Annotated in this window: 56 protein-coding genes and 1 tRNA gene (2 of these 57 cut by a window edge); 26 read left to right on the top strand and 31 right to left on the bottom strand. The window is 63.2% G+C overall.

The window, feature by feature from the left end; all coding sequences use genetic code 11:
• The 8 genes from EPJ54_RS14745 to thiD form a co-directional block, all read right to left on the bottom strand.
• Positions 1-415: the beginning of a patatin-like phospholipase family protein gene (locus EPJ54_RS14745; RefSeq protein ID WP_167755752.1), read on the bottom strand. It extends 758 nt beyond the left edge of the window; 415 of the gene's 1173 nt are visible here — the first part of the coding sequence; it begins with the start codon at positions 413-415; its stop codon lies beyond the left edge, outside the window.
• A 52-nt stretch (positions 416-467) separates the two neighbouring features.
• Complete coding sequence (locus EPJ54_RS14740) at positions 468-1052, bottom strand: acyloxyacyl hydrolase (RefSeq protein ID WP_239590954.1); 585 nt, start codon at positions 1050-1052, stop codon at positions 468-470.
• Between the two features lie 62 nt (positions 1053-1114).
• Complete coding sequence (locus EPJ54_RS14735; RefSeq protein WP_135212491.1) at positions 1115-1714, bottom strand: acyloxyacyl hydrolase; 600 nt, start codon at positions 1712-1714, stop codon at positions 1115-1117.
• Between the two features lie 74 nt (positions 1715-1788).
• Entirely contained in the window at positions 1789-3369 is a 1581-nt protein-coding gene (gene serA / locus EPJ54_RS14730) for a phosphoglycerate dehydrogenase (RefSeq protein ID WP_135212490.1), read from the bottom strand.
• Between the two features lie 13 nt (positions 3370-3382).
• Positions 3383-3679, bottom strand: coding sequence for a dATP/dGTP pyrophosphohydrolase domain-containing protein (locus tag EPJ54_RS14725; protein ID WP_135212489.1), 297 nt, complete (start codon positions 3677-3679; stop codon positions 3383-3385).
• Between the two features lie 24 nt (positions 3680-3703).
• Positions 3704-4867, bottom strand: a complete 1164-nt coding sequence (locus tag EPJ54_RS14720; protein WP_239590953.1) for a phosphoserine transaminase — start codon at positions 4865-4867, stop codon at positions 3704-3706.
• 153 nt (positions 4868-5020) lie between these two features.
• Positions 5021-6004, bottom strand: coding sequence for a PhzF family phenazine biosynthesis protein (locus tag EPJ54_RS14715; RefSeq protein ID WP_135212487.1), 984 nt, complete (start codon positions 6002-6004; stop codon positions 5021-5023).
• Positions 6005-6078: 74 nt separating this feature from the next.
• Positions 6079-6900: a bifunctional hydroxymethylpyrimidine kinase/phosphomethylpyrimidine kinase gene (thiD, locus tag EPJ54_RS14710; RefSeq protein ID WP_135212486.1), complete on the bottom strand. Its 822-nt coding sequence runs from the start codon at positions 6898-6900 to the stop codon at positions 6079-6081.
• Between the two features lie 10 nt (positions 6901-6910).
• Here thiD and EPJ54_RS14705 point away from each other — a divergent pair, with 10 nt between their 5' ends.
• Positions 6911-7450, top strand: coding sequence for an RNA 2'-phosphotransferase (locus EPJ54_RS14705; protein ID WP_135212485.1), 540 nt, complete (start codon positions 6911-6913; stop codon positions 7448-7450).
• Here EPJ54_RS14705 and folP read toward each other — a convergent pair.
• Positions 7447-8268, bottom strand: coding sequence for a dihydropteroate synthase (folP, locus tag EPJ54_RS14700; protein WP_239590952.1), 822 nt, complete (start codon positions 8266-8268; stop codon positions 7447-7449). The two genes, EPJ54_RS14705 and folP, sit on opposite strands and share 4 nt — an antisense overlap.
• A 116-nt stretch (positions 8269-8384) precedes the next feature.
• Between folP and EPJ54_RS14695 the strand changes: the two genes are divergently transcribed.
• Both EPJ54_RS14695 and EPJ54_RS14690 read left to right on the top strand, forming a co-directional pair.
• Positions 8385-8858 (top strand): NUDIX domain-containing protein, encoded by a 474-nt coding sequence (locus tag EPJ54_RS14695; RefSeq protein ID WP_135212484.1) that lies wholly within the window; start codon positions 8385-8387, stop codon positions 8856-8858.
• A 28-nt stretch (positions 8859-8886) separates the two neighbouring features.
• Entirely contained in the window at positions 8887-9327 is a 441-nt protein-coding gene (locus EPJ54_RS14690) for a VOC family protein (RefSeq protein ID WP_135212483.1), read from the top strand.
• Positions 9328-9387: 60 nt separating this feature from the next.
• On the opposite strand, the gene EPJ54_RS20115 is transcribed toward EPJ54_RS14690, so the two are convergent.
• On the bottom strand, positions 9388-10305 hold the full coding sequence (locus EPJ54_RS20115; RefSeq protein ID WP_239590951.1) for a hypothetical protein: 918 nt from the start codon (positions 10303-10305) through the stop codon (positions 9388-9390).
• A 130-nt stretch (positions 10306-10435) separates the two neighbouring features.
• Positions 10436-12316 carry a DNA mismatch repair endonuclease MutL gene (gene mutL / locus EPJ54_RS14680; RefSeq protein WP_135212482.1) on the bottom strand — a complete coding sequence of 627 codons (1881 nt, stop codon included), beginning with the start codon at positions 12314-12316 and terminating at the stop codon, positions 10436-10438.
• Between the two features lie 75 nt (positions 12317-12391).
• Here mutL and EPJ54_RS14675 point away from each other — a divergent pair, with 75 nt between their 5' ends.
• The 5 genes from EPJ54_RS14675 (at position 12392) to EPJ54_RS14660 (ending at position 15471) form a co-directional block, all read left to right on the top strand.
• Positions 12392-13189 carry an LOG family protein gene (locus EPJ54_RS14675; protein WP_135212481.1) on the top strand — a complete coding sequence of 266 codons (798 nt, stop codon included), beginning with the start codon at positions 12392-12394 and terminating at the stop codon, positions 13187-13189.
• Positions 13190-13488: 299 nt separating this feature from the next.
• Entirely contained in the window at positions 13489-13716 is a 228-nt protein-coding gene (locus tag EPJ54_RS19895; protein ID WP_167755751.1) for a hypothetical protein, read from the top strand.
• A gap of 13 nt (positions 13717-13729) precedes the next feature.
• On the top strand, positions 13730-14938 hold the full coding sequence (locus tag EPJ54_RS14670) for an RtcB family protein (protein WP_135212480.1): 1209 nt from the start codon (positions 13730-13732) through the stop codon (positions 14936-14938).
• Positions 14939-15143: 205 nt separating this feature from the next.
• Entirely contained in the window at positions 15144-15302 is a 159-nt protein-coding gene (locus tag EPJ54_RS20445) for an SEC-C metal-binding domain-containing protein (protein ID WP_420823043.1), read from the top strand.
• Between the two features lie 84 nt (positions 15303-15386).
• Positions 15387-15471 (top strand) — tRNA-Tyr (locus EPJ54_RS14660).
• Between the two features lie 12 nt (positions 15472-15483).
• Here EPJ54_RS14660 and EPJ54_RS14655 read toward each other — a convergent pair.
• The 5 genes from EPJ54_RS14655 to ileS all read right to left on the bottom strand — a co-directional run bounded on the left by EPJ54_RS14655 (position 15484) and on the right by ileS (position 22676).
• Positions 15484-16812, bottom strand: a complete 1329-nt coding sequence (locus EPJ54_RS14655) for a M16 family metallopeptidase (protein WP_167755750.1) — start codon at positions 16810-16812, stop codon at positions 15484-15486.
• Between the two features lie 164 nt (positions 16813-16976).
• Positions 16977-18335: a M16 family metallopeptidase gene (locus EPJ54_RS14650; RefSeq protein ID WP_239590950.1), complete on the bottom strand. Its 1359-nt coding sequence runs from the start codon at positions 18333-18335 to the stop codon at positions 16977-16979.
• Positions 18336-18343: 8 nt separating this feature from the next.
• The gene (locus EPJ54_RS14645) at positions 18344-18883 is read right to left on the bottom strand and encodes a DUF3035 domain-containing protein (RefSeq protein WP_135212478.1); all 540 of its coding nucleotides are present in this window, start codon (positions 18881-18883) and stop codon (positions 18344-18346) included.
• Between the two features lie 129 nt (positions 18884-19012).
• Positions 19013-19579: a signal peptidase II gene (gene lspA, locus EPJ54_RS14640; protein WP_135212477.1), complete on the bottom strand. Its 567-nt coding sequence runs from the start codon at positions 19577-19579 to the stop codon at positions 19013-19015.
• 115 nt (positions 19580-19694) lie between these two features.
• The gene (ileS, locus tag EPJ54_RS14635; RefSeq protein ID WP_135212476.1) at positions 19695-22676 is read right to left on the bottom strand and encodes an isoleucine--tRNA ligase; all 2982 of its coding nucleotides are present in this window, start codon (positions 22674-22676) and stop codon (positions 19695-19697) included.
• Positions 22677-22902: 226 nt separating this feature from the next.
• On the opposite strand from ileS, the gene EPJ54_RS14630 reads away from it, so the two are divergent.
• Entirely contained in the window at positions 22903-23421 is a 519-nt protein-coding gene (locus EPJ54_RS14630; RefSeq protein WP_135212475.1) for a glutathione peroxidase, read from the top strand.
• Positions 23422-23430: 9 nt separating this feature from the next.
• Here the strand turns inward: EPJ54_RS14630 and EPJ54_RS14625 are convergent, their stop codons facing one another.
• Together EPJ54_RS14625 and EPJ54_RS14620 are read right to left on the bottom strand one after the other, a co-directional pair.
• Positions 23431-25032, bottom strand: coding sequence for a DHA2 family efflux MFS transporter permease subunit (locus EPJ54_RS14625; RefSeq protein ID WP_135212474.1), 1602 nt, complete (start codon positions 25030-25032; stop codon positions 23431-23433).
• A complete protein-coding gene (locus EPJ54_RS14620; protein ID WP_135212473.1) occupies positions 25029-26000 on the bottom strand; it encodes an HlyD family secretion protein in 972 nt (323 codons plus the stop codon). Before EPJ54_RS14620 ends, EPJ54_RS14625 begins: the two co-directional genes overlap by 4 nt.
• Positions 26001-26118: 118 nt before the next feature.
• On the opposite strand from EPJ54_RS14620, the gene EPJ54_RS14615 reads away from it, so the two are divergent.
• Together EPJ54_RS14615 and EPJ54_RS14610 are read left to right on the top strand one after the other, a co-directional pair.
• Positions 26119-26751, top strand: a complete 633-nt coding sequence (locus EPJ54_RS14615) for a TetR/AcrR family transcriptional regulator (RefSeq protein ID WP_135212472.1) — start codon at positions 26119-26121, stop codon at positions 26749-26751.
• Between the two features lie 110 nt (positions 26752-26861).
• Positions 26862-28127, top strand: a complete 1266-nt coding sequence (locus EPJ54_RS14610; RefSeq protein WP_135212471.1) for a hypothetical protein — start codon at positions 26862-26864, stop codon at positions 28125-28127.
• Positions 28128-28184: 57 nt separating this feature from the next.
• On the opposite strand, the gene EPJ54_RS14605 is transcribed toward EPJ54_RS14610, so the two are convergent.
• The gene (locus EPJ54_RS14605) at positions 28185-28880 is read right to left on the bottom strand and encodes a hypothetical protein (RefSeq protein WP_135212470.1); all 696 of its coding nucleotides are present in this window, start codon (positions 28878-28880) and stop codon (positions 28185-28187) included.
• A gap of 73 nt (positions 28881-28953) precedes the next feature.
• Positions 28954-29121, bottom strand: coding sequence for a hypothetical protein (locus EPJ54_RS19890; protein WP_167755749.1), 168 nt, complete (start codon positions 29119-29121; stop codon positions 28954-28956).
• 184 nt (positions 29122-29305) lie between these two features.
• Between EPJ54_RS19890 and groES the strand changes: the two genes are divergently transcribed.
• The 4 genes from groES (at position 29306) to EPJ54_RS14585 (ending at position 32683) form a co-directional block, all read left to right on the top strand.
• Positions 29306-29623: a co-chaperone GroES gene (gene groES, locus EPJ54_RS14600; protein ID WP_239590949.1), complete on the top strand. Its 318-nt coding sequence runs from the start codon at positions 29306-29308 to the stop codon at positions 29621-29623.
• Positions 29624-29743: 120 nt separating this feature from the next.
• Positions 29744-31387: a chaperonin GroEL gene (groL, locus tag EPJ54_RS14595; RefSeq protein WP_135212468.1), complete on the top strand. Its 1644-nt coding sequence runs from the start codon at positions 29744-29746 to the stop codon at positions 31385-31387.
• A gap of 288 nt (positions 31388-31675) precedes the next feature.
• Positions 31676-31924, top strand: coding sequence for a hypothetical protein (locus EPJ54_RS14590; protein ID WP_135212467.1), 249 nt, complete (start codon positions 31676-31678; stop codon positions 31922-31924).
• A 108-nt stretch (positions 31925-32032) separates the two neighbouring features.
• Positions 32033-32683 (top strand): L,D-transpeptidase, encoded by a 651-nt coding sequence (locus EPJ54_RS14585; RefSeq protein WP_135212705.1) that lies wholly within the window; start codon positions 32033-32035, stop codon positions 32681-32683.
• A 166-nt stretch (positions 32684-32849) separates the two neighbouring features.
• On the opposite strand, the gene EPJ54_RS14580 is transcribed toward EPJ54_RS14585, so the two are convergent.
• Positions 32850-35354 carry a TonB-dependent receptor gene (locus EPJ54_RS14580; protein ID WP_135212466.1) on the bottom strand — a complete coding sequence of 835 codons (2505 nt, stop codon included), beginning with the start codon at positions 35352-35354 and terminating at the stop codon, positions 32850-32852.
• A 281-nt stretch (positions 35355-35635) separates the two neighbouring features.
• On the opposite strand from EPJ54_RS14580, the gene nhaA reads away from it, so the two are divergent.
• Positions 35636-36895 (top strand): Na+/H+ antiporter NhaA, encoded by a 1260-nt coding sequence (gene nhaA / locus EPJ54_RS14575; RefSeq protein ID WP_135212465.1) that lies wholly within the window; start codon positions 35636-35638, stop codon positions 36893-36895.
• 249 nt (positions 36896-37144) lie between these two features.
• On the opposite strand, the gene hisS is transcribed toward nhaA, so the two are convergent.
• Complete coding sequence (gene hisS, locus EPJ54_RS14570) at positions 37145-38581, bottom strand: histidine--tRNA ligase (protein WP_135212464.1); 1437 nt, start codon at positions 38579-38581, stop codon at positions 37145-37147.
• A gap of 170 nt (positions 38582-38751) precedes the next feature.
• Between hisS and EPJ54_RS14565 the strand changes: the two genes are divergently transcribed.
• Positions 38752-39132 carry a hypothetical protein gene (locus EPJ54_RS14565; RefSeq protein ID WP_135212463.1) on the top strand — a complete coding sequence of 127 codons (381 nt, stop codon included), beginning with the start codon at positions 38752-38754 and terminating at the stop codon, positions 39130-39132.
• 50 nt (positions 39133-39182) lie between these two features.
• Here EPJ54_RS14565 and EPJ54_RS14560 read toward each other — a convergent pair whose 3' ends face one another.
• The 3 genes from EPJ54_RS14560 to EPJ54_RS14550 all read right to left on the bottom strand — a co-directional run bounded on the left by EPJ54_RS14560 (position 39183) and on the right by EPJ54_RS14550 (position 42886).
• Entirely contained in the window at positions 39183-39833 is a 651-nt protein-coding gene (locus EPJ54_RS14560) for a thioredoxin family protein (RefSeq protein ID WP_135212462.1), read from the bottom strand.
• Positions 39830-41953 (bottom strand): protein-disulfide reductase DsbD family protein, encoded by a 2124-nt coding sequence (locus tag EPJ54_RS14555; protein ID WP_167755747.1) that lies wholly within the window; start codon positions 41951-41953, stop codon positions 39830-39832. The genes EPJ54_RS14560 and EPJ54_RS14555 overlap by 4 nt, the downstream gene beginning before the upstream one ends.
• Positions 41954-42076: 123 nt before the next feature.
• On the bottom strand, positions 42077-42886 hold the full coding sequence (locus EPJ54_RS14550; protein ID WP_167755746.1) for a SapC family protein: 810 nt from the start codon (positions 42884-42886) through the stop codon (positions 42077-42079).
• 154 nt (positions 42887-43040) lie between these two features.
• Here EPJ54_RS14550 and EPJ54_RS14545 point away from each other — a divergent pair, with 154 nt between their 5' ends.
• Both EPJ54_RS14545 and EPJ54_RS14540 read left to right on the top strand, forming a co-directional pair.
• On the top strand, positions 43041-44927 hold the full coding sequence (locus EPJ54_RS14545) for a DUF885 domain-containing protein (RefSeq protein ID WP_167755745.1): 1887 nt from the start codon (positions 43041-43043) through the stop codon (positions 44925-44927).
• Between the two features lie 149 nt (positions 44928-45076).
• Positions 45077-46822, top strand: coding sequence for a vWA domain-containing protein (locus EPJ54_RS14540; RefSeq protein WP_239590947.1), 1746 nt, complete (start codon positions 45077-45079; stop codon positions 46820-46822).
• A gap of 82 nt (positions 46823-46904) precedes the next feature.
• Here EPJ54_RS14540 and EPJ54_RS14535 read toward each other — a convergent pair whose 3' ends face one another.
• Positions 46905-47279 carry a hypothetical protein gene (locus EPJ54_RS14535; protein ID WP_135212457.1) on the bottom strand — a complete coding sequence of 125 codons (375 nt, stop codon included), beginning with the start codon at positions 47277-47279 and terminating at the stop codon, positions 46905-46907.
• 157 nt (positions 47280-47436) lie between these two features.
• On the opposite strand from EPJ54_RS14535, the gene EPJ54_RS14530 reads away from it, so the two are divergent.
• Positions 47437-47904: a Fur family transcriptional regulator gene (locus EPJ54_RS14530; protein WP_239590946.1), complete on the top strand. Its 468-nt coding sequence runs from the start codon at positions 47437-47439 to the stop codon at positions 47902-47904.
• Positions 47901-48833: a thioesterase family protein gene (locus tag EPJ54_RS14525; protein WP_135212456.1), complete on the top strand. Its 933-nt coding sequence runs from the start codon at positions 47901-47903 to the stop codon at positions 48831-48833. The genes EPJ54_RS14530 and EPJ54_RS14525 overlap by 4 nt, the downstream gene beginning before the upstream one ends.
• On the opposite strand, the gene EPJ54_RS14520 is transcribed toward EPJ54_RS14525, so the two are convergent.
• Positions 48834-49760, bottom strand: coding sequence for an alpha/beta fold hydrolase (locus EPJ54_RS14520; RefSeq protein ID WP_135212455.1), 927 nt, complete (start codon positions 49758-49760; stop codon positions 48834-48836).
• Between the two features lie 71 nt (positions 49761-49831).
• Positions 49832-50602 carry a DUF4197 domain-containing protein gene (locus tag EPJ54_RS14515; protein WP_135212454.1) on the bottom strand — a complete coding sequence of 257 codons (771 nt, stop codon included), beginning with the start codon at positions 50600-50602 and terminating at the stop codon, positions 49832-49834.
• Positions 50603-50613: 11 nt separating this feature from the next.
• Between EPJ54_RS14515 and trhA the strand changes: the two genes are divergently transcribed.
• Positions 50614-51276, top strand: a complete 663-nt coding sequence (gene trhA / locus EPJ54_RS14510) for a PAQR family membrane homeostasis protein TrhA (protein WP_135212453.1) — start codon at positions 50614-50616, stop codon at positions 51274-51276.
• A gap of 219 nt (positions 51277-51495) precedes the next feature.
• Positions 51496-51951, top strand: coding sequence for a YciI family protein (locus EPJ54_RS14505; protein ID WP_135212452.1), 456 nt, complete (start codon positions 51496-51498; stop codon positions 51949-51951).
• A 7-nt stretch (positions 51952-51958) separates the two neighbouring features.
• Here EPJ54_RS14505 and EPJ54_RS19885 read toward each other — a convergent pair whose 3' ends face one another.
• Positions 51959-52111 (bottom strand): hypothetical protein, encoded by a 153-nt coding sequence (locus tag EPJ54_RS19885; RefSeq protein WP_167755744.1) that lies wholly within the window; start codon positions 52109-52111, stop codon positions 51959-51961.
• 118 nt (positions 52112-52229) lie between these two features.
• Between EPJ54_RS19885 and EPJ54_RS14500 the strand changes: the two genes are divergently transcribed.
• The 3 genes from EPJ54_RS14500 (at position 52230) to EPJ54_RS14490 (ending at position 53917) form a co-directional block, all read left to right on the top strand.
• On the top strand, positions 52230-53072 hold the full coding sequence (locus EPJ54_RS14500; protein ID WP_135212451.1) for a crotonase/enoyl-CoA hydratase family protein: 843 nt from the start codon (positions 52230-52232) through the stop codon (positions 53070-53072).
• Between the two features lie 81 nt (positions 53073-53153).
• Complete coding sequence (gene ppa / locus EPJ54_RS14495; protein WP_135212450.1) at positions 53154-53678, top strand: inorganic diphosphatase; 525 nt, start codon at positions 53154-53156, stop codon at positions 53676-53678.
• A complete protein-coding gene (locus tag EPJ54_RS14490; RefSeq protein WP_135212449.1) occupies positions 53675-53917 on the top strand; it encodes a hypothetical protein in 243 nt (80 codons plus the stop codon). Before ppa ends, EPJ54_RS14490 begins: the two co-directional genes overlap by 4 nt.
• Positions 53918-53924: 7 nt before the next feature.
• On the opposite strand, the gene EPJ54_RS14485 is transcribed toward EPJ54_RS14490, so the two are convergent.
• Both EPJ54_RS14485 and EPJ54_RS14480 read right to left on the bottom strand, forming a co-directional pair.
• The gene (locus tag EPJ54_RS14485) at positions 53925-54536 is read right to left on the bottom strand and encodes a hypothetical protein (RefSeq protein ID WP_135212448.1); all 612 of its coding nucleotides are present in this window, start codon (positions 54534-54536) and stop codon (positions 53925-53927) included.
• A gap of 28 nt (positions 54537-54564) precedes the next feature.
• Positions 54565-55706 carry the 3' portion of an acetyl-CoA C-acyltransferase gene (locus EPJ54_RS14480; RefSeq protein ID WP_135212447.1) on the bottom strand. The gene runs 49 nt beyond the window's last position, so 1142 of the gene's 1191 nt are visible here — the last part of the coding sequence; its start codon lies beyond the right edge, outside the window — the gene reads right to left on this strand; its stop codon occupies positions 54565-54567.

The raw sequence follows: 55706 nt of genomic DNA, 5'->3' as shown, positions 1-55706 counted from the left end.
AATGCACGGCCAAGCCGCACTGCAAATCTTCGCTCTCCAAAGTGCGCCCGCCGAACTCGCCCTTCAGCGCCTTCGTCAGCGGCCCACTCACGAACATCGGCGCGAAGATGCCTGCGCCTTGAAACCAGAAGCGCTTAAACACCTTCGGAATAACAGTTTTGTAGAGCGCCCAAATCTCGGACACGCTCATGCCGAGCGCCAAGCCCGTGGCGATGATCGATCCCGTCGACGTGCCGCCGATCAGATCGAAATACTCGCTGAGGCGCATGTCCGGCTTGTTGTAGCGCTGGCGCAAATGCGCCTCGAGCTCCGCCAGCATGCCGACCGTGAGCAAGCCGCGCACACCGCCGCCATCGAGCGCCAGAATGCGCTTCGGCCCAGGCCGCTCGAACCGCGCGCGTAGATGTGTCCCCATCGCCATCCCCCTTCTGGAGCTGGCCGCATCTTAGGTCGCGCAGCGCGCGACGTCAGCCGCCGAATTGATAGCCGATGCGTACGCCGAGCTGATCGACACCCTGATTGCGGCCAGAACCGATGATTTGGCCGTGGCTCAAATGCGAGAAAAACACCTGCGCTTCGAGCGGGCCCGCGAAGTCGCGCGTCAGGCCGAGCGAGGTGCGGAAGAGATCTTCCGAGCCGAACAGAATGTGCTCTTCGAAGAATTCCGCCGCTTCCGGCGTGCCATTGGCGTAGGGATTATCGACCTCGCCATTATGGATCACGTAGCCGACGCCCGGCTCCAGCGCCCAGCCCTCGGCAAAATCCCAGCGCCATTCAAGGCCGACGCCGCCAAAGCTCGTCTCACCCGCGACGTTCACCGACGCCAAAATGTAAGGCTGCGGCGAGCCGGCCCAATTGAGGAACGCGGGCGAGTCAAACGACACCTGAAACTCGACGTTCGGGCCGTCTTCCTTGTCGGCATTCTTGCAATTGGTGACGCAGATATTGTGCGCCATCACGCCGACATGGACTTCATCGACGCCCGCATTCGCCGCCGGCGCAAGAGCCATCGCCGCACCGAACGCCGCAACGCCCGCGAAATATCCCCGCATCGATTCTGTCTCCCCGAAAGTGCGGGCAAACCTAGCCAGCGCGGCGGGCGATGAAAAGCAGCTTAGTCTGCCGGATCGGGATCGAGCCGGTAGCTAAAGCGCAGGCCAACATAATCAAGGCCTTGGTTGCGACCGCTGTCGAGGATCTGGCCGTGGCTCATGTGCTGCCAATAGAGCTGCGCCGCGAAACGATCGCCGAACTCACGCTCCAGCGCGAACGTCGTGCGGAACAAATCTTCCGAGCCCAACAATTGGTTGTCCGCCTCGAATGACGCCGCTTCCGGCGTTCCGTCGGCAAATGGATTGTCGATCTCGCCATCGTGGATGATGTAGCCGAAGCCCGGCTCCAAGGCCCAACCATCGGCGAATTCCCAACGCCACAACACGCCAAAGCCGCCGAAATTCACGCCCTCATCATTCGTCGCGAAAGAGCCCATCAGATACGGGCGCGGCGAGCCGATGATGTTCAGAAAATCGGGCGAGGATGACACGATCTCGAACTCGACATTGCCGCCACTGTGCTTGCCTTCGACGATCTCGCCGTGATCGTCGCGGATATTGTCGACATACCCCAGGCGGATTTCTTCCACCTTCGCCGAAGCCGGCGCAGCGATCCCCGCGACAGCCAGCAACAGCGTCGAGCAAAACAACTTCAGCTTCATCAGAGCATCCCCTCAAGCCGCGCGGGCTCTGCGCGGCTGAGGGCATGAACGCTGACGTGGCGGCCAAGTTCCGCTTAGAAGCGCAACACTTTCGCGTAACGCACCTGCGGCAGCGCTTTGATGCGGGCCAGCAGATCGTCGGAGACGATTTGATCGACGCCGACCAGCGCGATCGCATCTTCGCCCTCGCCTTCACGACCGAGGTGGAAGGTGGCGATGTTGATCTTGGCGTCCGCCAACATGGTGCCGAGCGCGCCGATGAAGCCCGGCTTGTCGGAATTGTTTACGAACAGCATGACTGGATGGAAAGGCGCTTCGAGCTGCATCCCCTTCACTTCGGCGATCTTCGGCGCACCGGCCACGACCGTGCCCGCGAGCGAACGCCACTTGCCGCCCGTTTTCACCTTGATCCGGATCAGGCTGTCATAGATGGGCGAGCTTTCACGCACGCTTTCTGTGAGCGCCACGCCGCGCTCTTTCAGCAGCGCTGGCGCCGAGACGACGTTCACGTCCTGCAGCAACGGGCGCAACAGGCCAGCGAGCGTCGAAGCCGTCAGCGGCTTCATGTTGAGCTTGGCGACTTCGCCTTCGTACTCGATCTCAACTTCTTCCAAGCCGTCATCGACAATCTGGCCAGCAAATGCGCCGAGCTTTTCCGCAAGCGCCGCAAACGGCTTCAGACGCGGCGCTTCTTCAGCCGTGATCGACGGCATGTTGAGCGCGTTGGTGACCGCGCCCGTCAGCAGATAATCGCTCATCTGCTCGGCCACTTGCAGCGCCACGTTCTCCTGCGCTTCGTTGGTCGAGGCGCCGAGGTGCGGTGTGGCGATAAAATTCGGCGCGCCGAACAGCACGTTCTCCTTCGCCGGCTCCACCGTGAACACGTCGAACGCCGCCGCCGACACATGGCCGCTTTCCAGCGCTTCACGAAGTGCGGCTTCATCCACCAAACCACCACGCGCGGCGTTGATCACGATCACGCCTTTCTTGGTCTTAGCCAAAGCTTCGCGCGAGAGAATGTTCTTGGTCTTCTCCGTCATCGGCACGTGCAGCGAGATCACGTCCGCGCGCTCCAGCAATTCGTCCAGTTCGACCTTCTCAACGCCGATCTGCACCGCGCGCTCTTGGCTCAAGAACGGATCATAGGCGACGACCTTCATCTTCAGGCCCAGCGCGCGATCCGCGACGATGCCGCCAATATTGCCGCAACCAATCAGGCCCAGCGTCTTGGCGTAAAGCTCCACGCCCATGAAGCGGTTCTTTTCCCACTTGCCGGCTTGCGTGCTCACATCCGCCGCCGCGAGTTGGCGGGCCGCTGCAAACATCAGCGCAATCGCGTGCTCGGCCGTCGTGATCGAATTGCCGAACGGCGTGTTCATCACCACGATGCCGCGCGCGGTGGCGGCGGGGATATCGACGTTATCGACGCCAATGCCGGCGCGGCCGATCACTTTCAAATTTTTCGCCGCGGCGATGATATCCGACTTCACCTTCGTCGCCGAACGAATGGCCAGGCCATCATAATTGCCGATGATCTCCTTCAGCTTCGCCGCATCGGGACCAAGCTGCGGCTGAAAATCCACCTCGAGCCCGCGCGACCGAAAAATCTCGACGGCGGCTTCGCTGAGTTCATCGCTGATCAGAACTTTTGGCATCGGTCTCTCTCACTTACTCATGTTGCCCGACGCCGTCGCCGCTCAGGCGCCATTGCCGGTTTCGGTTGATGTTCATTTTCGCGTCGACTTCCTCGGCCAAATCTTTGCCGAGGATACCGAGCACGCGGTGCAGCAGGATCATCACGTCCGCCGCTTCCGCGCCGATCTCGTTTTCGTCGCCCGCGCGCACGGCGGCGGACAATTCCTCGAACTCGGCGCGGGCGCGCTGGATCAGAACAGCGAGATCGTTGACCTCGCCGAACGTCTCAGCGCCCCAAGCGGCAATGCTAGCGCTGGTTTCGCGCGGCATGGCGATGCTCCGTGATGGAGTGGATTAAGCGGGAAGCTCAGCGACGAGCGTTGCGAACGCCCACTCGATCCACGGCGTCAGCGCCGCGACATCAGATGCTTCGATCGTGCCGCCGCACCAGATGCGCAAGCCCGGAGGCGCCGAGCGATACGAGCCCATATCGAGGCCCACGCCCTCTTTCTCCAGCAACGCCGCGAGCTTCTTCGCGAACTCGGCTTGCGCCTCTTCGCTCAAACCGGTCACGCGCGCATCGACCACCTTCAAGCACACGCTCGTATTCGAACGCGTCGCCGGATCAGTGGCGAGAAAATCGACCCAATCGGTCTTCGCCACCCAATCGACCAACACTTTCGCGTTGGCGTTAGCGCGCGCTTGCAATGCTTCCAAACCGCCCAGCGATTCAGCCCATTTCAGCGCGTCGATATAATCTTCCGTGGCCAACAAGGACGGCGTGTTGATGGTCGCGCCTTCGAAGATTTCGAGATCGACCTTGCCTTTCTTGGTGAGGCGGAAAATCTTCGGCAGCGGCCGATCGGGCGTGTAGCTCTCCAGCCGCGCAATCGCACGGGGGCTCAGGATCAGCATGCCGTGCGCGCCTTCGCCGCCCAGCACCTTCTGCCAGGAGAACGTCGTCACATCGCACTTCGACCAATCGATCGCCTGGGCAAACACAGCGCTGGTCGCATCATTGATCGTGATGCCGTCGCGATCAGCGGCGATCCAATCGAAATTCGGCACTTTCACGCCCGACGTCGTACCGTTCTGTGTGAAGATAATGTCCGCATCTTTGCGCGCGGCGGCGAGGTTGGGCAGCGCGCCGTAACTGGCCGTGTGGGCCTTGAAATCGAGCTTCAATTGCTTGGCGTCGGTCACCCATTCTTCGCCGAAGCTTTCCCAGGCGAAGATATCGACCGGCTTTGCACCAAGCATCGACCACATCGCCATCTCGATCGCGCCCGTATCGGACGCGGGCACGATGCCGATCTTGAAATCAGCCGGCACGCCGAGCACGGCGCGCGTTCGGTCGATGGCTTCCTTGAGCTTGGCTTTGCCGGGCTTGGCGCGATGCGAACGACCGAGCGGTGCGTCTTTCAACGCATCGGCTGTCCAGCCAGGGCGTTTTTTGGTGGGTCCCGACGAAAAGCGGGGGTCAGCCGGGCGCAGCGCCGGCTTAGCGGGGGTATTCATCAACTTGTCTCCCATCCTCACAGATGAGCGTCCGCCGTTGGGAGCGGATGGCCCACATACCACCTGCCTGCGTTTGGGAGTTTTTGCAATGCGTCGAATATCTCGACCGCAGCGTCAGCTATTTCCCGCTAACCATAGCGCGCGGAAAGCTGATTACTTCGCGTCACCGTCAGGCGGCGCGGGATGCGAGGTGGGCGGCGGCGGCGCAGCCTCCAAGCCTGGCAGCATCGGATCATCGAAGATCGCCGGCAGCTGCTTGGCCGCGCGCGCGCGCCGCTTCTTGCGCTTCGGCGCTTCCGGGTGCGCTTCGATGCGGTTGTGCAGTCGCGCCAGTGACGGATCGAGTTCGCCGCGCAGATAGACAGCAACTTGCCCCAGCAAACGCACACTCGCGAGCGTCTGCACCGCACGCACAAAGCCGCCGCGCCGCGACATCTGGCTGCCGACCACGCTCTCCAGATCGAAGCGATCGCACCAATAGGGTGCGGTGTCCGCGAACGCCGAACCCGTCACCGGGTCTTCATCCACGCCCGCGCCCGGCGCGAAGAAACGCTGCACGAAATCGTACGGCTTGCCCTCATCCGCCGGCGCCGACACCACCAAGCAGCCCTGACGCGGCCCACGCACCACCGTGTTGATCGCGGCAATATCGGGCTTCATCGCCAGCAGCTCAGCTTCGCTGTCGAGCACGACGTTGGCGTATTCACCGACGAAAGCATCGATCAGCTCAAAGCCGCCAAGCGCTGCGCTCACGTCATCATCCGGCGTCCACGGCGTGCGCTGCTTGCGCGGCAAATCGAGCGTGTAGCCTTCAGGCGTGTTGCGTACGATCAGCGCGCCCGCGTGCGTGTCGAACACCACGACCTCAAGCGTCGGATCGATTTCGCTGATCAGGATGGCGCCAGCCGCCAACGTGGCGTGACCGCAGATCGGCACTTCCGTCGCCGGCGTAAACCAACGCAGCTGGTAATTGCCCTTCAGCCCCGTCGGCACCACGAACGCGGTTTCGGAGAGCTTATTCTCGGTCGCGATCGCCTGCAGCGTGGCGTCCGGCAGCCAGCGCTCAAGCGGCACCACCGCGGCGGGGTTGCCGGCGAAAACGCGATCCGTGAAGGCGTGCACGATCCAGATTTTCATGGGGTTCACCTATGCAAGGTGGCGCGCGCCCGCGCCAGCGCCAACCCCGTTCAAGGGTGAAGTCCGCTCGCCTGTTAGGCGAGCTTGCAGGGCCAAGCGTGGCCAAGCGGCTGGTGGCCCTGGCCAAACCCCGGCGCATTGCGGATCGCGTCCATGAGGTAAGCGCGGCCTTTCTCCACTGAGTTCGGGATGTCCGTCCCTTGCGCATTGTACGCGGCAATGGCCGACGCCAACGTGCAGCCCGTGCCGTGCGTGGCGCGCGTGTCGATGCGCGGACTTTCAAACACGCGATAGCCTTCGCGGGTCAGCAGCACGTCGCGCACGATCTCTCCGTCGATATGGCCGCCCTTCACCAGCGCCGAATACGCGCCCAATTGCTCAACCAGAATCTCAGCCGCGATCATCTGCCCATCGAGATCGCGCACTTCGACGCCGGTCAGCGCTTCCGCTTCCGGCGCGTTGGGCGTGACGATCGCGGACACAGGCACGAGCTGCTCGCGGATCACTTCGATCGCGTCTTGCGCCAGCAAAGACGCGCCGCCCTTCGCGATCATCACCGGGTCCAACACGATCGGCACGCCCGCGCCAAAGGCATGCCATGCATCGAGTACGGCGCGCACGTGATCGGCAGAGCCCAGCATGCCGAGCTTCCAGGTATCCGCGCCCAGATCGCCCATCACGACCTCGATCTGCGCTTTGACAACATCCACCGGCACCGCGTGAACGCCGGTCACGCCCAATGTATTCTGCACGGTGACGGCCGTGATCGACGTCATCGCGTAGCCGCCCAGCGCCGTCACCGTCTTGATGTCAGCCTGAATCCCCGCCCCACCGCCGGAATCCGACCCGGCGATAATGAGAACGCGGCCTTTGGGTTTTGTGAGCGCTTGTGCCATGAGGCTTCACATGGCCGACTATGTCCGCATTTCCAAGACGCTTTCGTATTGGCTACGGCATCAGCCCGACGCGGCCGGACTGACGCTCGATGCGCAAGGCTGGACGGCCGTCGATGACCTCCCAGGCGCGCTCAGCCGCGACGGCCTACCGAACGACATCGATACGCTGCTGGCCCTGGTCGAGCAGAGCGACAAACAGCGTTTCGAACTTTCACCGGACCTAAACCGCATTCGTGCGCGGCAAGGCCATTCCGTCGCTGTCGATCTGGCGCTCGCACCAACACAACCGCCAGAGACACTCTACCACGGCACCGTCGACCGCTTCCTCGCCGCCATCCACGCGGACGGCCTCCAGAAGATGCAACGACATCACGTGCATCTATCGCCAGACATTCAAACCGCCGAGCGGGTTGGCGCTCGCCGCGGCAAGCCAGTCTTGCTCGCGATCGACGCCTCCGGGATGCATGCCGACGGCCACAGCTTTTTCGTCACCGAAAACCAAGTGTGGCTAACGGATGCCGTACCCGCGCTCTACCTGCGCCGCGTTTAGCCTTGCGTCGCGCGCCAGAGCTTCAGCGCTTGCACGGTTTCAGCCACGTCGTGCACGCGCACCATCTCAGCGCCTTGCTGCGCCGCCAGCAACGCCGCCGCGACCGAGCCGCCGAGGCGATCTTTCGCGGCATTCTTCGCGCGTTCGTCAATCGAGGCAATGAAACGCTTGCGCGACGCGCCGATCAGCACTGGGCGACCAACTTCGCGCTTGATCCGCGCCACTGCGCTTAGCAGCGCCAGATTGTGCTGAACTGTTTTGCCGAAGCCGATCCCCGGATCGACCCAAATATCGCTCACACCCTTCGCTTCCGCCGCCGCCACGCGCGCGCGCAGAAACGCGATCACCTCCGCCACAACGTCGTCGTAGCGCGGCTCAGCCTGCATCGTGCGCGGCTCGCCCTGCATATGCATCAGCACCACCGGCTTATGCAGCGCCGCCGCCGTCTCCAGTGCGCCCGGCGCCTGCAGTGCGAACACATCATTCCAAATGTTCGCGCCCGCAGACATGGCCGCCAGCGCCACGCCCGGCTTCATCGTATCAATCGAAATTGCCGCCTTCGTCGCCGCGCGCAGAGCTGCGATCACCGGCACGACGCGCGCGATCTCTTCGCCCTCGGACACAGGCTCCGCACCCGGCCGCGTGGACTCACCGCCGACATCGATGATGTCTGCGCCAGCGTCCAGCATGGCCAGCGCGCGCGGCGCCGCCGCTTCGTCAGCGCCGCCATCGGAGAAGGAATCGGGCGTCACATTGAGGATGCCCATAACGTATGGTCCGCCGACCAATCTTGGCGGCGGAAAAATGAATTGGCTCATGGCGGGCGCGGATGACAGCGCAGGTTCCACGGCGCAAGTTTCCTCCGCAGTTGACGGCGCAACGGAACACCATTCTCACGGAAACGTGCGCAAATGAAAGAATTGAAGTCGAAACAATGAGTGAATGGCGTATGCGCTTCGAGCCTGTGATCACGCCGATCTTCCGCACTTGGTGGCGGATGCGGCGCGGGATGACGCTCGGCGTGCGCGGCGTCGCACTCGACAGCGAAGGCCGCATCCTGCTCGTACGCCACACCTACGCCGCCGGATGGCACCTGCCCGGCGGCGGCGTGGAGGGTGGCGAAGCCGCCATCGACGCCATCATGCGCGAGATGGTCGAGGAAGGCGGCGTCGAAGCCACAGCCCCGCCCGCGCTGATCGGATTCTTCTCCAACCATGCCAATTTCCCAAATGACCACATCGCACTTTACCGCTTCGATGCGTGGCGCCCATGCCCGCCTTCAAGCGAAGGCGAGATCGCCGAGCGCGGCTTCTTCGCCGCCGACGCGCTGCCGGAGGGCGTCACCAAGGGCACGCGTCGCCGCATCGCTGAATTGTTCGAGGGCGCGCCATTGAGCGCGCATTGGTAGGCGCTACATAAGCGGCCAAGGAGTTTCCATGCGCTATTTGCACACCATGATCCGCGTCGGCGATCTCGACGCCGCACTCGATTTCTTCTGCGCCAAGCTCGGCCTGGTCGAGATGAGCCGCATGGACAACCAAGCGGGCCGCTTCACGCTGGTGTTTCTTGCAGCCCCCGAAGACGTCGACCTCGCACGTGAACGCAAAGCGCCGATGGTCGAGCTCACCCACAATTGGGACGAGAAGGAATATGGCGGCGGTCGCAATTTCGGCCACCTCGCCTATCGCGTGAAGGACATCTACGCGCTCTGCCAAAAGCTGATGGATGCGGGCGTCACGATCAATCGCCCGCCGCGCGACGGCCACATGGCGTTCGTGCGCTCGCCGGACGGCATCTCGATCGAACTCTTGCAAGAAGGCGATCGCTTGCCGCCGCAAGAGCCGTGGGCGTCGATGCAGAACACCGGCGCCTGGTAAAAAACAAAAGGGCCGCGCTGCTGTCGCAACGCGGCCCAATGTTTTCGCGGAAGGAAATGCTTACTCGGCGGGCATCCCGTAAACTTCGGTCACGTGCAGCGTCGACGGCTGCAGATCGCCCTGCGAATACGTGCCAACCCAGACGTCGTACTGGCCCGACACCGCGCCTTGGAACGAGACAACCGGATTAACGCCATCCGTGTCGTCGTTGCAGACCCAATTGCCTTCAGCGTCGTTGATCACCAACACCGTGTCGGTTTCCGCTGTGACGTGGAACGTCAGCGGCAATTGGCTGGTTTCGCTCGCCGTCCAATTCACGCGGAAGTCTGGCGCTTGCGCGACCCAACCAACGCATGAGCCGCCGAGTTGCGATGCATCAAGCGCGCCACCCGCCGCGATTTCAACAGAGTGCGGATCAGGGATGAAGCCCGCGGCGAGTTCAACCGCGCCATACGCCGGCTCAAGCGAGAAATCCGGTGCACCGCCGGCAGCTTGCTCCGGCGCGCCAATCTCCGAAATGCTCAGCACAGCCGAGGCGGTTTCGCCTTCGACGCCAAAGCGGCCGACCCAAATCTGGTAGCGACCGCGCTCTGGCGTTTGGAAGCTCACCAGCGGATTGAGGCTGCCGCCGCTATCGTCGTCGCACACCCAGGCGCCGCCCGGCGTACGTACGGCAAGCGTCGTGTCCGCTTCCGATTGCGCATAGATGAAGAGCGGGAAATCGCCGGACGTGTAGCGAAGCGAGTAGGACGGGCGCTGCGCGATGAAGCCGGCGTTGCAGGATTCATTGGCGCGCGTTGCTTCGATGGCGCCGCCTGCGTTCACGGTGACGCTATGCGGATCGGGCTCGAAGCCGGCATTCAAACGCACCTGGCCGTGCGTGCCGGTGGCGCCGGTGTTCAGGTTCTGCGCGTAGGCCGGCGTCGCCGCCATGCAGAGCACAGCCATTACGGCTGCCGAACGAATAAGAGTTTTCATAAATCACCCCAGATGACCGCGAAGCGCGCAGCCGACGCATTCCCTCTCAAGGCGGCAATGTTCTCCTCCGCGCGTGCGAACGCAAGCGCGGAACGAGCCCAATCGGGGCGTTTTCAAGGTATTTGAGACGTCAGCGCCGACCGAACAGCTTCTCGATGTCGGAGAGCTTCAACTCAACGTAGGTAGGCCGGCCGTGATTGCATTGGCCGGAAAACGGCGTCGCTTCCATTTGACGGAGCAACGCGTTCATTTCGTCGCCCGTGAGCCTGCGCCCCGCGCGCACTGAACCGCGACACGCCATCGAAGAACAGACCTCTTCCAGCCGCTCCTTCAGCGCATGCGCTTCGCCAAGCTCGGCGATGTCGTCAGCCAAGTCTTTCAACATCCCCGCAGCATCGATGTGCCCAAGCAGCGCCGGCGTTTCGCGCACAAGAATAGCGCCTGGGCCAAACGGCTCGATCACCAAACCCAATTGCCCCAGCTCTTCCGCGCGCGCCGCCAACGCTTCCGCCTCGCTCGGATCAAGCTCAACGACTTCAGGAATGAGCAGCGCCTGCCTGCGCACACCGCCATTGGCGAGCATTTGCTTCATGCGCTCATACACAAGTCGCTCGTGCGCCGCGTGCTGATCGACAATGACGATGCCGTCTTCGGTCTGCGCGAGGATATACGTCTCATGGATTTGGGCCCGCGCGGCGCCGAGCGGAAAATACTCGGCATCAGCCGATGCGTAATGCTCCCCCGCGTGCGGGGGAGCTGTCAGCGAAGCTGAATGAGGGGGGAGTGCGCCCCCCTCCGCGCGCTCGGCGCCTCCCCCGTAAACGGGGGAGGGTTCCACACGCCCGCTCGGCATCATGAAATCGCCGGCCGCTGCGCGCTCGGCAAGCGCCCAATTCTGCATCGCCGGGCGCAAGAAAGGCTGCGGCGCCTCATACGCTCGCACCGCGCCCAAAGCACTCTGCGCCGTCGTCGTCGAAGCACGATGCCCAGCGCCTGCCAACGCATGCGACAGCGCACCGACGATCAAGCCACGCACCAACGCCGCATCGCGAAACCGCACTTCCGTCTTGGCCGGGTGCACGTTCACGTCCACATCGCCCGCCGGCAAATCCAGAAACAACGCCGCCACCGGATGGCGATCACGCGCCAACAAATCCTGATACGCCGCGCGCACCGCACCGACAATCAGCTTGTCTTTCACCGGCCGGCCATTGACGAACAAATGCTGGTGCTCGCGCGTGCCGCGATGAAACGTCGGCAGACCGGCAAAGCCCGAAAGCCGCACACTGTCGCGCTTTTGATCGAGCAAAATACAATTCGGCGCAAAGTCCGCGCCGAGGATCGCGGCCAGCCGTGCGCGCCGGCCTTCGTTCTCTGGATCAGCCTCCGCACTCAGCCGTAAATTGGCGCGGCCATCATGCTCCAACAGAAACGCCACGTCCGGCCGCGCCATCGCCAGGCGCTTGACCACATCCGACACCGCCATCATCTCGGCGCGCTCAGACTTCATGAATTTCAAACGCGCAGGCGTCGCAAAGAAAAGATCGCGGACTTCAACGCGCGTGCCGTGCTCACTCAAAGCCGCCCAAGCCGAAGGCTTCACCGGATGCAGCGCGCCGCCTTCAACTTCGATCGCCCACGCATCATTCGCGCCGCGCGCCTTCGACACGATCGAGAGTCGCGCCACTGCGCCGATCGACGGCAACGCCTCGCCGCGAAAGCCCATTGTGAAAATGTTCAACAGATCGACGTCGCCATTGGTCTCGGCGACCAGCTTCGACGTCGCGTGACGCTCCACCGCCAGCGGCAACTCATCCCGAGGAATACCGCCGCCGTCATCCTCGATCGAGATGAGACCCAAACCGCCGCGCTCGATGCGGATCGCCACACGTTTGGCGCCCGCGTCCAGCGCGTTCTCCACCAACTCCTTCACGGCGGCGGCGGGGCGTTCGATCACCTCGCCAGCGGCGATGCGGTTCACAGCTTCGGGGGGCAGACGGCGGATGGGCATGAGATTCGGGCGCAAACCTAGCACATAGTGCGGCGCCCGCTCCCCTACGAGCCGCAGGCGCCTTAGGGTCGTTGCATGACCGACTCACCCAAGCCGAACGCGGCGCAAATCGCCTCGCCCTCCTACCGTCTTGCCGCCATCGATCAGGATTTCCTGCTCGGCGAATCCACGCGCGGCGTGCGCTTCATGTTGGAATATGAAAAGGCCGATCAGGTTCTGAAGCGCGCGCACATCGCCTCCACCATCGTCGTCTTCGGCAGCGCTCGCATTCGCGAAGACGGCCCAGGCAAGCAGGCGCATTGGTATGCAGAGGCGCGCAAGTTTGGTCGCCTCGCGTCCGAACGCGGCGGCGCGCTCTGCGAGGAAGGCGGCACGCGCTACAACGTAATCGCCACGGGCGGGGGCCCGGGCGCTATGGAAGCCGCCAATCGCGGCGCACGCGAAGCTGGCGCACCCAGCATCGGCTTCAACATCACCTTGCCGCACGAGCAAGAGCCAAACTCGTATTCGACGCCCGAGCTCACCTTCGCGTTCCATTATTTCGCGATGCGCAAAATGCACCTTGCGATGCGCGCCAATGCGCTCGTAGTTTTCCCCGGCGGCTTCGGCACGATGGACGAATTGTTTGAGATCCTCACACTGCGCCAAACGCGCAAAGCCTCGCACGTGCCCATCGTGCTGATGGATGAAAATTATTGGCGCACGGTGATCAATTTCGAGAAATTCATTGAGTACGGCATGATCGACGCGGCTGATCTCACGCTCTTCCGCTTCGCCGACACTGCCGAAGCCGCGTGGGAAGCGCTCCTCGAGCAAGGCCTTGGCGCAGCGCACGATACGGATGCTGACGAAGACCTCGCGCGCGATATGTGAGGCACGCGCGCAACAGCACGCGCACTTTGCAGTTTTTGCGCGTGACATCGCGTCAAATCGTATGATACACGCGCGGCCCATTCGGAGACGTGTCGTGAAAACGCTGAAGCAAATCCCGAGCAACCAAATGCCCGTCGCGTATCGCGGCGTGCAGGAGGATGTGTATGCGCGGAGGAGTTCGGCGAACTGACGTCTTCGGACATCGGAGCGATGCAAGAACCCCTCCAAGGCGCGGCCTGGAGGGGTTCTTCGTATGTGCTCCAGGCCGCTCTCGACACTCGGAAACGAGGAGAAGACGCGTGCTTTATTTCCAATGCAGATTCCGGCGCGGATCTGAACGCACTGTCGCGTGGATAGAGGCGCGCGGTGCGAAGGTCGGCGCACAGGTCGAACTCACAACGCTGGACGACAACGGCCCTTGGGTCGTTGAGGATGTCTCAAGTGCGCCTCTCAAAGAGGACGCGCTGAAAGACCTTCAACGCCTCAATCGGAAATCGCTCTCCAGCATCATGAAAAACATCGTTTGAAAGGAGACCGGTCATGGCCGGTTACGAAGAAATCCTCGGCGCGAATGCGCCGATCAAGGCCTGGATCAGCGGCGTGCCGGTGGAGCACGAAGCGCAAAACCAATTGCGCAACGTAGCTTCGCTGCCGTTCATCCACAGCCACATCGCCGTGATGCCGGACGTTCACTTCGGCATTGGCGCCACCGTTGGTTCGGTGATCCCGACCAAGGGCGCGATCATCCCTGCCGCTGTCGGCGTCGACATCGGCTGCGGGATGATGGCGGTGCGTACGTCGTTGACCGCAAACGATCTGCCGGATTCATTCGCGCGTATCCGCGGCGCGATCGAACGCAACGTGCCGCACGGCAACGGCCCGAACGGCAATCACCGCGAGTCGCCCGCCTCGGTCGACACTGCCTACCGCGATAGCGGTTTGCAGGAGCGCTACGAGGCGATCATCGACAAGCACCCGAAAGCGTCGGCGAAAGCGCAAACCGCGCAACTCGCCACGCTCGGCGGCGGAAACCACTTCATCGAAGTCTGCCTCGACGAAGAGGACCGCGTCTGGGTGATGCTGCACTCCGGCTCACGTGGCTCAGGCAATCGCATCGGGCAATATTTCATCGAGCGTGCGCGCGATGAATTGCTCCGCCGCGAGCTGGGCTACCACGTGCCGGATAAGGACTTGGCCTTCTTCATGGAAGGCGAACCCCTGTTCGCCGACTACGTCGAAGCCGTGGGCTGGGCGCAAGATTACGCGCGCCTGAACCGCGAGGTGATGATGGAGCGCACCCTGCGTGCGCTGCGTGACAACCTGCCCAAGTTCAAGCTCGAGAAGCACGCCGTGAACTGCCACCACAATTACGTGGCGCGTGAACGGCACTTCGGCGCCGACGTGTACGTGACCCGCAAGGGCGCTGTGCGCGCAGGTGAAGGCGAACTCGGCATCATACCCGGCTCGATGGGCGCGAAGTCGTTCATCGTGCGCGGCAAGGGCAACGCGGATTCGTTTTGCACCTGCTCGCACGGTGCAGGCCGCGCGATGAGCCGCACCGAAGCCAAGCGTCGTTTCACGCTCGCCGACCACCGTGCGGCGACCGAAGGCGTGGAATGCCGTAAGGACGCGGGCGTGATCGACGAAACGCCGATGGCCTACAAGGACATCGACGCCGTGATGGCCGCGCAGTCCGATTTGATCGACGTGGTGCACACGCTACGTCAGGTGGTTTGTGTGAAGGGCTGAGTGCGAAGTGTGAGAGCAATCTCACACTTCATCACGCATCCCGACGAGCAAGCAATTTCGACCTACAATAGGAGGCTACAATGACCCGCCATCGTGATCCGCTTGAACAGCCTTGCTTTTGAGCCGTCTTCAAAGCGGCGCAAAGGCTATCCGTCGGAAACGCGCGTAAAGCGCGGCGACCGAGCGGTGCGCGGGCGATGTCGAACTGATCGAGAAACTCGGGCGCAACGATCTCTGCCCGTGCGGCTCTCGGAGGTTGTTTCAAGCGCTGCTGCATAAAGAGCGGTCGCTTCGACGGAGCCGAGCGGAAACACTATTTCCGCGAGGATTGAGGAAATCGTCATCCCGGACACGCGGAGCGTGATCCGGGACCCAGGGGCGACAAGCCATTTGGTTGCCCCTGGGTTCCGGGTTCTTCGCTGCGCGAAGGCCGGAATGACGAATAATTGGACAGATGGGTGAGCGGCAAAACCGCGGCGCTGTAAACGCCGTCCCTTCGGGGTGCGTTGGTTCGGGTCCAACTCTGTCCACCATTTCCGCGCGCGTTACTCGCTCGGCTCAAGCCCTTCGGGCTGACCAACAACGACAAACGTGAACGCATCCGGATTGAACAGACGCCGGATGACACGATTGACATCTTCCAGCGTCACCGCGCGGATGCGATCGTTGCGCTGATTGATGTAATCGATGCTTCGGCCTGCCGTCTGATACGAGTGCACGACGCTCGCGATTTTAGAATTGCTGTCGAGCTCAAGCGCAAATGAGCCCGTGAGATAGGTGATCGCGTCATTCACTTCCGCTTGCGTGGCGCCTTCGCTGTAAAGCCGCGCCATCTCCGCGCGCGTCACGTCGATCGCTTCGCGCACATTGCCGTTCGCTGTCTGCGCTGAACCACGCACCATCGCCGAATGATCGCGCACCGATGGGCTGGTGCCGATGCCATAGACAAGTCCGCGCTGCTCGCGCACCTGATCCATCAGCCGCGACGAAAACCCGCCGCCGCCTAAAATATAATTCGCGACCGCCAGCGGAATCCAATCCGGATCTTCGTCCTGAATGCCCGGCCCTGCGAACAGCACCAAGCTTTGCGGCTGCGGCAGTTCACGCACTATGAGCGGCGTCGGCGCGGCCAAGCTCACATCCGCCGGCTCCGGCGGCGCAGACCCTTGCGGGAGCGCGCCAAACACATGATCGATCGCAGCGCCGGCGCCAGCATCATCAATGTCGCCGACAATCGTGATCTGCAGCGTTGTGCGATTGAACAAAGCCGCGCGGCGTTCGCGCAAGGTCGCCGCATTCATCGCGGCTACGCTCTCGCGCGACGTGCGCCGTGCATAAGGATGGTTCGGATAAAGCGCCTGATCGAGCGCCAGATTGGCAAGGTAGCTCGGATTGGTGTCGCGCGTACGAATACCGACGAGCATCTGCCGCTTGATCCGCTCCAGGGGCGCAGCATCAAAGCGGGGCTCATGCAACGCCAAGCGCGCCATCTCGAACGCCGCGTCACGATTTTCGCTGAGCGTCACCACGCTCATGCCGATCCCGTCCCAGCCGGCGCTAAAGCCGACCGACATGTTCAGATCTTCCAAGCGTTCCTTGAACGCGTTCGCGTCCAAGGCGCCGGCGCCTTCGGTGAGCATGTCCGTCATCACGCCGGTGACGCCAGTCAAATTCTCCGCCTCGATCGCCGAGCCGCCGCGCCAATAAGCGCGCAGCACGATCATCGGCACCGTGGAGTCAGAGACGATCCACGCACTGATGCCGCCGGGAGACGTAATCTGGCGCACCGGCACGCCGTGTCGCGACGCAGAACTCTCTGCGCGTGCCTGTGCGAATGCCGGTTGGAGCGGCGCGCTCGCAAACAACGCCAACATCACGAGCGCAGCCGCTCTAACTGCAGCCCCGTTTACGGGGGAGCTGGCAGCGCGCGAAGCGCGATGACTGAGGGGGCGCGCGCGCACCTCCGCCAGACCTACCCCCACCGTCTCGCTTCGCTCGCCACCTCCACCGCATGCGGGGGAGGATTTGAAAAAGCGCTTCATTGGCCAGCCTCCGGCGGCAGCAGCCAGCCCGTCACGGACGCATCCAACACCAGCGTCTCGCGCGCGATCGTCAGCGCCTCATCCCGGGTCACCGCCTCGATGTCGCGCGGCCAGTTCACGACATCATCGATGCTTTCGCCTTGCGCCAATGAAGAGCCGTAAATGTTGGCCAAGCTCTCTTGGCTGTCGCGCGAATAAACCGCCGCCGCCGCCAGCGAGGATTTCGAGCGCGCCAATTCCGCTTCGGTCGGTCCGTCGCGCAAATACGCGGCGATCACCGCATCGATCGCGGCTTCGACTTGCTCGAGGCTGACGCCCTCCACCGGGGTCGCGTACACCGACACCGAACCGCCGCCCAAGCCCGCCGTGTTCGCGCTCGCGCCCGCGCTCACCGCGATGCGTTGCTCTTCGACCAAAGCGCGATAGAGCCGGCTCGTTTCCGAACCACCGAGAATATCGATCGCCACATCCAGCGCATGCGCTTGGCGACCTTCATCCGTGGCGTAGCTGATCGCGCGATACATGCGTGAGATCGAAGGTTGGCGCACTTTCTCGTCGCGATGCGTCACACGCATCGGCCCGACGTTCGGCGGATCCTGCACCCAGGTCCGCGCCGGCAAATTTCGCGTCGGCCGTAAGCGCCCATAATAACGCTGCGCCAGTGGACGCAACTCGGCTGCATCGATGTCGCCCGCGACCACCAGGATCGCGTTATTCGGCGCGTACCAAGTCTGGTAAAACGCGAGTGCACTTTCGCGATCCAGCGCTTCGATCTCGTGCGCCCAGCCAATGATCGGCGTGCCGTAGGGATGATGCGGATAGAGCATCGCGCGCATGCGCTCGCCCATCACCGCGCCTGGATTGTTATCGATGCGCTGGCGGCGCTCTTCCCCAATCACGTCACGCTCGGACACGAACGTCTCATCCGAGAAGCGCAGATTGCGCATCCGGTCGGCTTCCATGCCCATGACGAGCTCAAGCCGGTCGCGTGCGATACGCTCGTAATAAGCGGTGTAATCCCACGAGGTGAACGCGTTCAGCTGGCCGCCATTGCGCGCCACCATGCGCGAGAATTCGCCAGGCCCAATCTCGCGCGTGCCCTTGAACATCAGATGCTCGAAGAAATGCGCGATGCCCGAACGGCCGCGATCTTCGTCAGCGGCGCCGACACGATACCAAATCATATGCGTCACGACCGGCGCGCGCCGGTCGGTGATCACAACGACTTGGAGGCCATTGCTGAGCGTGAAGGTCTCAGGCCGCGGAAGTTCTTGTGCAAACGACGGCGCGGCGAACGCCACGAACGCCATTAGCACAAAAGCGAGAATGCGCGTCGCGCCCTGCCCCAAGCTCACGCTTCGGCTCAGGTGCCAGGCAGCTTGAAGCCGCCGCGATCGCGTTCGATCACGATCTGGCCGCCGCCCGTGACGCGGCGCGTGGCTTCTTCATCCTGCAGACGCGCAGCTTCTTCTTCGGCGTTCAGCGGCGCCGCAACCGGCGCGCTCGAACCACCAAACGAAATCAGACGATCCACAAAGCCTTCGTTGCGGCGCACAACGCCTTGGCTTTCAAAATCGATCGTGTCGCGGATCGTGGCGTCCGCGGTCGTGGCGCCCGCGCCGGCGACAAGCTGACGCTCGCCTTGGCTGGCCGCTGCGCCGGTGGTTTCCCCGAACAGCGCCGCGCGCGCTTCTTCCGACGGCTGCAATTCGCTCGGGCGCGGATCGCCCGGCCGCGGCGGACGCAGATTGTAATCCGGCGGCAGGGTCAGCGGCGCTTGCGTCACAACGCGGAATTCATCCGGCGAACTCCGCGTGGCGCCGACTGCGCGTGACAGGCTTGCGCACCCGCTCGCCGTCGCCGCCGCGACCATCAAAGCAACCACTGCGATCGGTTTCGTCATAGGACGTCCGCCTCCCTCAAATCATTCGTCGCCGGTTCTAGCCCGGCCCTGCCCGGCAAGCCAAGCCGGACAGCAGTGAAGAGGGATCGCGCCCGAATAAGACGGTTATGGGGCGAATTCCCTCGGAAATCAGTTGCCTGCGCCGCCGTTCGCGCCGCCCTTGCCGAACCGGGCTTTGAGCTGGCTCCAGGTCGAGCCTTTGCCGGGCTCGGACTCGCTCAAAAAGATCATGTCGATGGCCAGAAGCAGCGCGCCCACGGTGATCGCGGCGTCGGCCACATTGAACACCCACGGGAACCAAAGCCCATTGAAATCAAGGAAGTCCGCCACGGCGCCAAAGCGGATGCGGTCAATCACATTGCCCAGCGCCCCGCCGATCACCAGCCCCAACGCAATGGCCGTCAACTTCCGCTCGGCCGTCCGCAACCACCAGAAAAACACCCCCGAGATCGCGAACGACAGCGCGACCAGGCCCCAGCGCGCCAGATCCTGATCGGCCCGCAACAGGCCAAAGCTCACGCCCCGGTTCCAGACCATCTGCAGGTCGAAAAACGGCGTCAGCTCGATGAAGCGGCAGCCATAGCCGGCTTCAAGGCAGCCCGGCGGGCTGAACCGCCCCGGTCCCAGAACGAGCCATTTGCTGAACTGGTCCGCGACGAAAACGATCGCCGAAAGAATAAGCCCGAAACGCAACATGGCCCGGCTTATGGCCGGCGCGTGCGCCGGCGGCAAGGCGATAACCCGGAGCGCGGGTCTTCAGACCCGCGACCAAGCCAAGGCCAATAGCGCGCGTCTGAAGACGCGCGCTCCATTACCCCCGCGCCGCGTCCCAGGCCGCGACAGCTTCGGCATCGCGCGGCGTGATGTCGGGGTAGCGCGGGTCGGCGGTCGTCGGATCGAAATACTTCCACGAGCGCGCGCATTTCACGCCGCTCGCTTTCTCGACCACGACCGCAACGCCGGCCACCTCCGGCAAGCGGAACGCATCCGCCGGCCCTTCGCCCGCTTCGATCACGACGCCGCTGGTGATGCAGAGTTCGGCGAAATCCACCGCCTGCAACGACGCGCGCAATTCATCATCGACCACGAACACGCGCGGCGCGGCTTCCAATGCTGCGCCGATGCTCTTCTCGCGCCGCGCCACTTCGAGCGCGCCGGTGACGACGGCGCGCGCTTCACGCAGCCGCGCGATTTCCTCGCCCGCGAAATCATCCTCCCAAGAATCCGGCGTCTCCGGGAATGTGCGCAGGTGAACCGAAACGGAGTCCGGGAAGCGCGTCAGCCACGCTTCTTCCGCCGTGAACGGCAGGATCGGCGCAAGCCACGCCGTCAGGCGCGAGAACGTCTCTTCCAACGCCGTGCGGCAGGCGCGCCGGCGGAGGCTGGTCGGCGCGTCGCAATAGAGCGCGTCCTTGCGCACATCGACATAGAAGGCCGAGAGGTCGACGTTGCAGAATTCCACGATCGCTGAGAGTGCGACGCGGAATTGATACGTGTCGTACGCCTGGCGCACCACGCGATCCAATTGCCACAAACGATGCAGCAGCCAGCGCTCCATCAACGGCAGATCGTGATCGAGCGGCATGCGCTCGCTCTCCTCAAAGCCCTTCAGCGAGCCCAAGCAATAGCGCAGCGTGTTGCGCAGCTTGCGATACATCTCGCCGGATTGATCGATCATGATCTTGCCGAGGCGCAGATCGTCGCCGTACTCCGCTGACGCGATCAGCAGACGCAGGATTTCGATGCCGTTCTGCGCGGCGATGGTTTGCGGTTCGATCGTGTTGCCGATGGATTTGGACATCTTCATGCCCTTCTCGTCCATCGTGAAGCCGTGCGTGATCACCTCGTCGTACGGCGCACGCCCGCGCGTGGCGCAGCTTTCGAGTAGCGACGAATGAAACCAGCCGCGATGCTGGTCCGAGCCTTCAAGATAGATCGTCGACACCGGGTTCACGAAGGACGCCCGCGTCGGCGCATCGGGATTTCCGACGACGAACGCGTGTGTCGAGCCCGAGTCAAACCAGACATCCAAGATGTCCTCGACCTTTTCGAAATCGTCGGCCTTGTACTTCGCGCCCAGGAAATCCTGCGCGGGCGTCGCCCACCACACATCGGCGCCGCCTTCTTTCATAGCGGCGATGATGCGCGCGTCGACGTCATCGTCCTGCAGGATCGAACCATCGCTCTTCTTCACGAAGATCGGCAGCGGCACGCCCCAGGCGCGTTGGCGTGAGATCAACCAATCGGGGCGATCCTGGATCATACCCTTGATGCGGTTGTAATCCTTGGTTTCGCCCGTGCGCTTCTGTCCCCAATCGACGCGTTCGATTTCATCGAGTGCGATCTGGCGCAGCGTCTTGCCATCGCGGAATTCGCGATCAAGCGCAATGAACCATTGCGGCGTGTTGCGGAAGATCAGCGGCGCCTTCGAGCGCCACGAGTGCGGATACGAATGCTTCAACTGCCCGCGCGCCAGCAAAGCGCCCACCGCGATCAGCGCATCCATCACGGCTTTGTTCGCAGGCCCATCCTTGCCGAGATTCTTCCCCTCAAGCTGAATGATCTCTAGCCCCTCAAAGCCCGGCGCTTCCTTCGTGAGTCGGCCTTCCTCGTCGACCGTGAACGGGATGCCTTCCTGGCCGAAATGCTTCGTCCAGATCACAAAGTCGTCCGCGCCGTGGCTCGGCGCCGTATGCACAAAGCCCGTACCCGCCTCGTCCGTGACGTGATCGCCATCGAGCAAGGGCACATCGAACTCGTAGCCCTTGTCTCGTAACGGGTGCCAGCAGGTCGTATTTGCGAGCAACTGCGTCGGCGCATCCGACAAGCGCGTCCATTTCGCCGCCTTAGCAGTCTTCAGTGTGTCATCGGCAAGCTTATCGGCGAGCACGAGCTTTTCGCCCACAGATACCCAAGGATCGAACGCCAGCCCCGTTTCGACTTCATCAATGCGATAAACGCCGTACGAAACCTTCGAACTGAACGAGATCGCTCTGTTACCCGGGATCGTCCAAGGAGTCGTTGTCCAGATGACGATCTTTGAATCGCCAAGCACAGCGAGTTCTGGCAGCGGTTCACCACTGCCCCATTGCAGAGATGAGATGGCGGCGATCGGAAACTTCACCCAAATCGTCGGGCTCGTCTTTTCCTGATATTCCACTTCCGCTTCCGCGAGCGAGGTCCGCTCCACCGGGCTCCACATCACGGGCTTGCTCCCGCGATAGACCAACCCCGTACGCACCACGCGCAGAAATTCCGCCGCGATCGCCGCTTCCGCCGGGAAGCTCATCGTCGTGTAGTAATTATCCCAATCGGCTTCGATGCCGAGGCGGCGAAACTCATCGCGCTGCAACGGGATCCATTTGTCGGCGTAGTCGCGGCACGCCTTGCGGAATTCCACCGCCGGCACGTCGGACTTCTTGCGCCCCGCCTTGCGGAAATCCTCTTCGACCTTCCATTCGATCGGCAGGCCGTGGCAATCCCAGCCGGGCACGTAATCGCTATCGAAGCCGCTCATCTGCCGCGAGCGCACGACAAGGTCTTTCAGGATTTTGTTTTCCGCGTGCCCGATATGGATCGCACCGTTTGCATAGGGCGGGCCGTCGTGCAGGATGTATTTCGGTCGCCCCGCCGCATCCTTGCGCAGCAAATGATAGAGCCCGATCTCGGCCCAATGCTTCACCCGCTCCGGCTCCCTCTTCGGCAGCCCCGCGCGCAGCGGAAAGGGATCGCCCGGCAGGTCGGGCAGAAAAACGGTTTCGCGGTAATCGCGACCAGCAGGCGCATCGGCCATTGGTCATATCTCCAGGTAAGCGAATGGGGTGTAGCGATCCCGGACCCGCGGAGCGAGAGCTCAACGCGAGCCGGGCCTCAAATTCGAGGCGCGTTAATCAAGGAACGCAACTTCACGGTCACGTGTTGGGCTGTAGCATCCCTGAAACGGACGCGCCACATGCATTGCTACCGGACGCCATCAGGTCTAAACCGCCCGCCTTTCCGGCCAGAACGCCATTCAAACCATGACCACCGCCCATAACATCTCCTTCGCGAAGCTCGGTGAGCCCGGCGAGATCAAGCTCAGCGATTACGCCGGCAAGGCGGTGCTCATTGTTAACGTGGCGAGCGCGTGCGGCTTCACCTCGCAATACCGCGAGCTGGAAGCGCTCTACGAAGCCAAGGTCGGCAAGGGCCTCGTTGTCATCGGCGTGCCGTGCAACGATTTCGGCGGCCAGGAGCCTGGCCCGGAAAAGGAAATCCGCGAATTCTGCGACAGCAAATATCACGTCACCTTCCCGATGACGGCCAAGGTCGACATCAATTCCGCCGCCAAGCGTCACCCGTTTTACAAATGGGTGGTCGAAGAACTGGGCGAGAGCGCGCTGCCACGTTGGAATTTCCATAAATACCTGATTGACAAGAACGGCGACCTCGTCGGCGCCTTCCCTTCGAAGGCCGCCCCGCTTGGTCCCGACATGCTGGACGCGATCAAGAGCGCACTCTGCACGCCAGAGCCGCAAGCGCAGCAGCAAGCGTCGTAACGCCGGCGCTTAGTGCGCCATCTCCATTTCGGCTTTGCGGTCGGCCATCATCTGCATGCGCGCCGGGCTTGGCTTCATCAGCAACATCGCGAACGCCGACACGCCGATCACGACGCCCAACGTCAGAAACTGATCGTTGAAGGTCATCACCAGCGCCTCGCGATCGAGGATCTGCGCGTAATACATCAACGCCTGCCGCTCCGGATCGGACGCGCCCGTTTGCGCCAGGTGCGCCTGAATGCCTTGCAAGAGGCCCTGCACGTGCGGGTTCGTGGGATCGACGGCGCTATACAATTCCTGCCGGTGCAGCGCGAACGCATGCGCCTGGATCGTCGCCAGCCCCGCGATGCCAAACGCGCCACCCAAATTGCGCATCGTGTTGAAGAGGCCGGCGCCCGCGTGAATGAGATGGGGCGGCAGTGATTGCAGCGCCGGCTGCATCACCGACGTGAACGTCATGATCAGCCCCACGCCGCGGAGCGCCTGCGGCCACACCAATTCCCAAAAGCCCGCATCATGCGTCATGTGCGCCTGCAGAAGGCAGGACGCCGCCACCAGCAAAAAGCCCAGCATACCGAAATAGCGCGGGTCCTGCAGCGTGCGCCCGAACCGCCCGACGATCGGCCCCGCCAAGAACATCACAGCGCCCTGCACGAACATCGTGTGCCCGATCTGCAGCGCGTTGTAGCCGCGCACCGAGCCCAAAAAGAGCGGCGTCAAAAACACGGAGCTGAACAAGCCGACGCCCAGCACGAAGCCCAACCCCGCACCAATCGCAAAGGTCGGTGTGCCAAACGGCTTCAAATCGACGATCGGCGTCTCCACCGTAAGCACGCGCCAGAAGAACAGCATCCCGCCCGCGAGCGACACCAGCGCCCACATCGTCACTTCCATCGACGCGAACCATTCGTTCGCCGGGCCCTCTTCCAACGTGTATTCGGCCGCGCCCAAGAACATCGCGAGGCCAATCAAGCCCACGACATCAATCCGCTTCAGCAGATTGAATTGCGGCTTATCCAGCGATTGCATCGTGTTCCAGATGATCACCGTGATCAGCAGGCCAGGCACGAGGTTCACCCAGAAGAGCGCGCGCCAGCCCAACGTCTCGGCCACGTAGCCGCCAATCGTCGGCCCCAGCGACGGCGCGAGTGTCACCACCATGCCCATCATCGCGCCCGTCATCGCCTGCAAACGCTGCGGGAACGCGAGATAGAGCGTCGCCATCACCGTCGGGATCATCGCAGCGCCGGAGAAGCCCTGCAGCGCGCGGAAGAAAATCAGCGAACCGATGTCCCACGAAAATGCGCAGAGCAGGCTCGCGATCGAAAAGCTGAGCGACGAAATGCAAAACAGCAGCCGCGTGCCCAGCGCGCGCCCAAGGAAACCCGACAACGGAATGCCGATCACTTCCGCGATCAGGTACGAGGTCTGCACCCAAGAGATTTCATCGCGGCTGGCGCTAACGCCCGCTTGGATCGAACCAATGGCGCTCGCAACAATCTGAATATCGAGAATGGCCATGAACTGGCCAACGACCATGGCGATGAAGCCGATCCAGATATGAACCGGCGGCGTATCGTCAGGCCGCGCCGCGAGAGCGGCGTCGCTCATTCGCGTGTGTCCACCGTGACGCTGGCCGAGAGGCCGGGCCGCAAGAGCTCAAGCCCTTCTTGCCCCGGCTCCAAATGAATGCGCACCGGCACGCGTTGCACGATCTTGGTGAAATTGCCCGTCGCCGTGTCGGTTGGGATCACCGAGAATTCCGTGCCAGAGGCGGGCGCGAGCGATTCAATCGTCCCGTAGAGCCGCAGATCATGTTCGATGTCCGGGCGAACAATGACCGGCTGACCGCCGTGAAAATTCGCGATCTGGGTCTCTTTGAAATTCGCGACCACATACACCGATTGCAGTGGCACCACTGACATGAGCGGCGAGCCAGGCCGCACCAATTGGCCAACCTGTACTTGGCGATCGCCAACAACGCCATCGATTGGCGCGCGCACAATGGTGCGTTCCAGATCAAGCTCGGCCGCGCGCAAATCCGCGCGCGCCGCTTCGACAGCCGCATTCGCTGCTTCAACGCCAGCGCCCGCTTGGCGTGATTGGATTTCCAGCTGCTGCATGCGCGCCGGCGACAAGAGCCCACGCTCAGCCAAAGGCCGGTAGCGCGCCACGTCTGCCGCCGCCAAAGCTCGCGCCGCCTGTTCGGACGAACGCGCGCCCTCCGCTTGCGCCAAAGCCGCACGCGCTGCGGCTACGCGCGCCTCATAATCTGTCGGATCGATTTCAACGAGCACGTCGCCCGCACGCACATTGCTGTTTTCAGCGATTGGCACCGCGCGCACATAGCCTTCGATCTTCGCCGACATCAGCGAAATGTCGGCGCGCACGTATGCATTGTCGGTTGAAACTAGGTGACGGCCCACGAGCAGCCAATGCCCGGCCCAATAGGCCAGGAGCAAAAACACAATGCCCGCGCCAATCAGCGCGAACGTGCGACGACTGAATTTGCGTGTCACGCCGCGCACTGTGGCGGGTGCAGCTTCTGCGTCCAGTTGGGACGCTACGTCATCTGGCATTTCGGGACATGTCCTGCGAATTACTCGCAATTCCAAAGATGTAGCCAATGCTACGTTGGAACAAGATGGGCTTGCGCGCTAGTCCAAGCGTTCTATCGTCGCACGCGGGAGGAGCGATTTGGCAGCATTGCCGCCTAACGAAGCGAAATCCGCGCGGCCGATTGATCGCGGCGTGGCGCGGCGGCACGCGTTTTTGGATGCCGCGCGCGAGGTTTTTCTCGAACAAGGCTACGAGGCCGCCAGCGTCAACGACGTGGTGCGTGTGGCCGGCGGTTCGCTCGCGACGCTCTATGCGCAATTCGGCAACAAAGAAGGCCTTTTCCTCGCGGTTGCTCAGGAGCAGCACGAACGCTTCGTACGCGCGATCACGCCCGATTGCGTGGACAACCTGCCGCTTGAGCAAGGCTTGCAGGTGATCGGCGAGAAATTTCTGAAGACCATTCTCGAGCGCGATCATCTTTCATTTTATCGCATCACGGTTGGCGAAGCGCGCAAGTTTCCGCAGCTCATGCAGCGCAACGTCTCGGCCAACGCCGACAAAGTGCGCGACGTCGTCGCCAATCACATCCGCACCACAGCGTCCGAATGCGAGGACGCCAACACCTACGCTTCGTACTTCTTGTCGTTGCTGCTCAGCCGCCACCATTATCGCGCGCTGGCCGACACCACCTACGTCGTCACCGAAGAAGAGCGCCGCGACCACGTGAATTCGGCGGTGCGTTTCCTCGTGCGGGCGATCCGCGGGGCCTGAACGCGAGCGCACGACGCCGCTCAGGTTTGATTCAGACGCCGTTCAGACGCCAACGCGCAGGCTCAAATTTGCGAGGGTGTGCCGGAGACGGCGCACATGGGAGCCTCATTATGAAAAAAGCCCTCATCGCGGCCGTCGCCGCCTTGAGCGCGACAGCCTGGGCGGCCGCACCCGCCTATGCACAGCGCAACGACGACCGAGGCGGTCGTCACGAACGAAACAACGACAATGGCGGCCACGGTCAACGTGGCGGCGATCGAGGCGACCGTAATGATCGCGGCGGCCGTGGCGGCGATGACAATCGCGGTCGCGGCGAATGGCGCGGAAATCAAAACCAAGCGCCGCCGCAACAGCAATCCGCCCCGCCGCCGCGCGCGCCCGACAACCCCGCCCTGCTCGGCGGCAACAATGGCGGCGGCGATCGTCGCGGCCAATGGAACGGCCAACGCGGCGATGGCCAGCGTGGCGATGGCGGCCAACGCGGCGAAGCGCGCCGTGAATGGCAAGGCAATCGCGGCGACGGCGCACGCCCGCCACAACAACAGCCAAACTCAGATTGGGCTAATCGTCAGCGCGAAAGCCAACGCGACGCACAACGCGGCGATGGTCGGCGCGGCGAATGGAATGGCGGCGATCGCGGCGGACGCAATCCTCCAGCCGTGGCCGACAACACTAATCGCGGTCGCGGTGAAAGTCGCGCCAGTCAGTGGAACGGCGAACGTCGCGGCGATCGCAATCCGCCCGTCGCCGACAATCGCGGCCCACGCGATCGCGGTGACCAAGGCCAATGGGACGGTCGGCGCGATGGCAATCGCGGCGATTGGGACGGTCGCCGTGACGGGCGCGGTGATGGCCGCGACTGGAATCGTGATGGCCGCGATGGCCGTGGCGACTGGAATAACAACGATCGCAATCGCGATTGGGGCCGCGATGATCGCGGTCGCGACCGCGACAACGCACGCGATCACAATCGCCGCCGCGATTTCGCGTCAAACGATTGGGGCCGCGATCGCCGCGACGACAATCGCTATCGCCAGTATCGCCACACGCACCGCGACTTCGATCGCCCGCGTTACAACGATTGGCGCGGCATCCGCCACGGCCATTATTTCGACCGCGGCTACACCATCATCGTCCACAATTACTTTGGCTGGAACTATCAATGGTGGGGCTATGACGGTTGGCGCCGTCCGTATCGCCCGTGGCGCGTCGGCTATTATCTGCCGGATCACATCTGGTGGGAGCCGGTGCCGTACGACCTCTATTATCGTCTGCCGCCGGCCCCTTATGGCTGCCGCTATGTGATGGTCGATCGCGACATCCTTCTCGTCGCCATCGCCTCAGGCATCGTCCTCGACGCGCTGATGTACTACTGACGCGCGAAAGAGGGACAAACGGAGAGCCGCCCCGCGCAAGCGAGGCGGCTCTTTCGTTTATTGGCCGAACGTCGCTTCGACGACATGATCTTCCAGACGCACGACCTTGTAGGTGAACGTATAGCCGCCAAGGCGAACGTTAAACGCCCGCTCGTCGCCCGCACGCCGCAAGCGCCCCAAATGCATCGGCCGCAAGCTCACATCCGCCGCACCGACCAAATCGTCCAAGCACGCGCGCTGCACTTCGCCTGGCGCTGCGCCAAGGCACGCGCCCCAATCCACAAGACTGCGCGCGCCGCCGTCGCCATCGGACTCATAGAGTTCAACCCGGAACGCAAACGGCGCACGCATCCCACCCGCGCGGCACCGCCACGCAATCACCTTGCCTTCGTTGTCAGTCTGGGTAGCGCCGAGCGGCGCAAGGCACGCCTGCGCCTGCGAGAAATAGCGCGTATGCCCGGTGTCGACGTTGCCGAAGGTTTGCGTGCGCACAGCGGAGTTCGTCGAAGCATCGCGAAAGATCGCATAGACCTCGTCCGAGCCCGCCCAATCCGGCCCTGTCTCATCGTTCGCGTAGATGCTGACGGGCATCACCATGTAGCGGCGCTCGACCACGCGCGGTCGCGCTTGCTGCACCTCCGCCGCCGGCGGCGCGCGCGCAACATCGCCGGGACGAAATCCTTGCGCCGACGCCGGCGCCGCCAACAGAGCCGCTGAAAGTACGGCAAAAGCGCTGTGAGTAAACATACGCATCACGCATCTCCTGTCCGCCCCAGTGCAACACTGGCGGCGACAGGGCCATGCGCGCTGTGACCGTGGGCCCGCTTCAGTGCAGCCAGGCCTCGCCCCACATGATGCCGACGGCCGTCACGGGCGGCGGCGCGCCGGGGGATTTCGGCGGGTCGGCGATCGGGGGCTCTGGGACCTCGACCGGCGGCTGGGCTGGAGGTTCAGGCTGGTCGGGTTGCGGATCGTGGCTCGGCGGGAGGCTCATGGGGTAGCCAACGCCCAATCTCGTCCTTAGGCGCCAAAAAAATCGTGCTGAACGATTGGGGTGGGGTGTTGACCCTCCGTCTCGGCCCCCCTACCTACGCGCCGTTAGCAACCGACGGCGGCGAGTGCTAACGCGCCGCCCGGGGGCTCAAATAGGCTCTATGCAACCTAAGGGAGATCAGGACGTGGCCAGCTTTCGTCCCCTGCACGATCGCGTGCTCGTGAAGCGCGTGAAGGAAGAAGAAAAGACCCGCGGCGGGATCATCATCCCCGAGACGGCTCAAGAGAAGCCGCAAGAAGGTGAAGTCGTCGCCGTCGGCCCCGGTACGCGCGATGAAGACGGCGAGTACATCAAGCTCGACGTGAAAGTCGGCGATCGCATCCTGTTCGGCAAGTGGTCGGGCACGGAAGTGAAAGTGGACGGCGAAGAGCTCCTCATCATGAAGGAGTCCGACATCCTGGGCGTCATCGAAACGAAGAAGGCGAAGAAGGAAGCGGCCTAAGGGCGCTTCGCGGCGAAGCGCGAATAGTGAGTAGCGAATAGCGCGCCCGCGCTCGATCGCCTTCTATTCGCTACTCGCCATTCGCTATTCGCTTTTCAAAATTCAGAGGAAGCAATCCAAATGGCAGCAAAGATCGTCAATTTCGGCGCCGATGCGCGTGAGCGTATGCTCGCGGGCGTCGACATTCTCGCCAACGCCGTAAAAGTCACGCTCGGCCCGAAAGGCCGCAACGTCGTGATCGAAAAATCCTTCGGCGCCCCGCGCACGACCAAGGACGGCGTCTCGGTCGCGAAGGAAATCGAACTCGAAGATAAGTTCATGAACATGGGCGCGCAGCTCATTCGTGAAGTCGCTTCGAAGACCAACGACGAAGCCGGCGACGGCACCACCACCGCCACCGTTCTCGCTCAAGCGATCGTTCGCGAAGGCATGAAGGCGGTCGCCTCGGGCCGTAACCCGATGGACCTGCGCCGCGGCATCGACAAAGCTGTCGTCGCCATCGTCGAAGACCTGAAGAAGCGCGCCAAGAAGGTCGGCGGTTCGGAAGAGATCGCCCAAGTCGGCACCATCTCGGCCAACGGCGACACCGACATCGGCAAGTTCCTCGCCGACGCGATGGCCAAGGTCGGCAACGAAGGCGTCATCACGGTTGAAGAAGCGAAGTCGCTCGAGACCGAGCTCGAAGTGGTCGAAGGCATGCAATTCGACCGCGGCTATCTCTCGCCGTACTTCATCACCAACGCCGACAAGATGGAAGTCGTGCTTGAGGATCCGATGATCCTCCTGTTCGAAAAGAAGCTCTCGTCGCTCCAGCCGATGCTCCCGGTTCTGGAAGCCGTGGTGCAATCGCAACGTCCGCTGCTGATCATCGCGGAAGACGTCGAAGGCGAAGCTCTCGCCACGCTCGTCGTCAACAAGCTGCGCGGCGGCCTGAAGGTTGCCGCCGTGAAGGCGCCGGGCTTCGGCGATCGCCGCAAGGCCATGCTGGAAGACCTCGCCATCCTCACAGGCGGCCAAGTCATCTCCGAAGACCTTGGTATTAAACTTGAGAACGTCACGCTCGACATGCTCGGCAAGGCCAAGAAGGTCGTTGTGAAGAAGGACGACACCACGGTTGTCGATGGCACGGGCGCGAAGGCCGACATCGAAGCTCGCGTCGCCCAAATCCGCAAGCAGATCGACGACACCACGTCGGACTACGATCGTGAGAAGCTGCAAGAACGTCTGGCGAAGCTCGCCGGCGGCGTTGCGGTGATCAAGGTCGGCGGCGCCACGGAAGTCGAAGTGAAGGAACGCAAGGACCGCGTTGATGACGCGCTCAATGCGACCCGCGCTGCGGTTGAAGAAGGCATCGTCCCGGGCGGCGGCACCGCACTCCTGCGCGCTGCCTTCAAGCTCAACATCAAGGGCGACAACGAAGACCAAAACGTCGGCATCGCCATCATCAAGAAGGCGCTGGAAGCCCCGATCCGTCAGATCGTGGAAAACGCCGGCGTCGAAGGCTCGATCGTGGTCGGCAAGCTGCGTGAATCGAAGGACGACAATTTCGGCTTCAACGCGCAAACCGAAGAATACGTCGACATGGTGAAGTCCGGCATCATCGATCCGGTGAAGGTCGTGCGCACGGCGCTGCAAGACGCAGCCTCGGTCGCGGGTCTGATCATCACGACGGAAGCCTCGATCGCCGAAGCCCCGAAGAAGGAATCCGCCGGCGGCGGCATGCCTGGCGGCGGCATGGGCGGCATGGGCGGCATGGATTTCTAATCCAGCCACCGGCTACGAAAACGGAAACGGCGGAGCGCAAGCTCCGCCGTTTTTTTGTCGTTTGTTTTGTTGGATCACGCGCCCTTCGCTGCATTCGCGCGAGAGGCGAAACTTCAGCAAAACCAAGCACCCAAGCATCAAGCGCGAGCGGAACGCTCAACGCTGCTTTCTTTGCCTCAGAAAAAACGCGGTCAACGCCGAGTAGCTCGCGGAACCAATAGCGGTTAAGATTGTTACCGCCGTTGGGGTGGGCGCAGAACTGCGTTCCGCAGAATGAGGGATATTAGAATGCGTATTACAAAGTACCTTACCGGCGCGGCAATGGTTGCGGCCTTGAGCCTCGGCGCTTGCGCGACGCGTGACGATATCGCCCAAATCAATACGCGCCTCGATTCCATCGACGCGCAGGTGCAGAGCGCAGCGCAAAACGCGCAGGCCGCGAACCAAAACTCGCAACGCGCCAACCAGCGCCTCGATGCGATCGAAGGCCGTGTCACGGCGCTCGAAACGCAACCGGCCCGTCGGCCGCGCGGCTAATTTCGCGCACATTTCATGACGACGGTTCGGACAAGGACTTCTTCTATCGTTCTAAGGAACCGCCGCATGAACATGTGGGTGCAAACAACCAGAGCCGTACTTGGCTCGCTGGCGCTGGCATTCTCGACCTTGGGCATCGCCCAGGCCGAGGATGCCGGCGCGCAGCCCCTTTCCGCGGCAGATCAGTTGCCGCCCGATCAAGAAGTCTCCGCAACAGCGATCGAACTTGCGGGCTGGGTTCTCGCCTCGCGCGACGCCCACGGCTATCCGTTCGCGATCATCGACAAAGAGACAGCCCAAATCTTGGTGTTCGGCGCCGATGGACGCCTGCGCGGCGCAGCGCCTGGCTTGTTTGGCTCCGCGCGTGGCGATCACATCGCGCCGGGCGTCGCAGGCCTTGCGCTCTCCGCAATTCCAGGCCGCGACCGCACGACGCCGGCCGGGCGTTTTGTCGGCGGCTATGGCCCGTCGGTCGACGCCGGGCCCGTGCTCTGGGTCGATTACGACTCTGCCGTTTCCATCCATCCGATCGCGATGGTGCCGCGCGAGCGACGCGCCGAGCGTCTCGCCTCGCCGACGCCGAACGACAACCGCATCACCCACGGCTGCATCAACGTCTCGCCCGAATTCTACGAGCGCATCATCCAGCCCACCTTCGCGCGCGGCGGCGTGTTCTACATCTTGCCCGATCGCGACTCGCTCGAAGAAACCTTCCCCGACTTCGCCCAAAGCCGCACCGCCCGCCGCGCGTCGCGTTGAGCGCACGCGCCCGCGCCAGCCCGCTCGACGCAAAAAGGGCGAAGCGCAAGCGCCGCCCTTCCTGTTTGCGCACCGCCCGCTCCCCCAACGCCCAAAACAAAAGGAGCGGCCCTGGGGGACCGCTCCTTCCTAGGTTTGCGTCTTAGGGAGGATAGACGCGTTTGGCTTAGAACTGCGTGTGCAGCGACATCATGAACGTGCGCGGCGCACCGATATTGTAGCGCACAGTGCCCGAGCCTGGACCGGTCGTCGCCACCTGCGTGCTGATCGAGCCGAAATAGAACTCGTCGGTCACGTTGATGATGTTGAACTGCAGCCAGCTATTGTCGTTCACGTTGTATCGCGCGTCGATGTCGAACGTCGTGTACGAGTCAGCGACTTGGTCGTTGACGTCGGTCGCCCAACGTTCGCCGACATAGCGACCTTGCAGACCGAGCAGCACGTTGCCGATTTCGTACTCGAAGCGGGCCGTGGCCGTCCAATCCGGCGTTTCCACCAGCGTCTTGCCGCCCGTCAACGCGAAGATCGGCGCGTTGTCGTCGCTATTGCCCGCGATGTTGTCCGGACCATCGGCATCGACGCCCGTTTGCAGGTTATCCTGCACTTCGCTTTCGGTGTAAGCGGTCGAGAACAGCGCCGAGAGCGCGTCCGTGACCTGATAGCCGAGCGAGAGTTCAGCACCCTGCATTTCAACGTCACCGACGTTGCGCGAGATGTTGATGCCTTGATCTTGGTCGAACACGCGCACGATGCGGTTCTGGAACTGCGAGTGCCAGGCGCCAACCGATGCGTAGAGGTTCTCACCGCTATAACGATAGCCGATGTCGAACGATTGCGTCGTTTCCGGCTCGACCACGTCGAGCTGCGCGGCGGAGAGACCGTTGTAGAGGTCGTCCGTGCGCGGCGCCGAGAGGCCTTCCGCGTAGCTAAAATAGACTTGCTGCGTGTCGCTCGGACGGAACGTCAGACCAACGCTCGGCAGCACGTCTTCGTATTCAACTTCCGCTTCGAACGGCGCCACGCCCGACGGCACGAACGTGCCGCTCGGGCAGGTCGGATCGCTCGAGCTGCCGGCCGTGACGTAGCAGCGTTGATCCAGTTCACGCGTGAAGAACGGCGCGCGGACGCCGAGGTCAACGGTCACCGTGTCGTCCAGGAAGTCGCCGATGTAGCGGATGCTTGGCTGCGAGAGGCTCGCCACCGACAAGCGGTTGCGCTTCTGGAACACGTCGCCAGCGAGAGTCAGGATCGGATCGGCGCCGATCTCGTCCTTGCCGCCCCAAACGTCGAGCGGATCGCCGCTCGAGTCGAGCAAGCCGTACTCGCCGGTCTGGCGGTGACGGCCCGTGTCATAGGTGTAGCCGAAGATCACGCGGTTGCTGTCATTCAGGTCCCAAATCAGCGACGCCGTCACGGCGTAGCGCAGCGTGTTGGTGTTAGACGGCGAATAGAGACGAACGCTGTCGAGCGTATCGCAATCGCCGTTCAAGTCGACGCCCGCGGTGGTGCCAACGAACACGGCGCACGCATCGTTGACGCTGTCGCTGTTGGCGATGCCGACGACGCCCGCGCGGAGGCGGTTGTCGGTTTCGTTGATCACGGTCGTGCCGCCGCCATTGGCCATCGTGTATTGCACGGTCGGGTCAACCGTCAGTGTCAGGTTTTCGCCGAGCGAGAACCGCGATTGCGCGCGGATGTTGGCCGTATCCGACGGGTTGATGCGCAGGCCGTAATAGTTCGTGCAGCTGGCCGGGTCGTTGTTGTTCGATGAGCTGCCGAAATTGTCGTTGGTTCGGCCCGCGACGTCGCCATTGTCGCCCGCGATGGTGTCGCGCACGCAGGTGTCGATGTTCGAGAAGTTCGGGTTAGCCGCCCACTCCGCCGCGCTGCCCTGGCGATAGAACGCATTGCGGTTGCGGTTGTAGTGACCGGAAATGCTGATGAAATCATCGCCGCCGAGCGGCTGATAGAGACGGCCGTTGAGCTGGATTTTTTCCAGATCGCCCGGGCCGACGAATTGATCATAGGTCGTGTACGAGCCGGCGATGAACGCCGTCGCGTCCGTCGGGCCAAACGCGCCGGTGTCGAGCATCGCGAAGCCACGGAAGAAATTGTCCGAACCGATCGACGGCTGCACCGTCAGGCCGAACTCATCGCTCGGCACGCGCGTGGTGTAATTGATCGTGCCGCCCGTGGCCGATGCGGTCGGGCTGTCGACGTCGGTTGTGCCCATGTTCACGCTGGCGCGCGAGATCAGTTCCGGATCAAGCTGCTGGTTCGAATAGATCGCGTAATTGCCGGTGTCGTTCAGCGGCACGCCATCGACCGTCAGCGAGATGCGATTGCCGTCGAAACCGCGCATGCGGATGTTGCCGCCCGAGCTGCCGTACGCGTCGTTGTTGGTGAAGTTGACGCCTGGCACCAAGTTTACAGTGTTGAGGATCGACTGACCCGCCGTTTGCGTCGTGATGTACTCTTCCGTGATCGTCGTACGAGCCTTCGGCGCTTGCTCGATCAGCAGGCCGTCCGCGTCACGGCGAGAACCGGTGACGACGATCATCTCTTCTTCGGCCACCTGCGAAGCAGTCGATTGCGCGTGGGCGGCGCCCGTTGACGCCGCGATCGATAGCGCGGTCAGAGCCGCGCCAGACAAAAACTTTTTGGAGAACATTTGAACACCCCCGGGCAATCTTAGGGCGTTCAGCCGCCCTGTTGCGTGCGGGGAGCTAAAGAGGGTTTTCAACAAATCGGCTACGGGTTGATGAAACTTTTGTTGCGTCGCAGCTTGTTCGCCACACTTTTGACCACACGCTGCCGCAGCGCGCGCCGCGCCCCTTGTGAGCAAGTTGTGGATTGCGCGACCCAGAATGGGCGCGCCTTGGTCGCACCTATTTTGATTGCCTCGTGAGATCAGCGCCTTAGGTTCGCGCCCAAGCAAGAAGGAGCAAGTTGATGGCGGCCGCGCAAGGTCAGGCGACATCCTGGTGGGATAAAGACACCACACCCGGCTACATTCTGATCGCCGCGACGATCCTGTCCTTCATTCTTCTGAATGGGCCGACGGGCGAGGCCTTCCACCACCTGCTCGAGGACCAAATCGCCGGCCTTTCCGTGGGATTCGGCGCCGCCGCGCACGCGGTGAACCTGCACCTCGTCATCAACGACGCGCTGATGGTGATCTTCTTTCTCTATGTCGGCCTTGAGCTGAAGCGCGAGACCGTCGAAGGCCCATTCAAAAACCCACGCGAAGCAGCGCTGCCAATGGCCGGCGCGATCGGCGGCATGGCCGTCCCTGCGCTCATCTATGTGGCCATCAATCTCTCGCATCCTGAATATCTGCGCGGTTGGGCCATCCCGGCCGCCACCGACATCGCCTTTGCGCTGGGGGTGATGTCCCTGCTCGGCCCACGCGTGCCGGGGGGCCTGCGCCTCTTCCTGTTGGCGCTCGCCATCATCGACGATTTGGGCGCCATCGTCGTGATCGCGCTCTTCTATTCGACGCACTTGACCGGCTGGGCGCTCGGGGGCGCTGCCGTGACCTTCCTCGTCATGCTGATGATGAACCGCGGCGGCGTAACCAATCTGCTTTTCTACTGGGCGCTCGGGCTCGTGCTTTGGGGCTTCATGCTGGTGTCCGGCGTGCACGCCACCATCGCCGGCGTACTGACGGCGCTTGCCGTACCGATGCGCGACAAGGCTGGCGGCTCCCCGCTCATCACCGCCGAACACGCACTGAAGCGCTGGGTGCAATTCGCCATCATGCCGATCTTCGCGCTCGCCAATGCCGGCGTGGTGCTGCACGGCGCGGGTCTCGAGGCGCTGCTGCACCCGGTCGCACTCGGCATCTCCGCAGGCCTCGTCCTCGGCAAGCCGATCGGCATCACGATCGCGGCGCTCGTCGCTTCCGCAGCGTTCCGCCAACGCCTGCCTGGCACCTTGATGCAGATGATCGGCACAGCGATGCTTGCCGGCATCGGCTTCACCATGAGCCTCTTTATTGGCAACCTCGCCTTCGGCGCCGGCGACATCGCCACGCCCGTGCGCTTCGGCGTGCTGGGCGGCTCGCTCATTTCCGCGCTGGCCGGCCTCGCCGTGCTTTGGTGGTGCTGCCGCAAGCTTGCGCCAGGCGCGCACGCGACATTGGGGCCGGGGGAAGATTTGGCCGAAGCGCGCGGGGTGATCGAAAATATCGACGCCCCGCCGCGCGGCTGACGCGAAAGCTTCAAACAAGCCCGCTAATCAAACAAAGCCGCTAAAACGACTACGGCCCGCGCTTTGAGGCGCGGGCCGCGAGCGTCGCTTATAAGAGGGCGTCTCCTCCCCGAAACGCGACCGCCAGACGACGCTTTGCGGCGATCGAGTGGCAGACTGACGATATACCCTTCGTCGGTCAAGGCAGTTTGTCGCACTTTTGCGCGCCGCTAACCAAAGAATGCTGCTTGTTTCGCCAATGCCACGAAATCAACCGAGCATGGACTTGACGGCAGCCACCAGTTGAGCACGGGGCGCGTCTTGCTGCACCTTCTCCCGCGCCTTGGCATAGGCTTCCCGGTCCTCGCCAAATTCCGAGGCGATCCTTGCGCCGAGCTTCAAATCTTTCAGCGTGACGACGCCCTTGGCCAATTCATCGCCGCCTTGGATCACGGCCACAGGCGCTGCGCGCTTATCGGCATATTTGAGCTGCGCCTTCATGCCGCCGCCGCCCAGATAGGCCTCCGCGCGCACACCAGCGGCCCGCAGTTCAGCGGCCATGCCCAACGCGTCGGCGATGCGCGCCTGATCCATCACCAGCACAACAACCGGCCCATCCGCCTCAGCCGCCGCTTGCGCCTGCAACGCCGCCGCTAAGCGCGACACACCGATCGAGAAGCCCGTGGCCGGAATGCGTTCGCCTCGGAAGCGCGAGACAAGGTCATCGTAACGCCCACCGCCGCCGACCGAACCAAAGTTCGCCCCGCCCTCGCCGATCAGCTGCGCTTCGAACACCGCGCCGGTGTAATATTCAAGCCCACGCACGATCGTCGGATCGATCGCCGCGGCCGCATCATCCATGCCAAGCGCCGAAAGCGCTGCATCAATCTCGCGCAATTCCGCGATCGCCGCCTCACCCGCAAGTTTGGCCAAACGCGCCAACACATCGCCGCGCGAGCCTGCGCCCGCCATCACCAGATCGATCACGGCCGCGCGCTGCTTCGCGTCGAGCCCCGCGCCCTTGGTGAAATCACCAGACTCGTCTTTGCGGCCATCGCCGAGCAAGAGCTCAACACCTTGGCGTCCCAAACGATCGAACTTGTCGATCGCGCGCAGCACGACAAGCCGCGTCGAATACGCATCGGCCGCGATGCCGATGTTCTCCAACACCGCGTCGAGCAATTTACGCGTCGAGAATTTGACCTGATATCCGCCGCGCTTCACGCCCGCCGCTTCCAGGCCAGCGCACGCAACAGCGATCATTTCCGCGTCTGCTGCCGGCGAAGCTGCGCCCACGGTGTCAGCATCGCACTGCCAGAATTCACGGAAGCGCCCCGGCCCCGGCTTTTCATTGCGCCACACCGGGCCCGCCGCCCAACGGCGATATGGCTTCGGCAGCGCGTCGAAATTCTCGGCCACGAAGCGCGCGAGCGGCGCGGTTAAATCATAGCGCAGCGCCAGCCATTGCTCGTCGTCGTCCTGCAGCGCAAACACGCCCTCGTTCGGGCGATCCTGGTCCGGCAGAAACTTGCCCAGCGCGTCGGCGTATTCGAACGCCGGCGTCTCCAACGGCTCAAAGCCCCAGGTCTCGTACACCTTGGCGATACGCTGGATCAGGCCGCGCTCCAGCGCCAGCCCCGGTCCGCGCCGATCCATCAGCCCCCGCGCGCGGCGGGGCTTCGGGCGATTGGCGTTAGTGTCTGACATGATGTTTCTCGGGGCGGGATTAGGGATTGGGGATTAGGGATTGGGGGCGCTTTGGGCAAGGCCGGCCCAATCGTCCCAATCCCCAATCCCGAGAACCCGATCCCCAGAACAGAGTATCCGGCGCCCGCCTTGCAGCGGCTATGCCTACCATCGGCGCTGGGAGGCCCGTCATGCTGAGTTGTGCCGCTTTGACGTTCCTGAGCTCGCTCGCGCTCACCGACGTTTCCGCACTATCGTCCGAGGTTGAAACGGGCGCCCGCGCCCTCAACGCCCAAACCGAAATCACGCCCCGCCTGTTCGCCGATCTGGCCGATTTCTCCGGCGACGCCGAGCGCCTCTCGATCGCGCTCAACGAGGCTGGCGTCGAACAAGAGCTGCCCTGCATCTTTCAGGACATCGCCACCGACGCGCGCCTGCGCATGAGCGAATTCCGCGACGCCGACACCGAAGCCGAGCGCGCCGCCGCCTTCACCAATCTGCGCGTGCTCACCGACGACGCCATCCAACTCGCCCCGATCGCGGCGAGCATGGCGGCCGATAGCCAGAAATAGAATGCTCCCCCGTTTACGGGGGAGCCGTCGCGAAGCGACTGAGGGGCGACCTACGTCGCGTACTTCACATTGCAGCCATACGGCGTCGTTTGCGCTGTGCGCACGGCGCGGCCAGCGTCGAGATCGGCGAGCGCTGCACGCACATAATTCGTTGCGCCTTCCAACGACGACGGACGCGCGGACGGGCGATCATCGATCGCGCCTTGGTACACCAACACGCCCGCCGGATTGATGATGTACATATGCGGCGTCGTCAGCGCGCCATAGGCGCGGCCGACCACACCCGTCGGATCAAGCAAAGTCGCCGTCGGCGAAGCGCCATCGGTTTGCACCCGCGCGCGTGCGCCGGCCGCATCGAGATAGCCCTGCTCGCCCGGCGCGGACGAAATGATCTGCAGCCACACCACGCCATCAGACGTCGCTTCTTGTTGCAGCGTCTGCATGTTGCGCGAGTCATAATGCTTTCGCACGTACGGGCAGCCATTGTTGGTCCATTCAAGCACTACCGTGCGCCCACGGAATTCCGTCAACGTACGCGTTGCGCCATTCGCGTCCTGCACCGAGAAATCTGGCGCTTGGGCGCCGTTCGCGATCGCCGCCTGCGCTTCTTCACTCAGCAGCATATTGACGCCGCCCGCAGCGCCAAACGCGACCAGCGCGCCGCCGCCGATCAGAAGTGCGCGTCGTGACATCTCGTTCATTCCGTCTCTCCCTGGATCGTCTGCAGAATTAAATCCTGGCTCAGCATCTGCGGCAACACTTGGGGCGCACCGCCATCGGCCGGATAAAACAGATAGAGCGGCACGCCCGCGCGTCCATGCGCGGCGAGTTCCCCCGCAATCGTTTCATCGCGATTGGTCCAATCGCCGACGAGGTAGGCCACGTTGGCTTCCGCGAGCGCCTGCGCCACGCGCGGTGTCGCGAGTGAGGTGGCTTCATTCACCTTGCAGGTCACGCACCAGGCGGCCGTGAAATTCACGAACACGCCGCGCCCCTCGCCCTGAAGTTCCGCCACGCGCTCCGGCGACCAAGCTTCCGAGACCAGCACCGATTGCGTTTGCGCGCCCACCAACGGTCGCCACATCAACGCGCCTGTCACCACAAGCGCCACCGCGCCAATCGCCAACCACACGCGGCCCCAACGCGCCACGAACAGTGCAAACGCCAACGCCGCCGCAACGCTCAACAACGCCATCACGCCGGCCGAGCCCGTCTGCTCCGCCAACACCCACACGAGCCACACGGCTGCGCCAAACATCGGGAACGCGAGCACGTTCTTCGCGCGCTCCATCCACGGCCCCGGCTTCGGTACAAGTTTCTGCAAGCCCGGCAGGAAATGCAGCAATGTCAGCGGCAGCGCGAAACCCAAGCCGAGCGCGGCAAAGATCAGCAACGTCACACCAGCCGATTGCGTGAGTGCGGCGCCGATCGCGCCCGCCATGAACGGCGCTGTGCACGGCGTCGCCGCGATCACCGCAAGCGCGCCCGTAAAGAACGCGCCCGCATCGCCGCCGCGCGTGGCGAGCCCCGAGCCCGCGTTCTGCAGCGAACCGCCAAACTCGAACACGCTGAGCAAATTCAAGCCGATCACAAAGAACAACAGCGCCAACGCACTCGTCACCCACGGCGCTTGTAACTGGAAACCCCAGCCCACCGCTTCGCCCGCGCCGCGCAACGCGATCAGCACGCCCGCCAGCGCCAGAAACGTCACCATCACGCCAGCAAAATAAAGCGCGCCATGCTTGCGCGCTTCGCCATTCTGCGCACCGCCCGCAAACGAGAGCGCCTTCACCGACAGCACCGGCAACACGCACGGCATGATGTTGAGGATCAAACCACCCAAAAACGCTAAGCCAAGCGCAGCAATCAACGCCACTGCGGACAACGGCTCAACAGTCACAGCAGGCGCAGCGCCACCGCCCTCAAGCTCAGACAGCTTGTAATCATCCGAGATCTGCGCCGCAATTTCATCCGTGCCCGCGATCACCTCACCTGGCGTTGCTTCAATCTCTACGCCGCGCAACACCCATGCGCCGCCGTCTTGCGCTTCGTAAGCGACGACGCCCGCCAGCGGCACGGCGCCCAGATTGTTCGCCACACCCGGCGTCAGATTAAAGCTCGCCCCGCCCGCGCCGACGCGCGCCGATTGCGCCTCGCCCGCGCGCATCACGTCGCGATCGAAGGCAAAGAAGCGCAGATTGCGTAGCTCACGCGCATTCGGCAGCGCCACACTCAGACGCGCCGGTGCGCCGCTGGTGATGCGCGCATCGACACGCTGCGCATTGCTAGGCAGCGCCGCCACAGCTTCGGCAATACGCGGCGCCCATTGCGGATCGTCGCGTCCTTGCGCGGCGATGGCGACATCCAACGTCAAATCCATTTCTTCGGGAATGCAGATGTCGGAGCAAACGAGCCAATACGCATTCACCGGCAACGTCACCGTCGAGCCCACAGGAGCATTCGCCGGCGCCGTCACCTCGATCGGAAACAGCACTTCACCTTCGTAGCCAAAGTTCACCAGCATCGCGAACGGGATCGCTTGCGGCGTTGGCCATTGGATCGGCCCGATCTCCCAGCCCTGCGGCGCCGCCCATGTCAGCTCCGTCGGCTCACCGCTGTCGCCCGGATTGATCCAATAGGTGTGCCAGTGCTCGCGAATGTTCTGACGCAGCACGATCGTAAACGTCTCGCCCGGCGCCACCGCCGCGCGCGCCGCATGCAGCGAGCCTTCGACCTGCCGCTCGCCCGGCAAAGGCTGCGCCATCGCCGGAGCGGCGAATGAAAACGCGAGAAAAATCAGTCCAGCAAGAAATCGCAGCATGTTTGGCGACATAAGCTCCCCAGCCGAACCGTCCAGTGCGACCGCCTGTCCGGCAGCCCGCCCAAAGAAAAAGCGCCCCTCCCGCGAGGGAGAGGCGCTCTCTTATACGTACGAGCGACGCTCTTAATTGCTGAGCGGCGTCGAAGCCTGAATCCGCGCAGCGCGGCTCAGGATCTTCGGCCACAGGCCCAGCGAGAGCAGGTGCGCGTGCATCACGGCAGTGACGCCGCGATCGCGCAGCTCGAGATAGGTTTCTTTCGGAAGCGCATTGAGCTTCTTTTCGTCGATCCGCAGATACTCGCCGATCTTCATCGGCTCGTCCGGCGTGCCGTCCGGCTTGGCGCGCGGCAGCGCGAGCGGGGTCAGCTCAAACAGATTGTGCTGATCCATCAGCTTCACGAATTCGCTCGTGCGACGGCCCAGAACGTCGAATTCCTTGCAGAATTGGATCGCTTCTTGGGTGTAGCGCGACGGTTGGTCGCCCTCGAAGAACGGCATTTCCGGCGTCGAGGACAGCATCTTCGCGGCGCGATCGATGCAAACGAGCACGCGGTCGCCACCCTCAGCGGCTTGTTGCTGGCCTTCCTGACCCGCCATCACCGGCAGGAACGGATAGCGGCGCGCGAACGCAGGCAGATACACTTCCGGATCAAGCGAGCCGTCAGCGCCGAGGAAAACGTTCATGCCGGGGCGGAGGCCCATGACAGCAAGCGGCGTCTTCGACTGCGTGTCGAAAATGATCGGATAGCACACAGCCGCAAGGCCGAACTCGTCCACCGTGAGCGGCACGAGATGCGTGTCGGCCAAGAACGAGAACGGTGTCGAGACTTGGCTTACGCCGAGTGAGCGATGCTTCTCAATCGAGAGCGGCTCAAGCTGGCGATAGAACAGAATTTTGCCCAGCGTCTGCTGGCCGCCTTGGGCGGTCGTCATGGGTGTCTCCGCGAGTTCCCTACCACAGGGGCGATGTCCAACCACGAATGCGGGCCGACCGCAACAGTGGACCGCAAATGAGCTGCGCCCGGGCCGCTTTTCCACCGGGCGACGCATGCTATGTCGGGTTTTCGGGCGGAACTTGTGGGGGAACATGGGACGGATTGGTTCGGCGGCTCTATTGGCCTTGGCCCTCATTCTGGGCGCATGCGGCCAGCGCCAAGCGCAACCCCTGACCGCCTTCGAGGGCCGGCTTAACGATTGGTCGCGCGAAATCCTTGCCGATAGCCCTGAACTCGCCTCGCAATCGGGCGTCTCCGATGATGCAGCGGGCGGCGCGTATGCAGCACGTCTTGACGATCGCTCCGCAATCGCCGTCGAGGCGCGTCGCAGCGCAGCATTGCGCCGCTTAGCCGAATTGCGCGCCATCGATCGCGCTTCGGTCGGCGAAAGCAACGCACGCGCCTATTCCATTCTTGAAACGCAATTCGCCAACACGGCCGCAGCCGCTGCGTTTCCCTATGGCGAGTTCACCGCGCTTTCCGGCATGCGCCCCTACGTGCTCAATCAGATGGACAGCGCGTTTCTCACGCTGCCCTCCTTCCTCGACGAACGTCACGCCATCGCCAACGTCGCCGACGCTGAGAACTATCTCGCGCGTCTGCGCGCAGTCGCCACCGCGATCGATCAAGAAACCGAGCGCGCGCGTCTCGACGCAGCGCAAGGCGTGCGCCCGCCTGGCTTCATCATGGACGCCACCTTCAATGCGCTTCAAGGCGTGCTGCAGGTCGCGCCCATGTCGCAGCCTTACATCACAAGCTTCCGCCGCAAACTCGATGCGCTCGCCGCCGCCGAGCAAGACGTGAACCGCCGCGCCGAAATCGAACGCGCCAATCTGGCTTTGTTGGCGCGCGCTGAGATCATTGTGCGCGACAACATCATCCCCGCACACCAGCGCGCCGCGCAATTCCTCCGCACTGATCGCGGCAATGCGAAAGACAACGCCGGCGTTTCTAATCTCCCGCAAGGCGCCGAATATTACGCCGCCGCCTTGCGCATCGAGACGACCACCGATCTCACGCCCGCCGAAATCCATCGCATCGGCCTCGACCGTGTCAACGCGCTCAACCGCGAACTCGACATCGCACTCCGCCGCGTTGGCCTCACAGAAGGTCCGATCGGACAGCGCCTGAGCCAAATGACGGCCGATCCGCGCTATCGTTACGCCGATACGGACGAAGGCCGTGCTGAATTGATGGCCGATGTGCAGCGTCGCGTCGGCCGCTTCACGGAGCGCGCGCCGCAATGGTTCGGCCGCCTGCCGCAAGCGCGGCTCGAAGTGCGCCGCGTGCCGCTGTTCGCCGAAGAGGGCTCGCCCGGGGCTTATTACTCGCCGCCCTCTCTCGATGGCCGCACGCCCGGCATCTATTACATCAATCTGCGCAATCTCGGCGAAATGACCCGCATCGATTTGCCGACGCAGGATTTCCACGAAGCCGTTCCAGGCCACCATTTCCAGATCGCTCTGGCGCAAGAATTGAGCGACGCGCCACTGCTCACGCGGCTCATCACCTTCAACGCCTATAGCGAAGGCTGGGGGCTCTACGCCGAAGAACTCGCCGACGAACTCGGCTTCCACGACGGCGATCCCGTCGGCCGCATCGGCTATCTGCGCTGGCAGCTCTGGCGCGCCGCGCGTTTGGTCGTCGACACCGGGCTTCATTCACAAAATTGGACGCGCCAGCAGGCCATCGATTATCTGATCCAAACCACGGGCGATGCGCCGGGCGTGATCGTCACCGAGGTCGATCGCTATATCGTCTGGCCCGGCCAGGCCTGCGGCTACGAACTCGGACGACGCGAAATCGCGCGTCTGCGCGAGATGGCCCGCAACGAACTCGGCCCCGATTTCGATCTGCGCGGCTTCCATGACGCCGTGCTGCTCAATGGCGAAGTACCTTTGAGCGTGCTCGATGACATCGTCCGCGATTGGATACCCCAGCAGCGCCTCCAAGCCGAACGCGAACGGCGCCGGCGTTGACACTCCAGAGCGACCTAATTCACACAAGCGCGTGATTCACGCGCGTGTGTTCACAAAACGCCGCGCACATGCCGCACACTTGCCGTGTTCGGCGCGCTTTCGTGGTGCGTCACACACACCGTGTCCGGACGGGTCGGGAGGGACCATCCATGCTGAAACATTCCGCTCGCGCGGCGCTGATGGCGTGCGCCTTCGCACTCGCCGCATGCGCCGGGCCATCCACGCAAACCGCGCAAGAGAGCGACGAAAGCGTCGTCGTCACCGGCAATCGCCGCGACCAAGCACCGGTGGTTCCACCGCCGTCGCCACCACCACCGCCGCCAGCGCCGATGATGGAGCAACGCATGTTGGGCGCTGTCGCCGCGCCTTACGCACAGACCGCGCCGCAACCGATGCCGGGCGACGTGGACCGCGAGCGTTACGAAGACGTTGAGGTCAATCCGATCCACGTCGTGGCCGATGATCCGGTCTCGACCTTCTCCATCGATGTCGACACCGCTTCTTACTCCAACGTGCGCCGCATGCTGAACCAAGGCCGTCTGCCGCCGCGCGACGCCGTGCGCATCGAAGAGCTGGTCAATTATTTCCGCTACGATTACCCGCTGCCGCAAAATCGCGAGCAACCCTTCTCCACCAGTGTCACCGTCGCGCCCTCGCCTTGGGCCGAAGGCCGCCAGCTCGTGCATATCGGCTTGCAGGGCTACAATATCGTGCCGCGCGAACGCCCGCCGCTGAACCTCGTGCTCCTGCTCGACGTGTCGGGCTCGATGAACGCGCCGAACAAGCTGCCGCTTCTGCAGCAAAGCTTCTCGATGCTGATCGATCAGCTCAATGCGCGCGATCGCGTGGCCATCGTGGTCTATGCGGGCGCGGCCGGCACGGTGCTCGAACCGACACCGGGCAATGAACACGGTCGCATTCTGGCGGCGCTCAATTCGTTGCAGCCGGGCGGATCGACCGCGGGCGCGGAAGGCTTACGCCAAGCCTATGCGCTGGCCGAACAGAACTTCAATCGCAACAGCATCAACCGCGTCATCATCGGCACCGACGGCGATTTCAACGTCGGCATCAACGACCCGCAACAGCTGCAAGACTTCGTCTCGCGCAAGCGCGAAACCGGCATCTATCTTTCGGTGTTCGGCTTCGGCGGCGGCAATTACAACGACGCGCTGATGCAGCGCCTCGCGCAAAACGGCAACGGAATCGCGACCTACATCGATACGCTGAACGAAGCCCGCCGCGTGCTGCGCGACGAAATGGCGTCGAACATGTTCTCGATCGCCAACGACGTGAAAATCCAGGTCGAGTTCAATCCCGCACGCGTCGCTGAATATCGCCTGATCGGTTACGAAACACGCATGCTCCGCCGCGAGGACTTCAACAACGACCAAGTCGATGCGGGCGAAATCGGCGCCGGCCACTCGGTCACCGCGATCTATGAGATCGTCCCCGTTGGCGGGCGCACGTTCAACGATGAGCTGCGCTATCAGCCGGGCCAACGCCCCGCCGCCGGCACAGCCAACGAACTCGCCTTCCTGCGCATTCGCTACAAGCTGCCAGGCGAGGACAATTCGCGCCTGATCGAACGCCCGATCACCAACGCCGACGCCGTCGCATCCATCGCACAAGCGAATGAATCGGCGCGCTGGGCCACCGCCGTCGCCGGCTACGGCCAATTGCTGCGCGGCGATCCCTATCTCGACCAGGGTTATGATTGGGACGACGTGATCAATCTCGCGCAAACCGCACGCGGCCGCGACGAATTCGGCTGGCGCGCGGAATTCCTTCAACTCGCGCGCGCCGCCTCAAGTGCAGCCGCCCTCAACCCGCTGCCGCAGCAGCCAAGGCCGGAGCCCCGCCCCGCGCCAAGGCCCACGCCGCAAGGCTCGCGCTAAAGCATAAACCCTCGTAGCAAACTCAAAGGGCGCTCCCGCAAAGGAGCGCCCTCTTCTCTTTTGGAACTTCGGGTCAGGAGCCTTAAGCCGCCCAGATCAGGCGGAGATTGCTCTCAGCTTCTTCGACCTCGGCTTCCAGGAAGGGGCCGTTCATCACCGGGCGGAGCGCTTCGGCGAGGTCGGCCTCGACATATTCGCGGGCGTCGCGTTCGTCGTGCTCGTGGATGAGGATGTGCGTGGCGCCCAGGAGCTTGGCTTCCGGCCATTGCTCGTGATTGGCTAAGCGCTTGGAAAGATTGCCCGTCCTGGACAGGAAGAGTGGCGTCCAGCCGCGACCGCCAGGGCCTGGGCGGGCAAAGCAATAGACGGCCGGAGCCGACGCGAAATCCTCATGCGGGCGATGCACACTGAAACGGTGCAGACGGCCGGACAAACCACGGAAGATCGCTTCGCTCATTGCTTATGCCCCTCGAAATTCTTCGTTCGCTCTATGTTCCAGATTGGTACGCGAGTCAGATGTTCTTGTAAAGTTCTATTCCGCGCGTGAGACGAATTTGATCTCAAATTCTCGCGCGCCGCTCCCCATCTTCCGCGAAAGGACGGACCCTGCGATCATGGCCGGCATGGCACACACGCACTGCGCACACGACCACACGACGCAATTGGCCGAGGCTGAGCAAGCCTGCCAAGCGGCGGGCGAAAGCCTGACGCCGTTGCGCCGCCGCGTGCTCGAATTGCTCATCACACAACACGCGCCGGCGAAGGCCTATGATCTCCTCCCGCTGCTAGACGGCGACAAGACCGCGAAGCCGCCGACGATCTATCGCGCGCTCGATTTTCTCGTGCGGATGGGCCTCGCCCATCGCATCGAAAGCTTGAACGCCTTCGTCGCCTGCGAAGTCGGCGGCTGCGAGCGCTCCACCATCTTCCTGATCTGCGAAAAGTGCGGCGCTGCCGAAGAGTTCGACGCCGGCCACGCGCTCATCGATCTTGGCGAAGCGGCCAAGAAAGACGGCTTCACCATTCGCCGCACCATGATCGAAGCCAGCGGCCTCTGCGCGACGTGCCAGCACGCCGCATGAGCAATCCGCCTGCGCCTCTGCCCGCGCCGCTCTATCAGGGCAGCGTCAATACGTGGGAATGCGACGACGGCGGCCATCTCAATATCCGCTTCCATCTCGAGCGCGCCTATATCGGGCTGGCTCACATGGCGCATGCGCTAGAACTGCCGCGCGCTTTCACGAGCGCGGCGGCCTCGACGCTGACGCCGCTCGAATTGCATGTGCGCTTCAACAAGGAAGCGCTACCCGGCGCGCCGCTCGTCATGCATGGCGGCGTGGCCGAGATGGGCGAAACCGACGCCAAATTCTGCCTCGACATGCGCCACGCGGACGGCGCTTCGTCCTCAAGCTTCACACTCAAAGTCGCGCACACGGACACGCGCGATTTCCGCCCCTTCGGCTGGTCGCCGCGGACGCGCGATGCTGCGAAACGCCTGCAGGTCGAATTACCTGCACACGCCAAGCCGCGCTCTGTCGACGTGACGAAGGCGCCCGGCGAAGCCAGCCGCGATCGTGCGATTGAACTTGGCGCATTGCGCATCGGCGGCGCGATGGTGCTCGCCGAGCATTGCGACACGTTCGGCCGCATGCGCTTCGATCATTTGATGGGGCGCGTATCGGATTCCGTGCCGAACCTGCTCGCGCAATGGCGCGCGGATGCGGCCGCTGGCAAAGGCGCGGCCCCCGCCGGCGCCGTTGTTGAGGCGCGCTACATCTATCGCCAATGGCCGCGCCCCGGCGATCTGATCGAAATCTATTCCGGCATCATCGAGGTTGGCGAAAAGACGCTGCGCCTGGTGCACTGGCTCTGCGATCCAGCCAGCGGCAAAACCTGGATGAGCATGGAAGTCACCGCGCTCACATTCGACATCGCCACGCGCAAGACGATCACCGCGAGCCCCGAAGTGCGCGCGCGGATGGAAAAGCGCTTGGTCGCGCTCGAGATCTAGCTATTGCACCAAAGCGTCGTGGTATTTGCGCCCAGCGCGCGCGAGCAGATGCGCGCTTTCGATGGCCGCACGCACGCGATCGGGCCGCTCCATCGGGATCATGTGGCCGACGCCTTCGACGGTGGCGACACGCGCATCCGGCTTGAGCGCTGCAATCCGATGCATCGCCGCCTCCGAGATCGTGGACTGACGCTCGGCGCGCAGCAGCACCAACGGATCGGTCACGCGGCGTAGCGCGCCCCACGGATCATGCCGTTGCGCGCAATAGGTCGCCGCTTCGTATTCGGGCCGGCACGCGAGCTTGAAGCCCCCTTTGCCGTCCTCGATCAAACCATCGGCGACATAATCCTCAATCACCTCGCGCGGAAACGTCTTGAAGATACCGCGCCCGGTGAAGCCTTCGACAGCGCTCGCGCGATCGGCAAACTCCGAGCGGCGTTTCGCAGCGCCCTTCGCCATGCCCATCGTGTGGCGCTGGATCAAAGGCGCGAACGGCATTTGCGACACGGCGTAACCCGCACTCGGCAAGATCACCGGATCGATCAGCGCCAGCCCGCAAACAAGATCAGTGCGCTGGCCCGCCGTCAGCAGCGAGACGATGCCGCCCATCGAATGGCCCGCGAGCGTCACCGGCGCGTTGAAATGCTCCAGCACTGCAATCAGATCGTCGCGATGGCGCCCCCACGACGTGTAGCCAAAGGTGCGCGCCGGCAGCGTCGTCAGCCCATGCCCGCGCATGTCCAGCGCCAGCACATGAAAGCGATCGCCCAAAGGCGCGAGCAGCGAACGATACGTGCGCGCGTTAAAGCCGGTGGCGTGGATGAAGACGATGTCGGGCGCCGGCGTCTCGGCGCCGAAAGCGATGCCGGCCATGCGCCCGCCCGGCAGCTCAAAGCTTACGCGGCGAAAATCTGAATTCTCTGTCACGCGCGGACCATGACGACGCGGCCGCGATCAATCAAGCGCAACGCAGCATGGCTCGCTTGCCGCGCGAACATTTAGCCAAACACCCGGCGTAGAATATCCGTCGTGCGCCGCGCCGGATCGCGACGGATGGCGCGCTCTTCTTCGGCGATGAAAAAGAAGGCGCCTTCGATGGCTTTCGTGGTCGCGAAATTGATCACTTCGGTGCGCAGATCGCGCGTCATGCTGGCGAGGCCTACTTCACGCAGCGCCGTGCGCATCAAGGTAAACGCGCCCGACTGCGTCAGCGCCTCCGTCATCGGCGGCTTCAGCAATGTCGTCAGCCGCGTCTCGGTGCGGCCGCGTAAATAGCGCGTGGCGCTGTCGGCGCCGCCGCGCACGATATCGATCGCATCGCCAATCGTGATTGTCCGAACGGCATTGGTGAACAGCCCCGCCGCCTCCGGCATGGTGCGTTCGGCGGCGTGGTTCAGGCTTTCCTGCAATTGGTCCAACGGCGCCGACATGCCGAACCCCGCCAATGTGCGCTGCGATTGGCCGAGCACGCCTGGCAACGGAATCCGCACCCGCCCGTCATTCCAGAACCCATTGGGCTGGCCCAACCGCGTCGTCGCGTTCATCGCCGCCAAGCCCAAAGCATCGCGAATGCCCCGGCTCGCATCTGCTTGCGTCAAGCTATCGAGGATACGCTGCTGCTGCGCCAACGCGGGCGAAGCGGCGGCGGCCAAGAGCGAAGCTAAAAACACGCGCCGAGCGAAATGATTCTGCATGGTTCCAGCATAGCGCAACATTTCGTCGCCATCTGTGACCGATCCGGCCCTGACACCGCCGTACAAATGCGGCATGCTGCCCTCCGATGACGCTCTCTGACCTGATCCCCAACCTCCATTACCCGACGCGCCTGGAAAAACTCGTCGACGGCTGGGTGCATGGCGTGGCGCTCGGCGTGTTCACCTTCGCTGTGGGCGTGGGCCTCGGCCTCGCCATTTGGCAAGGCGGGCTCGGCATGGCGGCGGCCGTCGGCGTGTACGCCATCTGCGTCATCACCATGATCGGCTGCTCGATGGCCTATAATCTGGCCGAGAACCATAAGCGCAAATCGCTGCTGCGCCGCTTCGACCACGCCGCCATCTTCCTAATGATCGCGGGCACCTACACGCCCTTCACCACGATCCGTTTCGACGGCGCCTGGGCGATCTCGATGACCACCATCATCTGGGCGCTCGCGATCATCGGCGCCGCCGGCAAACTCTTCCTGCCGAACATCGGCAAGAAGATCTGGATCGCCTTTTATGTGGTGATGGGCTGGCTCGTCGTCGCCGCGATGGGGCCGATGGTTGAAGGCGTGCCGCTCGCCGGCATCATTCTGCTCGCCATTGGCGGCCTCCTCTACACGATCGGCATCCCCTTCTACGTCGCCGAAAATCTCCCCTTCCGCCGCGCCATCTGGCACGGCTTCGTCATGGCCGCCGCCGGCGTGCACTACGCCGCCGTGCTGACGGGCGTCGTGTTCGCTTAAGCGTGACGTACGGCTACGGTTTCGCTAGCATTTGGGAATGCGCCTGACCAATAAGATTGCCTCACTTTCTCCCGCGATACTTTGTGTTGGCTTTGTTCTGCTGTTCGTTGGCGGAAGCGTAATCCTCAACACGTTCGCACTCGGCAGCGACGCCTGGCTCATAACAGCTCGTTGAATAGCCGGCGCCCACCCTTTAGGCGCGTGAAACGGAGCACAATCATGCGCCTCGCCGCCCTCGCCCTCTGCAGCGCGCTTCTCGCCTGCGCCACAGCGCCCGCCGCGCCGCCCGCACCAAGCGGCTACGACGCAGCGCTCGCCCAACGCGTCGGCGCCGACGAGCGCGGCATGCGCCAATACGTGCTCGTCATCTTGAAAACCGGCCCCGCCACGAACCTCTCCGACGAAGAGCGTACGCGCCTCTTCAACGGCCACATGGCCAACATCAACCGCCTCGCCGACGAAGGCCGCCTCGTCGTCGCCGGCCCCCTCGGCGCCAATGAGCGTCAGTATCGCGGCATCTTCATTTTCACCGTCAGCACGATCGAAGAAGCCGCCGCTCTCGTCGCCACCGATCCAGCCGTTGAAGCCGGCGTCTTCGCCTACGAAGCCTATCCCTGGTACGGCTCCGCCGCACTCATGGAGATCCCCGCGCTACACGAGCGACTACGGCCTTAGCCTCGCATCACGACCATTTGCGCTTACGACGCGTCGAACTGGTCGACTTCTGCTGCGCAACGCCGGCGGCGATAGCCTCGTCCATCTTTTCAAGCGAGACAGGCGTTTTCGGTTTGGCGATCAAACCTGCTAGGCGCTGGAGTGTTTTCGGGTGCTGCATGGCGTCCTCACCGGAAGTTTACGCCACGCCCATAGCGGCGTCGATGCTTGCTTCGCGTAGCGACACCGGCGACCGCGCTTTCCGCCCGTGCTAACCTCCCGCTCAGGGAGCAAACGCCATGACGGAAACCACCTGCTTCAAGCTCAGCATCGAGAACAACATCGCCCACATCGTGCTCAATCGGCCCGAGGCGATGAATTCCATGCCGCGCGCATTCTGGAACGAATTGCCGGCGCTTGTGCATGACATCGACGATCACGCCAAAGCGCGCGTCATCGTCATTTCCTCCACCGGCAAGCACTTCACCGCCGGTATGGATCTTTCCGTCTTCACCGACGGCGAAGGCGTGGGCGCAAGCGGCGGCGACCCCTATTCGCGCGCTGAAGCCTTCCGGCAATTCGTGCTGACGCTACAGGGCAGTTTCAATTGCTTGGACAATGCGCGCATGCCGGTGCTGGTCGCGATCCAGGGCGGCTGCATCGGCGGCGGCGTCGATTTCGTGTCCGCGTGCGACATCCGCTACGCAACCGAAGACGCGTTCTTCCAAATCCAAGAAATCAATATCGGCATGACCGCCGACGTCGGCACCTTCCCGCGCCTCTGCAAACTCATCCCCGAAGGTTGGGTGCGCGAGCTTGCTTACGCGGGTCGGCGCCTGCCCGCGCAACGCGCCAAGGAAATCGGCCTCGTCAACGAGACCTTCCCGTCGCAAGAGGCGATGCTGGCGCACGTGATGGAGATCGCCGCCGAGATCGCCGCGAAAGCGCCGGTCGCGGTCGCTGGCTCCAAGCGCATGATCAATTACGCGCGCGACCATACCATCGCCGACGGCCTCGATTACATCGCCACCTGGCAAGCTGGCATGTTCGCGCCCCCGCACATGATGGAAGCTTTCGCCGCCAAGGCGCAAAAACGGGCGCCCAATTTCGCAGACCTGGCGCCGCTGAAGAAGAAGATGTGATTTAACACGCCGATGCTTTAAGCGCCGTCATCCCGGCCCCTTGGGCGGGCCGGATGACGGCAGTTCTGAAAGAGTGGCGCTATGGACGTTCGATTTATTCCGCCGGGCAGAAACCCGCCGCACGAGGTCAACGCCTTCATCGAAATCCCGCAGGGCGGTTTGCCGGTAAAGTATGAGTTGGACGAACGCTCCGGCGCGCTGTTCGTGGATCGCTTCCTGCACACGTCGATGTTGTATCCGAGCAATTACGGCTTCATCCCGAACACGCTCGGCGATGACGGCGACCCGATCGACATTCTGGTCGTCACTCCCATGCCTGTTGTCGCCGGCGCCGTGATCCGCGCCCGCCCCGTCGGCGTGCTGCTGATGAGCGACGAAAAAGGCGAAGACGAAAAAATCCTCGCCGTGCCCGTCGATGCGCTGAACCCCTTCTACGCCGACGTGAAGACGCACGAAGATCTGCCGCCGCTGCTCGTCGCGCAGATCGGCCACTTCTTCACCCACTACAAAGATCTCGAACCCGGCAAGATGGCGAGCGTCGGCGAATGGGCCGCCGTCGAAGTCGCGCACGAGCGCATCATGGCCGCGGTGAAGCGCGCCCAATGAGCGAAGCTCAAATCGCGGCGCAATTTGCTGAAGCATTGAACGCCGCCGCGCGCGCCGAACGCGCCGGCGCCAAACTCGTGTCGATGGAAATGACGCTGACGGACGATGCAGCCCTCGGCGAAATCCGCACCCGCATCGCGCGTCAAACGCGGACGCTCATGTTCGTGGAAGCCGAACTCTTTTCGGCTGGCGGCGCGCGCATCGCCGCGGCCTCCAGCGTGCACAAAATAGCGGAATAGCGCGCCCTTAAACGCGCGGCGCGATCCAGCGCATTTCGACCAATACGGAATCGTGCAGCACGTCCGGATCGATCGCGTCGAACGGATCGCTCGGACCGTCATAGCCTTCCGGCGCCTTATAGACGCGCCAAAAATTACCGTCCTCGGCGGTGGAGCATGCAAAGCCTGGACTGCCGTCCACAAGCTCTGCGCCACAGAATTCCACCTGCTCGGGCGGCGCCACGGCGAAGCGTGCGGCGCCCACCACTTCTTGCGTGGGGCTGTGCGCCTGCGTGGCGCGCGTCACGATCGAATGGATGTGGCGGCCGTCTGCCGTCGGTAAGGCGCGGAATATTTCTTCGCCAGCCGAGGAGAGCGTGATCGCCATGAAGGGTTCACCTTCGACCTGGTCTTCCACCAGCGCCACGTCATAGAGCGGCGCCGCCGCACGCACGCTCGCCACATCCATCGACAGCGCGGTGGAAATGCCCGCCGCGCCGTCTGGACCGATATTGGTGTTGAGCGTGGGCGCTTGCGCGGCAGGCGTCTCCTCGCCGCTGGTCGGCGCTTGTTGCTGCTGGCCGCACGCAGCCAACGCCAAGCCAAGAGCCGCCAATCCGGCGAGGATCATCCGCTTCATCTCACGCGCCCCCTTGAGTGTTCAGCTCTTAGCTGAACACTTCGAACAGACCGGCTGCACCCATGCCGCCGCCGATGCACATCGTCACCACAGCGTGCTTGGCCTTGCGACGCTGGCCTTCCAGCAGCACGTGGCCAACGAGGCGCGCGCCCGTCATGCCGAACGGGTGGCCGATGGCGATCGAGCCGCCATTGACGTTGTACTTTTCCGGATCGATGCCGAGGCGATCGCGCGAATAGAGGCATTGCGACGCGAACGCTTCGTTGAGCTCCCAAAGATCGATGTCATCGACCTTGAGGCCTTGGCGCTCGAGCAGACGCGGCACAGCGAACACGGGGCCAATGCCCATTTCGTCCGGCTCGCAACCAGCAACAGCGAAACCTTTGAAGAGGCCGAGCGGTTGCAGGCCGCGCTTTTCCGCTTCCTTCTCGTCCATCAGCACAACGGCTGCGGCGCCATCCGAGAGTTGGCTCGCATTGCCGGCAGTGATGAAATTGCCCGGACCACGCACCGGCTGCAGCGACGCCAAGCCTTCGAGCGTGGTGTCGGCGCGATTGCACTCGTCCTTCGTGACTGTGTAATCGACAATGCTCTCTTCCTTCGTCTCCTTGTTGACGACCTTCATCTTGGTCGCCATCGGCACGATTTCGTTGTCGAAGAGGCCGGCCTTTTGCGCCGCCGCGATGCGTTGTTGCGAGCGCAGCGAATATTCGTCCTGATACTCACGGCTCACATTGTAGCGCTTGGCCACGATGTCGGCGGTTTCGATCATCGCCATCCAAAGCTCGGGCTTGGTCTTCATCAGGTGTTCTTCGGTGTAGTGGAAGCGGTTCGCTTGACCGCTCATCTGCACCAGCGAGATCGATTCAACACCGCCGCCGACCGCGGCCTTCGCGCCTTCATTGGTGATGTAGTGCGCCGCTTGCGCGATCGATTGCAGACCCGACGAGCAGAAGCGATTGATCGTGGCGCCCGATGTCGTCACCGGCAGGCCAGCCCAGATCGCGGCGTTACGCGCCACGTTGTGGCCCGTCGCGCCTTCCGGCGCGCCGCAGCCCAGCACCACGTCTTCGATCTCGGCCGGATCGAGCTTGGAGCGTTCCACCGCGTGTTTGATTGCGTGCCCCGCCATCGCCGCGCCGTGCGTGTTGTTGAACCCGCCGCGGCCCG

Origin of the sequence: Vitreimonas flagellata (assembly GCF_004634425.1) — a bacterium.
Lineage (GTDB): Bacteria > Pseudomonadota > Alphaproteobacteria > Caulobacterales > Aquidulcibacteraceae > Vitreimonas > Vitreimonas flagellata.
The sequence above is the reverse complement of the archived record's forward strand: the minus strand, read 5'-3'. Positions and strand labels throughout refer to the sequence as shown.

What these genes read in the sequence shown, in the direction of transcription:
- EPJ54_RS14740 (WP_239590954.1), bottom strand. Translation starts at nt 1,052, where the DNA reads ATGCGGGGATATTTCGCGGGCGTTGCGGCGTTCGGTGCGGCGATGGCT.
- EPJ54_RS14735 (WP_135212491.1), bottom strand. Translation starts at nt 1,714, where the DNA reads ATGAAGCTGAAGTTGTTTTGCTCGACGCTGTTGCTGGCTGTCGCGGGG.
- serA (WP_135212490.1), bottom strand. Translation starts at nt 3,369, where the DNA reads ATGCCAAAAGTTCTGATCAGCGATGAACTCAGCGAAGCCGCCGTCGAG.
- EPJ54_RS14725 (WP_135212489.1), bottom strand. Translation starts at nt 3,679, where the DNA reads ATGCCGCGCGAAACCAGCGCTAGCATTGCCGCTTGGGGCGCTGAGACG.
- EPJ54_RS14720 (WP_239590953.1), bottom strand. Translation starts at nt 4,867, where the DNA reads ATGAATACCCCCGCTAAGCCGGCGCTGCGCCCGGCTGACCCCCGCTTT.
- EPJ54_RS14715 (WP_135212487.1), bottom strand. Translation starts at nt 6,004, where the DNA reads ATGAAAATCTGGATCGTGCACGCCTTCACGGATCGCGTTTTCGCCGGC.
- thiD (WP_135212486.1), bottom strand. Translation starts at nt 6,900, where the DNA reads ATGGCACAAGCGCTCACAAAACCCAAAGGCCGCGTTCTCATTATCGCC.
- EPJ54_RS14705 (WP_135212485.1), top strand. Translation starts at nt 6,911, where the DNA reads ATGGCCGACTATGTCCGCATTTCCAAGACGCTTTCGTATTGGCTACGG.
- folP (WP_239590952.1), bottom strand. Translation starts at nt 8,268, where the DNA reads ATGAGCCAATTCATTTTTCCGCCGCCAAGATTGGTCGGCGGACCATAC.
- EPJ54_RS14695 (WP_135212484.1), top strand. Translation starts at nt 8,385, where the DNA reads ATGAGTGAATGGCGTATGCGCTTCGAGCCTGTGATCACGCCGATCTTC.
- EPJ54_RS14690 (WP_135212483.1), top strand. Translation starts at nt 8,887, where the DNA reads ATGCGCTATTTGCACACCATGATCCGCGTCGGCGATCTCGACGCCGCA.
- EPJ54_RS20115 (WP_239590951.1), bottom strand. Translation starts at nt 10,305, where the DNA reads ATGAAAACTCTTATTCGTTCGGCAGCCGTAATGGCTGTGCTCTGCATG.
- mutL (WP_135212482.1), bottom strand. Translation starts at nt 12,316, where the DNA reads ATGCCCATCCGCCGTCTGCCCCCCGAAGCTGTGAACCGCATCGCCGCT.
- EPJ54_RS14675 (WP_135212481.1), top strand. Translation starts at nt 12,392, where the DNA reads ATGACCGACTCACCCAAGCCGAACGCGGCGCAAATCGCCTCGCCCTCC.
- EPJ54_RS14670 (WP_135212480.1), top strand. Translation starts at nt 13,730, where the DNA reads ATGGCCGGTTACGAAGAAATCCTCGGCGCGAATGCGCCGATCAAGGCC.
- EPJ54_RS14655 (WP_167755750.1), bottom strand. Translation starts at nt 16,812, where the DNA reads ATGTTGGCGTTGTTTGCGAGCGCGCCGCTCCAACCGGCATTCGCACAG.
- EPJ54_RS14645 (WP_135212478.1), bottom strand. Translation starts at nt 18,883, where the DNA reads ATGACGAAACCGATCGCAGTGGTTGCTTTGATGGTCGCGGCGGCGACG.
- lspA (WP_135212477.1), bottom strand. Translation starts at nt 19,579, where the DNA reads ATGTTGCGTTTCGGGCTTATTCTTTCGGCGATCGTTTTCGTCGCGGAC.
- ileS (WP_135212476.1), bottom strand. Translation starts at nt 22,676, where the DNA reads ATGGCCGATGCGCCTGCTGGTCGCGATTACCGCGAAACCGTTTTTCTG.
- EPJ54_RS14630 (WP_135212475.1), top strand. Translation starts at nt 22,903, where the DNA reads ATGACCACCGCCCATAACATCTCCTTCGCGAAGCTCGGTGAGCCCGGC.
- EPJ54_RS14625 (WP_135212474.1), bottom strand. Translation starts at nt 25,032, where the DNA reads ATGAGCGACGCCGCTCTCGCGGCGCGGCCTGACGATACGCCGCCGGTT.
- EPJ54_RS14620 (WP_135212473.1), bottom strand. Translation starts at nt 26,000, where the DNA reads ATGCCAGATGACGTAGCGTCCCAACTGGACGCAGAAGCTGCACCCGCC.
- EPJ54_RS14610 (WP_135212471.1), top strand. Translation starts at nt 26,862, where the DNA reads ATGAAAAAAGCCCTCATCGCGGCCGTCGCCGCCTTGAGCGCGACAGCC.
- EPJ54_RS14605 (WP_135212470.1), bottom strand. Translation starts at nt 28,880, where the DNA reads ATGCGTATGTTTACTCACAGCGCTTTTGCCGTACTTTCAGCGGCTCTG.
- EPJ54_RS19890 (WP_167755749.1), bottom strand. Translation starts at nt 29,121, where the DNA reads ATGAGCCTCCCGCCGAGCCACGATCCGCAACCCGACCAGCCTGAACCT.
- groL (WP_135212468.1), top strand. Translation starts at nt 29,744, where the DNA reads ATGGCAGCAAAGATCGTCAATTTCGGCGCCGATGCGCGTGAGCGTATG.
- EPJ54_RS14590 (WP_135212467.1), top strand. Translation starts at nt 31,676, where the DNA reads ATGCGTATTACAAAGTACCTTACCGGCGCGGCAATGGTTGCGGCCTTG.
- EPJ54_RS14580 (WP_135212466.1), bottom strand. Translation starts at nt 35,354, where the DNA reads ATGTTCTCCAAAAAGTTTTTGTCTGGCGCGGCTCTGACCGCGCTATCG.
- nhaA (WP_135212465.1), top strand. Translation starts at nt 35,636, where the DNA reads ATGGCGGCCGCGCAAGGTCAGGCGACATCCTGGTGGGATAAAGACACC.
- hisS (WP_135212464.1), bottom strand. Translation starts at nt 38,581, where the DNA reads ATGTCAGACACTAACGCCAATCGCCCGAAGCCCCGCCGCGCGCGGGGG.
- EPJ54_RS14565 (WP_135212463.1), top strand. Translation starts at nt 38,752, where the DNA reads ATGCTGAGTTGTGCCGCTTTGACGTTCCTGAGCTCGCTCGCGCTCACC.
- EPJ54_RS14560 (WP_135212462.1), bottom strand. Translation starts at nt 39,833, where the DNA reads ATGAACGAGATGTCACGACGCGCACTTCTGATCGGCGGCGGCGCGCTG.
- EPJ54_RS14555 (WP_167755747.1), bottom strand. Translation starts at nt 41,953, where the DNA reads ATGCTGCGATTTCTTGCTGGACTGATTTTTCTCGCGTTTTCATTCGCC.
- EPJ54_RS14550 (WP_167755746.1), bottom strand. Translation starts at nt 42,886, where the DNA reads ATGACGACCGCCCAAGGCGGCCAGCAGACGCTGGGCAAAATTCTGTTC.
- EPJ54_RS14545 (WP_167755745.1), top strand. Translation starts at nt 43,041, where the DNA reads ATGGGACGGATTGGTTCGGCGGCTCTATTGGCCTTGGCCCTCATTCTG.
- EPJ54_RS14540 (WP_239590947.1), top strand. Translation starts at nt 45,077, where the DNA reads ATGCTGAAACATTCCGCTCGCGCGGCGCTGATGGCGTGCGCCTTCGCA.
- EPJ54_RS14535 (WP_135212457.1), bottom strand. Translation starts at nt 47,279, where the DNA reads ATGAGCGAAGCGATCTTCCGTGGTTTGTCCGGCCGTCTGCACCGTTTC.
- EPJ54_RS14530 (WP_239590946.1), top strand. Translation starts at nt 47,437, where the DNA reads ATGGCCGGCATGGCACACACGCACTGCGCACACGACCACACGACGCAA.
- EPJ54_RS14525 (WP_135212456.1), top strand. Translation starts at nt 47,901, where the DNA reads ATGAGCAATCCGCCTGCGCCTCTGCCCGCGCCGCTCTATCAGGGCAGC.
- EPJ54_RS14515 (WP_135212454.1), bottom strand. Translation starts at nt 50,602, where the DNA reads ATGCCGCATTTGTACGGCGGTGTCAGGGCCGGATCGGTCACAGATGGC.
- trhA (WP_135212453.1), top strand. Translation starts at nt 50,614, where the DNA reads ATGACGCTCTCTGACCTGATCCCCAACCTCCATTACCCGACGCGCCTG.
- EPJ54_RS14505 (WP_135212452.1), top strand. Translation starts at nt 51,496, where the DNA reads ATGCGCCTCGCCGCCCTCGCCCTCTGCAGCGCGCTTCTCGCCTGCGCC.
- EPJ54_RS19885 (WP_167755744.1), bottom strand. Translation starts at nt 52,111, where the DNA reads ATGCAGCACCCGAAAACACTCCAGCGCCTAGCAGGTTTGATCGCCAAA.
- EPJ54_RS14500 (WP_135212451.1), top strand. Translation starts at nt 52,230, where the DNA reads ATGACGGAAACCACCTGCTTCAAGCTCAGCATCGAGAACAACATCGCC.
- ppa (WP_135212450.1), top strand. Translation starts at nt 53,154, where the DNA reads ATGGACGTTCGATTTATTCCGCCGGGCAGAAACCCGCCGCACGAGGTC.
- EPJ54_RS14490 (WP_135212449.1), top strand. Translation starts at nt 53,675, where the DNA reads ATGAGCGAAGCTCAAATCGCGGCGCAATTTGCTGAAGCATTGAACGCC.
- EPJ54_RS14485 (WP_135212448.1), bottom strand. Translation starts at nt 54,536, where the DNA reads ATGAAGCGGATGATCCTCGCCGGATTGGCGGCTCTTGGCTTGGCGTTG.